Origin of the sequence: Sutcliffiella sp. FSL R7-0096, assembly GCF_038595065.1 — a bacterium.
Taxonomy (GTDB): domain Bacteria; phylum Bacillota; class Bacilli; order Bacillales; family Bacillaceae_I; genus Sutcliffiella_A.
Genome location: NZ_CP152003.1, coordinates 2016083 through 2073753 on the forward strand (window position 1 = coordinate 2016083; position 57671 = coordinate 2073753).

The window sequence follows — 57671 nt, forward strand, 5'->3', positions numbered from 1 at the left end:
TAAAAACATGTAACCATGTTGATCCTGGTGAAAGACGCGCAGACACCTCGAAAATTCTAATGCGTTTTCTTCGTGCAATGTAACGCTGTCGTAGCCTTCCGTGTCCTTAGGGCCATGGGAGACCCGAAAACGTTAGGAGGTGGTCCCGGACCGCCGCGGTAAGCGAAGCGCCTGGAACGGAGATCAACTGTAAGTACAATTAGATATGAATGATGGGTAATCATTAGTTTGAAACAGTGGAAATTTTTCCACTGTTTTTTTTAATTCTTTTTCTGACATTGCGAAAACAAACCGGGGTCGTAAACATACAAACCATGAAGAAAGATAGCTAAATGTGTTTAAGCCTGGTCAAAAAAAGCCACGTTTGAACGAAATTCGTCCTTTTGTCAAAAAATGTTGTAAAAAGATGAAAAACGAAAAAAAAGTAGGCTTAAAGGATTTTCTTTTAGGGAAGAGAATAGTACAATAAAGTAAGTGGAGAGAAGTGGGGGATTGTGGGGGAAAGTAGAAGAAAGGTGGGAGAGCCAAATGTTCATGGGGGAATATAATCATACAATCGATACAAAAGGGCGTATGATTGTGCCTGCGAAATTCCGTGATCATTTAGGTGAAACCTTTGTTCTGACCAGAGGCCTCGATAAATGCCTATTTGGCTATCCTCTCTCTGAATGGAAAACAGTTGAAGAAAAACTGAAACAGCTACCACTTACTAAAAAGGATGCCCGTGCATTTACACGATTTTTCTTTTCAGGGGCTTCAGAGTGTGAGTTGGATAAACAGGGCCGTGTGAATATCGCCACTCCGCTTGTCCAATATGCACAACTTGAAAAGGAATGTGTCGTGATCGGAGTATCTAATAGAATAGAAATCTGGAGCAAGGATAACTGGAATACGTTTGTGGAGGATTCAGAAGACTCCTTCGCAGAAATTGCAGAAAACCTCGTGGATTTTGACTTATAAAAGGGATTACATTACAACGAATACTAGGACAGCCTGGATAAAACAAAATGGTCGGTGAGAAAATACCGATAGAAAAGAATTTGCAGCACCTAAGAAAAACAGCTAAGAGCTAGAAAGGCGGTGGAATATGTTTCACCACGTTACCGTTTTATTAAACGAAGCAGTTGATGGCCTTCAGATCAAGGAAGATGGGACGTATGTGGATTGTACCCTTGGGGGAGCAGGACATAGTTCCGAAATTGTGAAACAGCTATCCGACAATGGGAGATTAATTGCTTTTGACCAGGATGACCATGCCTTAGAACATGCAAAAAGTGTGTTACATAACTATCTGGACCGGGTCATTTTCATTAAGAGCAACTTCAAGCACTTGAAAGAGAAATTGTACGAGCAGGGAATTACAAAGGTCGATGGTGTATTGTTCGACCTTGGGGTATCCTCTCCACAACTGGATACTCCAGAAAGAGGGTTCAGTTATCACCACGAAGCACCACTTGACATGAGAATGGATACCGACAGTCCGCTTAGTGCCTATGATGTTGTCAATGAGTGGCCATACGAAAAATTAGTTCGCATTTTCTTTCAATATGGAGAAGAAAAGTTTTCCAAGCAAATAGCGAGAAAAATTGAAGAATACCGTAAAACAAAGCCGATTGAGACAACTCTGGAATTAGTGGAAATCATCAAAGACGGGATACCCGCTCCCGCAAGAAGAACAGGCGGACACCCGGCTAAACGGGTATTTCAAGCAATTCGTATCGCGGTCAATGATGAATTGGGTGTTTTCGAAGATGCCATTCATCAGGCCATTGACGTCCTGAGGCCTGGAGGAAGGGTTTGTGTCATTACCTTCCATTCACTTGAAGACAGAATGTGTAAAGTTGCCTTTAAGGAAAAAAGCCAATTGCCCCAGCTTCCACCTGGGCTTCCGGTCATACCAAAGGAATTTGAACCGACACTAAAACTTATCACACGCAAACCGATAATACCTAGTGAGGAAGAACTAGAAGCCAACAATCGTGCAAGGTCGGCAAAGCTTAGAATCGCGGAAAAAGCGAAAGACTAAATAAAAATAAAATGTAGACTAGGGGGAAAGGGAAATGAGTAATTTAGCTCATAAAATTCAGCGGCAACATGAAGAGCGTAAACAGCAGACACCAAAAAAGCAATTAGTTGTTAAAAAGCGTGCTAAAATCACGCTTGGGGAAAAAGTGCTTGGTTGCATGTTTATCGGAATGCTCGCTTTCGGTTCCATCCATGTTGTATCAAATCATGTGAGTATTTACCATGTTAACAGTGAAATCCAATCGCTTGAAGGATCAGTAGAATCTCAATTAAAGAAAAACCGTGAGTTGGAGCTTCGTGTTGCAGAAGAAAGCAGCTATGAAGTCATCCTGGAAAAAGCAAAAAACCTAGGCCTTACATTAAACGAAAATAATGTGAAGAACATAGGGAACTAATGAGTACACACAATATCGTTCAAAAAAAGAGAATTCACTTGGGAGCAGCAATCTTACTGGGATTTTTTGCGTTGCTCTTTTTTCTATTGATTGGGCGTTTCTTCTACCTTCAAGCGACAGGAGAGGCACACGGACATAACCTTTCTGAAGAAGCAAGCGAGAGATACAATGTTAATAAGACAATCAGTGCAACACGAGGGGCTATCTACGACAGAAGTGGTGATCCAATAGCAGAGGATACGCCTTCTTTCAATCTAGTTGCAGTGTTGGACGAATCGTTGACAACCAATGAAGAGAAGCCGCGGCATGTGGTCAATCCAGAAGAAACCGCTACAAAACTAGCCGATGTCTTGGAGGCAGATCGAAGCGAGATCCTCGAAAGATTGATGCGAAACAGTAAACAGGTGGAATTCGGGTCAATAGGGAGAGATCTACCCTTATCTGTCAAACAGGAAATCGAAGATATGAAATTACCTGGAATCGGCTTCATCGAGGGATCCAAACGATTTTATTTCAATGGAAAATTCTCTAGTCATGTGGTCGGTTTTGCAAGGGCAAATGATGATGGCGTCGTAAGCGGCGTTACAGGAATTGAGAAAATGCTCGAGGAAGAATTGAAGGAACAGGACGGTTCCTTGGCTGTAAAAACAGACAATAAGGGAATCAAGCTATCCATGAATTCAGATGTATCCTATGTCCCAGCGATAAACGGGAAAAATGTTCATCTGACATTGGATAAAACCATCCAAACTTTTCTGGAAGAAGCGATGAACACTGTAGCGAAGGAATATAAACCGGAAAGAATCATTGCAATTGTAGCAGATCCCAAAACGGGTCAAATACTTGCGATGGGATCGAGGCCAACTTTTGATTTGAATACAAGAGAAGGGCTGACAGACAACTGGAACAATGACGCAATCTCATATAGATATGAACCAGGTTCCACCATGAAAATCTTCTCCTTGGCCGCTGCCATTGAAGAAGGAGTTTACAATGGATCTGAAATGTATCAATCCGGCTCCTATTCATTGCCGAACGACCCTGTTCCGGTTTATGACCATAACAGGTCTGGGTGGGGAATGATAAGCTTTGAGGAAGGGGTACAACGATCTTCAAACGTTGCATTTGCCCTGCTTGCGGATAGAATGGGAACGGACACGTTACTGGAATATATCCAGGCATTTGGGATGGATAAGCCTACAGGGATTGATCTGCCAGATGAGACGACTAGTAATATTAACTACAATTACTATCGTGACAGGATTTCTACAGCATTCGGTCAAGGATCAGCTTTTACACCCATCCAACAAATTCAGGCAGCCACTGCGATTGCAAATGGCGGCAAGATGATGCAACCATATGTGATTGATAAGATAGTGGATCCGAACACAAATGAAGTGGTGCTGGAAAACAAACCAAAGCAAAAAGGCAAGCCTATTTCCGAGGATACGGCAAATAAAGTCCTGGATGTCATGGAGTCAGTGGTCAGCTCGGAAAATGGTACAGGTCGACCTTATAGTATCGAGGGCTACAGTGTGGCAGCCAAGACAGGGACTGCACAAATACCTGGTCCTGGGGGTTATTTGTCCGGCCATGGAGAGTACATCTACTCCATCACTGGGATGGCACCTGCTGATGATCCGGAACTTTTGATGTATGTCGCTGTGGAAAAACCCAAAATTGCGCAACACGAAAATGGTGCAGGACCGGTATCGGGGGTCTTCAATTCAGTTATGAGACGGAGTTTGCAATACATGAGCATTCAACCTGATGAAACACAACAATCGGCCCCCAAGAAGAAAAACGTAGGCGTGAAGGTTCCTAATCTTGTAGGAAAATCAGTTCAAGAAATCACCACTGGGACACAGGCTCCGGATTATGTCGTGGTTGGAGAAGGTTCTAAAATACTGAAGCAAACCCCAAAGGCTGGCAGGGAAGTCATAAAAGGGGAAAAGGTGATATTGCTGACTGAAGAGGCACCTCCAATCCCTGACATGACAGGATGGAGCTTGAGAGACGTCCGGAAAATTGCCAACCTTCTTGGACTTCAAACAGACATAAGCGGCAATGGGTATGTGCAAAAACAGAACATCATGCCGGGAACACCTGTGGAAGATGGGAACAGCCTTGTGGTGGAATTAGGGTCCAACAGATCTTTGCCAGAAACTGAAGAACCTGAACCAGAAGAGGAAACCGGTGAAGAGCAAGATGAGGAAGCGACAGAAGAAGACGATAGTTAATGATTATGAAGTTGCATTGTGGAAGGGGCTTTCCCCTTTTTACAGTGCAACTTTTTTATTTACTCGGTAACTATTCAGGTTTTATGAAAGGGACTTTCAAAAGTTCTAACCCCCTTCGTACAAGCATATATTACTACGAATATTAAAGGGGGTTCATATGACATGCGTGTTTCTCATGTGACTGTTCGGAGAAGGTTGACCATCGTACTTCTTGTAGGCATTCTACTTTTTAGCATCATAGATCTGCGTCTTGGCTATGTCCAATTTGCACTGGGGAATATGTTGACAGATCGTGCAAAAGATTCCTGGAGCAGAAACATACCGTTTGAGCCAGAACGCGGTGAAATTCTTGATCGAAACGGAGTTCCTCTTGCAACGAACATGAGTGCTCCAACTGTCCTTGTTGTACCAAGACAAATTAAAGATCCCAATGAAACTTCTGAAAAATTAGCAGCAGTCCTGAATATGTCCAAGGAGAAGGTGTACAAGCTTGTTACCAAGAGCTCTTCCATGGAAAGAATCAATCCGGAAGGAAGGAAGATTTCTCACGAAAAAGCAAAGGAAATCAGAGCGCTGGGATTAAAGGGCGTCTATATTGCCGAGGATTCCAAGCGTCACTATCCATTCGGAAGCTACCTTTCCCATGTACTCGGATTTGCCGGTATTGATAATCAAGGATTGATGGGACTCGAACTCTATTATGATGAACAGTTAAAAGGGGAAAAAGGTTATGTGCAATTCTATTCTGATGCTAAAGGAAGGAGAATGCCTGATATCCCAGATGATTACGAAGCCCCGCAAGATGGCTTGGACCTAAAGCTGACCATTGATTCAAAAGTTCAGACGATCATAGAGAGGGAGTTGGATCTTGCACAGGAATTGTATAGTCCAGATGGTATCATTGCCATCGCAATGGATCCAAAAACAGGTGAAATCCTGGCAATGTCGAGCAGACCGGATTTTGATCCTGCACAATTCCAAGATGTAGCTCCTGAAATTTATAATAGGAACCTGCCTGTATGGAGTACATATGAGCCTGGTTCCACATTTAAAATCATTACCCTTGCGGCGGCCTTAGAAGAAAACAAGGTCAACTTGCAGAATGACACCTTCAATGATAGCGGTGCGGCTATGGTTGATGGGGCAAGGCTGCGTTGTTGGAAAAAAGGAGGACATGGACATCAGACGTTTCTCGAAGTTGTCCAGAACTCTTGTAACCCAGGCTTTGTCGAGCTTGGTCAGCGTTTAGGGACGGATACACTTTTTGATTATATTAAATCTTTTGGTTTTGGAGAGAAAACCGGGATCGACTTGGCTGGTGAAGGAAAAGGAATTCTATTTAAACCAGAGCGTGTTGGTCCCGTGGAATTGGCTACGACCGCATTCGGCCAGGGGGTATCTGTCACTCCGATCCAACAAGTGGCAGCAGTCGCAGCCGCGGTGAATGGCGGCATCCTCTACACACCTTATATCGCTAAAGAGTTTGTGGACCCGGTAACGGGTGAGGTGGTGTCAAGAAAGACTCCTGTAGAAAAAAGAAGAGTTATATCGGAAGATACATCTGCCCAGGTTCGGTATGCATTGGAGAGTGTGGTCGCTAAAGGATCGGGTAGACATGCTTTTGTGGAAGGTTACAGAGTTGGAGGTAAAACAGGAACTGCACAAAAAGTTAAGGATGGCAGATATATGGAAAACAATCATATCGTTTCCTTTATAGGCGTCGCTCCGGCGGACGACCCACAACTTGTGGTGTATTTAGCAGTAGATAACCCCAAGGGGACCATTCAATTCGGAGGGGTTGTAGCAGCACCGATTGTCGGGAATATAATGGAAGATAGCCTAAATGCACTAGGGATAGAAAAGAGAAAAGGGCAAATTGAAAAAGAATTGAAATGGCCGGATGTCCCGCTTGTGGAGGTTCCTGACCTTAAAGGGATGACAAGAAAAGAACTTCTCCAGCAGCTGGTAACTCTTAAGCTTGATATTAGTGGTGAGGGAGATACAGTTGTGCAACAGACGCCTGCCCCTGGCACAAAAGTGGAGGAGGGGTCCACTGTCAGGGTATATATGGCTGGTAAAAGCGGTACGGATGGTGAGTGATTCTGTTCTGATCACAATCGGTTTTCCTGAAGAAGAAAAGCCATTTTTTCTTCTTCAGAAAACCTGTTTTGACTAGGCGAAAAGAGTTTATTCTTATGTCGGCTTGGTTTAATTTTCCTAAATAGGATAGAATGGTGATAAGGCATCTTTATGTACTGTTCACAACTTTTTAGGATAGTAGCCTTTTCTCTTATGACATCAGGCATTTAGTCTCCAAGTATGCCAAAGGGGTTTGATTCGCATGAAACTTCAGCAACTTATTCAACATCTTCATCGATATGAAGTATCCTCTGAGTATGATCTTGAAATATCTTCGATTGTTATGGATTCCCGTAAGGTCATCGAAGGGAGTTTATTTTTTTGTATCAAAGGGTACACGGTAGATGGGCATCAATTTGCCAAAGATGCTGTGTCCAAAGGTGCCGTAGCCATCATTTCTGAGAAAACGATGGACCTTCCTGTTCCCGTGATAGTTGTACCAGATACCATGAGGGCAATGGCAATATTAGCAGATGTCTTTTTTGACCAGCCTACTCATAAGCTTCACTTGATTGGAGTCACAGGTACAAATGGAAAGACCACTACCACGCACATCATAGAATCCATTTTTCAAAGTCATCAGCAGAAGACCGGCATGATTGGCACCATTAATATGAAAATAGGAAATAAAACGTACCCTGTGAAGAATACCACTCCTGATGCGTTGACCCTTCAGGAATCCTTTCACCAAATGGTGGAAAACAAGGTGGACACGGTGGTGATGGAGGTCTCCTCCCACGCACTCCATATGGGAAGGGTGTTTGGGTGTGACTTTGATGTAGCGGTATTCACCAATCTTACACAGGATCATTTGGATTATCATAAAACAATGGAGGAATATCAGTTTGCTAAGTCCCTGTTATTCTCTTCTTTAGGTAACACCTATAACCTTACAAAACCGAAATATGCTGTATTGAATGCTGATGATGCTTCAAGTGATTTTTTTAAGCGTGCAACAGCAGCCCAGGTTATCACATATGGCATACATGAAAAAAGTGACATGATGGCAAAGAATGTGGTGACAACTGCAAAGGGAACTTCCTTTGATTTAATGTATGATGATAAATGTATTCCCGTCCAATTGAAAATGGTTGGCCATTTCAGTGTGTATAATGTTCTTGCTGCCGTTGCTGCCAGTTATGTGTCCAATATTCCCATCGAAACCATCATTCCGGTAGTGGAACAGATGACTGGTGTCCCGGGTAGGTTTGAGGCCATCGAAGGGGGGCAGGACTTTACAGTCATAGTGGATTATGCCCATACACCGGATAGTTTGGAAAATGTATTGAAGACCACCAAGCAGCTTTCTAAAAACGATATTTATTGCATAGTCGGTTGCGGTGGGGATAGGGACCGGACAAAACGCCCATTAATGGCTGCTGTTGCGGTGAATTATGCTTACAAGGCAATCTTCACTTCGGATAACCCGCGTTCAGAAGACCCGATACAAATCTTTAATGACATGAAATCCGGGGTGCCTGATCTTGCTTATGAAATTGTGGAGGATCGTAAGAAGGCGATCTTCAAGGCGATTGGACTGGCAAAAACAGGGGATATCGTCCTTATTGCTGGAAAGGGACATGAAACTTACCAAGTCATCGGCGACAAGGTGCTGGAATTTGATGATAGAAAAATTGCTTTGGAAGCCATACAAGCAAAGAAAAGCTCATAGACTGTTAAGGTGTGTATCCACATAATTAACTATTTCTTTTGTCACCCGTTATCCCAATTAATGAGTAAAAGGCATTAAAATAGTTTCGATTTCATAAGAAAATTTAAAAAGATGAAAAAAAGTATTTTCATGTGGGTGAAAAACCTATAAAATTTACTTTTGGTATATCTTTTAATTTTTCTAATCAGAAAGAATTCCAAAGTCCTAATAAAGGTATTATCATTCTCCATTACAGGGCTCCAAAGTTCGTGGAGTTCATGTTTGGTCTGTGATAATACCTATAATCATGAAATGAAGAGAGGAGGGAATAACGATGGAACAACAGGTTGTTTTATTTGCTATCGTTATGTCTTTTTTAATTACTGTACTAGTATCACCAATTTTTATTCCCTTCCTGCGCAGACTGAAGTTCGGTCAAAGTATCAGGGAAGAGGGACCGCAATCCCACCAAAAGAAAACAGGCACCCCGACTATGGGTGGAATCATGATCCTGCTTTCTGTTGCGATTACGACACTCGTTATCACAGGCCAGTTTGCAGAAACTTCTGTAGAAACTTATTTATTGCTTTTTGTAATGGTAGGGTATGGTCTCCTTGGATTCTTGGATGACTTTATCAAGGTAGTTTTAAAGAGAAATCTTGGGTTGACGTCCTTGCAAAAATTGATTGGTCAAATAGTCATTGCAGTAGTATTCTATTTTGTTTTTGTACAGTTTGAGTTTTCCACTGCGGTATCTGTTCCCGGAACAAGCATCTCTATTGAATTGGGATTCTTTTATGTTTTATTTCTTATTTTCTGGTTGGTTGGGTTCTCTAATGCCGTCAACTTGACCGACGGGCTTGATGGATTGGTGTCAGGTACAGCAGCAGTAGCTTTTGGGGCGTTTGCCGTATTGGCATGGTTTCAATCACAGTTTGAGGTATCCATCTTTGCTGTAGCTGTTGTAGGCGCATTACTAGGTTTCCTTGTGTTCAATGCACATCCAGCAAAAGTGTTTATGGGAGATACAGGTTCCCTCGCACTAGGTGGTGCCATCGCAACGGTTGCAGTATTGCTGAAACTGGAAATCATCCTGATTATAATAGGTGGAGTTTTCGTTATCGAGACACTATCCGTCATCATTCAAGTCATTTCCTTTAAAGCGACAGGGAGAAGGGTCTTCAAAATGAGTCCGCTTCATCATCATTATGAACTTGTGGGCTGGTCCGAATGGAGAGTGGTCGTAACCTTCTGGACGGTTGGACTATTATGCGCAATGCTCGGAATTTATTTAGAGGTGTGGATCTAATATGAGACAAATCAACCATTACAAAGGTAAAAATGTCCTTGTCCTTGGATTAGCCAAAAGTGGAACGGCAACTGCTAATCTATTACATAAACTAGGTGCAAATGTAATTGTGAACGACAGAAGCCCATTGGAAGGAAATGAGCAGGCTCAGTATTTACAATCCAAAGGAATGGAAGTTGTATGCGGGGGGCATCCTGCAAGCATTTTTGACAAAAGGATAGATGTTGTGTTTAAAAACCCCGGCATTCCTTATAGTAATCCGTTAGTGGAACTTGCAATCCAAAAGGGCATATCCGTTTTAACAGAAGTGGAACTTGCTTATCAAATCAGTGAAGCTCCTTTTATTGGTATCACCGGTTCCAATGGAAAAACGACAACCACTACGTTGATTGATGAAATGCTTGCTGCGGATCAAAAATTCCCTCTAATTGCAGGTAATATCGGAAAAGTATCCGTCGAGGTAGCGCAGGAAGCATCAGGAAAAAATGTAATGGTTACGGAATTGTCCTCCTTTCAATTGATGGGAATTGACACTTTCCGTCCAAAGATATCCGTTCTGTTGAACATTTTCGAAGCGCATCTGGATTATCACGGAACACTTGATGAGTATGCTAAAGCAAAAGCAAGGATCTTCAAGAATCAAACCAGTGATGATTTGGCAGTGGTCAATGCAGATGATACGCAAGTGATGAGACTAGCTGAAGGGATCAAACCGTCACTTGTACCATTCTCTACTACGACTAAAGTGGATGGAGCGTATCTAGAAGATGGATACGTATGCTTTAAAGAGGAGAAAGTGATGGCTATTGAGGATATCGTGCTTCCGGGGAAGCATAATCTGGAAAATATCTTAGCCGCAGTTGCTGCTGTGAAACTTATAGGTACCAGCGATAGTGCCATCCATAATGTGCTTTCCAACTTTTCAGGTGTAAAGCATCGACTACAGTTCATTGGGGAAATAGAGGGAAGGCGCTTCTATAATGATTCAAAAGCAACAAACATACTGGCAACACAAAAAGCACTTTCGGCCTTTGGCGAAAATGTCATCCTGCTTGCAGGAGGACTTGATCGGGGAAATGATTTTGATGATCTCCTTCCATTCCTTGCAAATGTCAAAGTGCTTGTGACCTTTGGTGAAACTGCGGAGAAATTGAAGAGAACAGCTACTTCAGCTGGAATAAAACAAATAAAACATGTCGATAATGTGGAAAAAGCCGTAACGGTTGCCTATGAGATGTCTGAAAGCGGAGATGTTATTCTATTGTCACCTGCTTGTGCAAGTTGGGATCAATATAAAACATTTGAGCAACGAGGAGACATTTTTATAGACGCCGTGCATAAGCTTAAATAAGGGCTTGGCCACATGTTCAAGAGGCTTTGTTCTGATAGCTCCCCCCTATAAGGCGGGCTGCATACGGACAAGGCCTTTTTTTGGCTAACATTTTGAGGATGTAGTTTATACGTGCACATCTAACTGCCCTAATATTTGTAGTAGAGGTGTTTCACGTTGGCAAATAAGCGATCAACCCCGGACATAATATTAATCTTAACCACCTTGACCCTGCTCGCGGTCGGACTTATCATGGTGTACAGTGCAAGTGCGGTATGGGCTGATTACAAGTTCCAGGACACTTTCTTCTTTGCCAAACGGCAGCTGCTCTTTGCCGGATTAGGTGTGGTGGCGATGTTCTTTATCATGAATGTGGACTATTGGACATGGAGAACTTGGGCAAAGCTCATTATACTTGTTTGCTTCTTCCTTCTAGTCGTTGTATTAATTCCAGGCATAGGGATGGAACGAAATGGTTCGCGAAGTTGGATCGGGGTGGGTGCCTTCTCCGTTCAACCATCGGAATTTATGAAAATTGCGATGATCACCTTTCTTGCCAAATATCTAAGTGAAAATCAAAAGAAAATCACCTCCTTTAAAAAAGGATTGGTTCCAAGTCTTTCGCTTGTCTTTTTGGCTTTTGGGATGATCATGTTGCAGCCCGACCTAGGAACCGGAACTGTAATGGTGGGTACTTGTATTGTCATGATTTATGTTGCTGGTGCAAGAATCAGTCATTTCGTGGGGCTTGGGCTTATTGGTGTGGCTGGATTCGTTGTTCTTGTGTTATCCGCTCCATATCGAATAAAACGGATCACCTCTTTTTTAAATCCTTGGGAAGATCCTTTAGGAAGTGGGTTTCAGATCATTCAATCCTTGTATGCAATAGGCCCAGGGGGGCTCCTGGGACTTGGGCTTGGGCAAAGCAGACAGAAGTTCTTCTACTTACCAGAACCCCAAACGGATTTCATTTTTGCCATCCTTGCAGAGGAACTGGGCTTTATCGGGGGATCATTTGTCGTTCTTCTTTTTGCCCTTCTGTTATGGCGAGGGATAAGGATTGCTTTGGGGGCGCCTGATCTGTATGGGAGCTTTTTGGCAGTTGGAATCATTGCGATGATCGCCATTCAGGTTATCATTAATGTAGGGGTGGTAACGGGACTTATGCCTGTTACCGGAATTACCCTTCCATTCCTCAGCTACGGTGGTTCATCCTTAACACTCATGTTACTTGCAGTAGGCGTTCTTTTAAATATAAGTAGATACGCAAAATATTGAATGTAGCCGATCCTTTGTGGGTCGGCTTTTCTATTACAATACTGGACATTATATGACAAAAAATAAAAATTTCATTACAATAACTAATATTCGTTGCACATCTTTAACAAGGGATATACTATTAAAGTATTGTGCGATAAATATTTGCGCAATGTTATTTCATAACAGGGAGTTTCAGTTTAAGAAAATTTGCCATAATGACAAAAACAGGTTTAGGATATAGGTACAATCGGGTACATAAATATAGTCCTTTTTATACTAATTACATAATTGTCATGAAACAGATATCAAATAATTGAATCTTGTAGGCTGATGTACCGTTACTATTCAACATGCATACTATAGGTAGTATCAGTTACGGACTCAATGAAACGATATCTTATTTTCCTACTTTTAAAGGTTATGAAAATTGCTATATGAACGTGGATTTAGGAGGATTTTATATTGGAACAATTAGTAAAGGAATTAAAAGATAAGGAAGTAGGTAAAGTCCTTACGAAAGAACCATTGGCGAACCATACGACCATGAAAATCGGTGGGCCTGCCGATGTTTTGGTAGAACCGAAGAGCCTGGAAATGCTTCAAGAAACGATGAAAATCATCAATCGTCATAATGTGAAGTGGACAGCGATTGGACGCGGATCTAACCTATTGGTTTCAGATCTAGGAATAGAAGGAGTCGTCATCAAGCTTGGAGCTGGTATGGATCATATGGAGTTGAAAGAGAACGAAGTCCATGTTGGCGGCGGCTATTCCTTGATAAAGCTTGTGACCATCATCAGCAAAAAAGGACTTTCTAATCTTGAGTTTGCCGCAGGCATCCCTGGAACAGTCGGAGGGGCGGTCTATATGAACGCAGGCGCCCATGGATCAGACATGTCCAAAGTACTGAAAAAAGCCCATATTCTGTTTGAGGATGGAAAGATGGAATGGCTCACTGCGGAACAATTAAAGTTTTCCTACCGTACCTCTCTGCTACAAAAAGAGAGACCAGGCATCTGTCTTGAAGCGGTGTTGAATGTAGGAGAGGGAAACAGGGAGGAGATTGTCGCCCTGCTCCAAAAGAATAAAGATTATCGCAGGGACACCCAACCTTTTAACTACCCTTGTGCGGGAAGCATTTTCAGAAATCCGCTTCCAAATTATGCAGGTCAGCTTATTGAAAAAGCGGGGCTAAAGGGCTATAAGATAGGGGGAGCGAAAGTCTCCGATATGCATGCCAATTTCATCGTCAATGATGGAGGGGCTAAAGCTCAAGATGTCTTGGACTTGATTGGATATATCAAGAAGACAATCCTTGAGGAAGACAATATTCAACTGGAAACCGAGGTTGAAATTATAGGAAGAAAATAGTAGATATTTTCCGTATTTTTCACCCCGCATATGATATAATTATGCTAGAAAATCTATGCATAATAACAGCGATGCCTAATGGCGCGCGGTGGGGTGAAGAAGTTCTAAATGGAAAAAGGGAAAGTATTGACGTTAGAAGATCGTGTACCTAAAATCAAACAGCAGAGAAAGCAAAAGGCAAACAGGAGATTGGTTATATATCTGTCCTTATTTTTCATTTTATTGTTTTTGATTATTTACTCGCAATCTTCATTGAGTAAGGTCTCCGGGATCACAGTAGATGGGAATGTCCATGTGACGGAAGATGAGATCATTAAATTAAGTGAGATTACGAAAGAGACAAGCATCTGGAGAGTGAATGAAGAGACCGTCGCTGAAATGATCCAGCAACATAAAGAAATTTCTGGAACTGTGGTTCAAAGGAAGTTTCCAAATAGTGTAGAAATCAGTATTGAAGAATATAAACGGATTGCATATATATATGAAAGCGGGAATTATTATCCTGTCATGGAAAACGGTAAAATGCTTTCTGTTATGGACGATGAAGATGCTCTTCCTGATGATGCACCACTCATGATGAATTGGAAAAATGGAGAAATGGTCGAGAACTTTATTGGAGAATTGATCAAACTACCGGAATCCATCATCTATTCCATCTCGGAGATACATCATACTCCGTCTGACATCGATCCTTATCATATCACCATGTTTATGAATGATGGCTTTGAAGTAAGTGCAACCGTCAGAGACTTCTCGAGCAAGATGCTTGCCTACCCTTCTATCGTTGAACAATTGGATCCATCTGTTAAGGGCGTCATCAACCTGGAGGTAGGAACTTTTTTCAAGCCATATGAAACAGCTGGAGAGGAAGAGGAAGAAACAGATGAAAGTGACAGGTAAACATGTTGTCTTATCTTTCGTATGTCTTGTCCTTGGATTTATCGTGTCTTATTCGTATCAACTTACACAAGAGGAAGAAGTCTTGGGCACAGACAGACAATGGCAACGTGATCGAGCAATAAGGGAAGCCCTGATCAGAACGGAAGAGAGAAACTTGGAGTTGCAATTAGAGCTTCAAGAAAAACAAGAGGCAGTACAAACCATTGAAGAAGAGCTTGCCACTGGAGAACAGCTACTATTTAACCTAGTAGAGGACGTGGACAAGCTTAGAATGTACAATGGAAATGTCAAAGTCCAGGGAGAAGGGGTGGAGGTAACGTTGGCTGACGCCTCCTATGTCCCTTCCGAAGAGAATATAAATAATTATATTGTTCATGAAAGCCATGTATTCAAGGTGATGAACGAAATGTTTATATCAGGCGCTGCTGCAATCGCCATCAACGGACAAAGGATTACGAAAGATTCTTATGTCATTTGTAATGGTCCTGTCATTACGATAGATGGAAATCAATACCCTGCTCCTTTCGTCATTTCCGCTATTGGAGATTCTGACGTATTGATACCGGCACTTAATATACTTGGCGGTGTGAAGGACCAGTTGATTGCCGACAATATTACAGTGAAAATCCAGAAGAAGGATTTGGTAGTGCTTGACCCTGTTATTCGATAATCTCTGTTGAAAGGACATCAGCAGTAGTGACTTTAAGGCATACTACTGATTAGTAAGGTTAGGTGTACAAGTTGGATAAACGTAAATTCAGTTTTACTATCATAACTGTTATTGTCGGATTGATGATCGCCATCCAGTTTCAAACGGTAAAGCAACCAATTATACGTGACACACGTGATACTTGGCAGCTTCGAAGTGATTTGAATCGCGAGCAGGAAATTCAGTCCCAGATAATCCAGGAAATCAGGAAATACGATAAAATGCTACAAGAGTATTCCAAAGAACGGGATGAATCCAAAGAAAACATCGTTCGGGAAACCTTGGAAGAACTTAAAAGAGAAGCAGGGTTAACAGAAATGAGTGGACCGGGCATAAAGATGGCAGTCAAACCTTTGTTTGATGAAGATATAATTGGAAATGTACAGGAAAACATCTCAGCTGATCTTCTGAGGAGATTTGTAAATGAACTGAATTCCTATGGTGTAGAGGAAATAAGCATTGCAAATCAACGGGTTGTCAGCAATACGGTCATCCGTGAAATAAATGGCCGTACGAAAGTGAATAATGCTTGGATACCTAATGTAAATTTCGAAATCATCGTGATAACGAGCGATCCAACAAAACTTTATAACAGATTGCAAGTATCAAGAGCAATGGATGAATTCGCAATAGAAAACCTGCTATTGGAAGTGTCCACGCCGATCAATCAAGTAACCGTCCCAGCTTATGACGAGCAAATTCGTGTGAAGTTCATGGAACCGGTTAAAGCTGGGAAGGAGGGGGACTAACGATGTGGCTTCCTCTCCTTGGGTTGATCATAGGAATTGTTTTGGGGCTCTATTCGGAAATCCGGGTGCCTGACGAATATTCCAATTATTTATCAATTGCAGTGCTGGCTGCACTGGATACATTGTTTGGTGGAATACGCGCCCATCTGCAAAACAATTATGATGATAAAGTATTTGTATCAGGGTTTTTCTTTAATATCCTCCTTGCTGCAAGTTTAGCTTTTCTAGGCGTACATCTTGGTGTAGACTTATATTTAGCTGCCGTTTTCGCCTTCGGTGTAAGGCTTTTCCAAAACATTGCAGTGATAAGAAGGATATTATTATCCAAATGGTCGCTTTCTAAAGAAAAAAACGAAAAAAAATGATTTTAAAAAAGGGAAAACATCATATTTGTGGAATACTTTCTAATATAATATGTTTTTTCAGATGTTGTTCTTAAATAATTGGTTGTTTTTAGGATTAGAAGGAGGTGCCATAGAATGAACAGCAATGAAATATACGTCAGTTTGGACATCGGTACATCCAGTGTTAAAGTAATCATTGGAGAAATGGTGAATGATACTTTAAATATAATTGGAGTCGGTAATGTAAAATCAACAGGATTAAGAAAAGGATCTATAGTAGACATAGATGAAACTGTTCATTCCATTAACAAGGCGATCGAACAAGCTGAGAGAATGGTAGGGATGCCAATTAATAGAGTGGTGGTTGGTGTCACCGGAAACCATGTACAACTTCAGGATTGCCATGGAGTGGTTGCCGTTTCAAGTGAAAACAGGGAAATAGGGGATGAAGACATAGCACGCGTCATTGATGCAGCACAGGTCTTTTCCATTCCTCCTGAAAGGGAAATCATCGACTGTATCCCCAAGCAGTTCATCGTTGACGGATTGGATGAAATTAATGATCCAAGAGGCATGCTTGGTGTTCGGCTTGAAATGGAAGGTACCATTATTACAGGGTCAAAAACAGTCTTACATAACTTACTGCGTTGTGTAGAGAAAGCTGGATTGGAAATTACGGATATCTGCTTGCAGCCGCTTGCATCCGGATCAATCGCATTGTCAAAAGATGAGCGTAATCTAGGTGTGGCCCTAGTGGATATTGGTGGTGGGTCAACTACCATTGCCGTTTTTGAGGATGGCTTCCTAAAAGCGACAAGTGTCCTGCCAGTCGGAGGAGAGTACATCACCAAAGACATTTCAATAGGGTTGCGCACATCCACGGAAGACGCAGAAAATATTAAGCAAAAACATGGACATGCATTTTATGATCATGCATCTGATGAAGAGGTGTTCAGTGTACCTATCATTGGTAGCGATCAGCATCAACAGTTTAGCCAGCTTGAGATATCTGATATTATTGAAGCAAGAATGGAAGAGATATTCGATCTTGTGCAACATGAGATCAAGAGATTAGGTGTTCGCGAGATTCCAGGGGGGTTTGTATTAACCGGTGGAGTTGTATCCATGCCAGGCGTACTGGAATTGGCGCAATTGATACTTAACAACAATGTAAGAAAAGCTGTTCCGGACTATATTGGCGTAAGGGAGCCTCAATATACAACAGGAGTAGGACTTATCCAATTTGCATATAAAAATGCAAAACTACAAGGTAGGAAAATTGAAACTACAACAGCACCGAGTGAATACCCTGAAAAACAACGTAGTGGAAAACAAACTCAGCAAAAAGGAAAGCAAGCGAAGCCTGTAAACGAAGAAGAAAAAGTAGGAAACAAAGTAAAAAAATTCTTCGGACTATTCTTTGAATAATACTGATTAATAGATAACCTAGCTGTTGATTGTAGCAGAGGGCGAAGACTCTTGAGGGAGATAGCGCTAGATGGAGAACCCGCCGGCTTGCCGGGGAGGCTACACCAGCGCCCCTAGGAAAGCAAAGCCCAGTGCTGAAAACAACTGCGGTGTATAACGATAATTGGCATATGCTTGCAAGTACTTTCGAGAAATAGGAGGAACAGTCATGTTAGATTTTGATAACAGTATCGATCAATTAGCTACCATTAAAGTAATCGGAGTAGGTGGAGGCGGAAACAACGCTGTAAACCGTATGATAGAACATGGTGTTCAAGGAGTGGAGTTTATTGCAGTCAACACGGATGCACAGGCTCTTAACCTATCAAAGGCAGAAGTGAAAATGCAAATCGGCGGCAAGTTGACTCGCGGACTTGGTGCAGGTGCAAACCCTGAAGTTGGTAAGAAAGCTGCCGAAGAAAGCAAAGAACAGTTGGAAGAAGTACTTAAAGGCGCAGACATGGTTTTCGTAACAGCCGGCATGGGTGGAGGTACAGGTACAGGTGCTGCACCTGTTATCGCTCAGATTGCCCGCGATCTTGGAGCATTGACAGTGGGTGTAGTTACAAGACCCTTCACTTTCGAAGGTCGTAAGCGTGCAACTCAGGCTGCAGGCGGTATCGCTTCCATGAAAGAAGCAGTAGACACATTAATCGTCATTCCAAATGATCGTCTTCTTGAAATCGTGGATAAAAACACACCGATGCTTGAAGCGTTCCGTGAAGCAGATAACGTTCTGCGCCAAGGTGTACAAGGTATCTCTGACCTAATCGCAACTCCAGGATTAATCAACCTTGACTTTGCTGATGTGAAAACGATCATGTCCAACAAAGGATCCGCTTTGATGGGTATCGGTGTTGCAACTGGTGAAAACCGTGCAGCGGAAGCAGCGAAAAAAGCAGTATCTTCCCCGCTACTTGAAACATCCATCGATGGAGCTCAAGGTGTACTTATGAACATTACCGGTGGTACAAACCTTAGTCTTTATGAAGTTCAGGAGGCTGCAGATATCGTAGCATCCGCTTCCGATCAAGAAGTAAACATGATTTTCGGTTCGGTTATTAACGAGAACCTTAAAGATGAAATCGTAGTTACGGTAATCGCTACTGGTTTCAGTGAAGCTGAAATCAACCACACAAAGCAAGGTGCACGTCCTGTTTTCGGCGCACAAAAAGCACCTTCACAAAAACCGCAACAACAGCAACGTGAAGTAAGACGTGAAGAGCCTGTTCACCAACACCAAGAACCGCAACAACAGGAACCACGCCGTCAACAACAGCCACAACAACAAGAAGAAACGTTGGATATCCCAACTTTCTTACGTAATAGAAACCGCCGTCGCTAACTTCCATTAGCCCCCGGCTTCAATCAAAAGCACCAAACCATTGCAAGTGAAAAATGGTTTGGTGCTTTTTTGATTGGCGCTGTTAAAGCTATTTTTTAGCAACCTAGCTGTTGATTGGAGCAATAGGCTAAGACTCCTGAGGGAGATAGCGTTTAGGGGAGACCCGGAGGTGCAAGCCGAGGCTGCCCAAACGCCCCTAGGAAAGCGAAGTCTAGTGCGGAAATCAACAGCGGTGTTTAACAGAGCCTTTTGATTGATTTAAGAATTTATCATATTCTATTTCGAATGCCGAAATATCACAATAACCCGTTAAAATATCACAATACCCTTTGAAAAAGTCACAATAACTACAGAAAAAGTCACAATCAGCCTCCGAAAAGTCACAATCCAAGTATTTAAGCTTTATGAGGTAAATGGTAGTGCAAGAACTAAAATCCAATATTCCCCCTGTCCTGTTCTCTCCGACAAATAAGCAAAAAAATCTTCAAAAATTGTATTCTACTATCGGCAGGAACTGACAGACTTTCTACTAGCAGTGATTTATACTAGTTTCAAATCTATAAGGTATAAATGAGGGACTTATTGTGACCGTATATTTAGATGCAATCTGGCTATTGAATTTCGGCTTTGATTTTCTGCTTTTAAAGATAACCGGTCTCATCCTGAAGCGACAGATTGTAACATGGAGGCTATTACTCGGAGCATTCATCGGTTCATTAATTGTAGTTCTCATGTTCACCCCAGCGCAGGTTCTTGTTGCAAATCCTTTTGTGAAAATGCTCATCTCCCTTACCATTATCCTTGCAGCTTTCGGCTTTCACAGATTAAGGACCTTTGTAGAAAACCTTACTGTTTTTTATGTAACCACCTTTGCAGTTGGAGGGGGCATGCTTGCTGTTCACTATGCATTACAAGTGGATCAGCGTTTTGCAAACGAAACCATCCAAAGCCTTACAAGTGGACTTGGAGATCCGGTTTCATGGGTTTTTGTCCTGGTTGGTTTCCCGGTTCTTTTGTACCTATCTAAGAAGCAATTTCATGCAGTGGAAACAAGAAAATTTAAATATGATCAATTGGCCACCATTACCATTACAATCGAAAAGGATGTGATCTCATTATCGGGCTTACTGGATAGTGGGAACCAGCTTTTAGACCCCATTACCAAGACTCCTGTCATGATTGTGGAAGTGGCAGCTCTTCAAACCTTCATCCCAGACGAAATCATACAAGCTATGGACTCTATTGAACAAACACAAGGTTGGCCAACTTTTTCAGATGAAACCAGGTGGGTCGAGAGAATTAGAATCATTCCATACCGGGCAGTCGGAAAAGAAACAACTATAATGCTGGCAATTAAACCGGATAAGGCAGTCATTCACCATGATAATATGCGCTATGAAACAAGTAAATTCCTATTGGGACTCACTAAAACACAGCTATCCTCAGAAGGAGACTACGTGTGTATTCTTCACCCTAAAATGTTACAGGGAGAAGTGGTGGAACAGGTTTCATAAAGAAAGGCTGTTTTCGTATTCTTTGTTGCTTTTTCGTATATTCAAATCATCCGTTATATTGCTTACTGTCGTGCTCTTTTCCTTGTTGTGCTAAGAATACTACTTGCAAAATCAAGAGTATGTAAGAAACAAAAAGTCCAATAGCCGACTTTTTGCTTGTGAATAGCAACAAACTTTGAGAAAAGAGCCTAAAGAAAATAAAAGGAGGAATTATTTTGGGGAAGCTAAAAATAAAAGTCACCTATTTATGGTACAAATTATTAATCAAGCTGGGATTAAAGACAGATGAAATTTATTATATAGGTGGGAGTGAAGCGCTGCCACCACCTTTGTCAAAGGAAGAGGAAGCACATTTGCTTATAAAGTTGCCAAATGGAGATCAAGCTGCAAGGTCCATCCTTATCGAAAGAAATCTCAGACTTGTCGTCTATATAGCAAGAAAGTTTGAGAATACCGGAATCAATATTGAGGATCTAATTAGTATAGGTACAATCGGACTTATTAAAGCTGTTAACACATTTAATCCAGAGAAAAAGATTAAATTGGCTACGTACGCCTCAAGATGTATTGAGAACGAGATTTTGATGTACTTAAGGAGAAACAATAAGGTTCGTTCGGAAGTCTCTTTTGACGAACCTTTGAATATTGACTGGGACGGCAACGAATTGCTGTTGTCAGATGTTCTTGGTACGGATGAGGATATCATTACAAAAGATTTGGAGGCAAACGTAGATCGAAAACTTCTGTTAAAAGCCCTTGAACAACTGAATGACAGGGAGAAGCAGATTATGGAACTCCGTTTCGGCCTCATCGGTGGAGAAGAAAAAACGCAAAAGGATGTAGCGGATATGTTAGGTATATCGCAATCATACATATCCAGATTAGAAAAACGGATCATTAAAAGACTAAGAAAAGAATTCAATAAAATGGTATAAAAATTTTTAGAGCAATTTTTTCAGTAATGATAAGGATTGAGAATATTTGTCAGAATAGATAGATTTCTGGATATGCATATTTTTCCCTCCTGAGGAGATACTTAACTCTGAACAGCAACTCCTGTTAGGAGGGGAAAGAATGACACGTAATAAGGTTGAAATTTGCGGAGTGGACACTTCAAAACTTCCTGTTCTTAAAAATGAAGAAATGCGGAAGTTATTTCGTGAAATGCAAAGTGGTGAACTCTCCGCTCGAGAAAAGCTTGTGAATGGGAATTTGAGGCTTGTATTAAGTGTTATTCAACGGTTTAATAACCGTGGAGAATTTGTTGATGACTTATTTCAAGTAGGATGTATTGGATTGATGAAATCCATTGATAACTTTGATTTAGGTCAAAATGTAAAGTTTTCTACATATGCAGTGCCGATGATCATCGGGGAAATCAGACGTTATTTACGTGACAATAACCCGATAAGAGTATCGAGGTCGTTGCGTGATATTGCCTACAAAGCGCTGCAAGTGAGAGAAAGATTGATGAGTGAAACATCCAGGGAGCCGACAGCCGAAGAAATTTCAAAAGTGTTGGAAGTGCCACATGAAGAAATCGTTTTCGCGCTTGACGCCATTCAGGATCCTGTCTCACTTTTTGAACCGATCTATAACGATGGTGGAGATCCCATCTATGTATTGGATCAAATCAGTGATGAGAAGAATAAAGATATCCAGTGGATAGAAGAAATCGCTTTAAAAGAAGGAATGAGGCGATTGAATGACAGGGAAAAGCTCATTTTGAGAAAGCGGTTCTTTCAAGGAAAAACACAGATGGAAGTTGCTGATGAAATCGGAATTTCGCAAGCTCAAGTATCTCGCCTTGAAAAGGCGGCAATCAAGCAGATGAATAAAAATATCCAAAGCTAAACCAGGATAATATAAAGAAAAGAACCAGTATCCAAAATGGGAAACTGGTTCTTTTTTTGGGACGAGTAATAACTATTTAGTTGATAAAGATACCTTGTTGATTGTAGTGGAAGGCGAGCAGACATTACCAGACACTAGCAGGCAAGCGAAGCGTCTGGAACGAAAATCAACAATTGAAAGTAACCTACAGATTAATGAAACTATTTTATTTTCCCTTCATGAAGAAGCAGTCAACTATCATATAGTTTAATATGATAGATAAAATGGGGGAATGGCAATGGTGAAAATATCCGATTTCCAGATGAAAGATGTTGTCAGTGTGTCAGATGGGAAGAAGCTTGGAAATATTGGTGATATCGACATTAACTTAACCAATGGCAAAATCGAGGCCATTATCATTACAGGCGGGGGAAAAATGCTTGGTTTTTTTGGAAAGGATGAGGAAGTAGTCATTCCATGGCGTAATATTGTTAAAATTGGTGCAGATGTGATACTTGTTCGTTATCAAACGAAGGTGGAAACCGCCTACGAGGAATAAAACGCGAAAAAAGCTGTCGAATCATACAATATAATTCAATGTTAGTAGAAAAATGTGGTACAATATGAAGGAATATCAGCGTAACCAATAAAGAAGGTGTCGACTATGACAGAGCCATTTGTTCTGGAAAATGAACAAACATTGTCCCTCCATACATGGAAGAAGCATAAACCTAACTTGGTTGTCGGCTTTACCACCAAAAACGGAGGAGTCAGTGAAGGACATTTTAATACACTGAATATGGGTTTGCATGTAAAAGATTCTCAAGATGCAGTATGTCAGAACAAAGAGACTGTAGCTGAATTACTGAATATGCCCACCGAAAATTGGGTGGGCTGTGACCAAACCCATGAAGATAATATTGTAAAAGTAGATGAGTCATATAAAGGCAAAGGGGTATATTCATATGATACCGCATTGCCAGGAACGGATGGCATCTACACAGACAGAGCGGACATATTGCTTACTCTTTGCTTTGCTGATTGTGTACCATTGTATTTTTTTGCTCCTGATCATGCCATCGTAGGAATTGCACACGCAGGTTGGAAAGGTACAGTGAAAAATATTGCAGGGAAGATGATCAAGTCCTTGATACTGGAAGGGATAAATGACGATTCTATATTTGTGGCAATTGGGCCTTCCATTTCTGCAGAAGCCTATGTGGTGGATCACTTTGTTGTAAATAAGGTGAAAAATGCACTTCCAACTATCGATCCGGACAACTTCATGAAGGAAGTGTCCGAGGGGCAGTTTGAATTAGATTTAAAAAGAGTAAATTATGAACTTCTCTTGCAGGCAGGGGTCAAAGACGAAAACATACTTTGCAGTTCTTTTTGTACAAGCAGGGAGGATTCTTTATTCTTTTCCCATCGACGTGATAAAGGCAATACTGGAAGAATGATGAGCTTCATCGGCTTGAAAGGGGCGAATGGATAATGAGCATTCTGGATTCGGTTGAAAATAATCTGGAAAAGATTCAAAAAAACATTCGTGATGTCTGTGAAAATGTCGGTCGTTCCCCTGAGGAAATAAATATCATTGCAGTTACTAAGTACGTATCAGTTGACAGGGCGAAAGAAGCTGTAGAGTCCGGGGTCCATCACCTTGGTGAAAATAGGGACGATGGATTACGGGAGAAATGGAATGTGCTTTCCAATAAAGCAACCTGGCATTTTATCGGGACATTGCAATCCAAAAAAGTAAAGAAAATTATTGATAAAGTGGATTATATCCATTCCTTAGATCGCGAATCACTCGCGGAAGAGATACATAAACGTACAGAAAAACCCGTAAAATGTTTTATGCAAGTGAATGTTTCAGCGGAGGACTCCAAGCATGGATTGCCCAAGGAAGAAGCCTTAGGATTTGTCGAAAAACTAGGGAATTATCCTAATATCCACGTGGTTGGATTAATGACGATGGCCCCTTACACCGACGATGAAGCAGAGATAAGAAATTGCTTTCGTGAGTTAAAAGCACTGCAAGTTCAAGTCCAAGAACTGAATCTTCCATATGCACCATGTCAAGAATTGTCCATGGGAATGTCCAACGACTATAGAATAGCGATTGAAGAAGGTGCCACCTTTATCCGAATTGGAAGTGCGCTTGTTGGAAACGAACAATAAAGTGGAGGTGTAAAGAATGACAATCAAATCTAAATTCAAAAGTTTTTTTGCTTTGGATGATGAGGAATATGAATACAAAGAAACTGATGCCTATGAGGAAGAAGAGGTAATGGAAGAGCCAAGAAGGACTAGATCCGGAACAACCCAACCAACAAAACAAAATGTTGTAAGCTTGCAAAGTGTTCAAAAAACTTCCAAAGTGGTTCTATATGAGCCAAGATCTTACTCGGAAGCGCAGGATGTTGCCGATCATCTGAAAAACCGCAGGGCAATCATCGTCAATCTTCAAAGGATTGATATGGATCAGGCAAAAAGAATCGTGGACTTCCTGAGTGGCACCGTTTATGCCATAGGTGGGGATATCCAACGAATCGGGCAGAATATTTTCCTATGCACTCCCGATAATGTGGATGTATCAGGATCTATTTCTGAGATTATGCAGCAAGAGCAAGAAAACTTTAGTGATAAGAGGTGGTAAGCTTAAATGTATATGTTTTTCAATTTACTTAATCAGTTAGTTTTTATGTATACAATCGCGTTAATAATCTATATCTTCATGTCCTGGTTCCCGGGTGCCAGAGAATCTTCATTTGGTAGAATTTTAGGGCGGATTTGTGAACCATACCTAGACATGTTCCGTAGAATCATTCCCCCGCTAGGGATGATTGACATTTCCCCAATCGTAGCCATCTTTGTATTGCGCTATGCAGTATACGGTCTTCAGGCACTGTTTGGAATGCTAGGACTATACTAACCATAAATGTAGGGAATCTCGTGTAGGCGGATTCCCTATTTAACTTTTGTATGAGTAGAGTGATATTATGAGTATTTATCAACACTTTCGACAAGAAGAACATGATTTTATCGATCAGGTATTGGAATGGAAAGACACAGTGATGGAGCAGTATGCCCCTAAGCTCACTGACTTTCTTGATCCGCGCGAACAAGATATTGTGAAGAGTGTCGTTGGAAACAATGATGAAGTGAAGCTTGCATTTCACGGTGGAGCAGAAGGTGCTGAACGAAAACGTGCTTTACTATATCCACCTTACATTCAACCAACTATCGACGATTTCCAATTAAAACCGTTTAAACTCTCCTACCCCGATAAATTTGTACAGATTGAACACAGACAGGTACTTGGTTCATTAATGGGCATAGGATTGAAAAGAAGCAAGTTTGGAGATATATACTTTCATGATAAACATGTACAGTTGGTTCTCGGTTCGGAAGTAAGTTCATTTGTCGAACTTCAATTGCAAGAAGTGGGAAGAGTGAAGGTAACTCTTTCTGAAATGCCACTTAACGATTTATACGCGGCAGAAACCAGCTGGGAGGAAAAGTCAACTACAGCAGCATCCCTCAGACTCGATGTCATGATAGCTTCCATTTATAATCTGTCCAGACAAAAAGCCCAATTACTTATTGACGGAAAGAAAGTCAAAGTCAATTGGAAGCTTGTTGAGCAGACAGCCTTCGAATGCCAGGAAGGGGATATCCTTTCCGTAAGGGGATTTGGAAGAAGTAAGCTCCTTACTCTTGATGGGAAAACCAAAAAAGATAAATGGAGAATTATTGTAGGAAAACAAAAATAATTTATTGCTAGGCAGGAAAACGAGGTTGCCTGTCGAATAATGTTAAGTACTAGTCGAGATTTTAATGGAGGTGGCATCAATGCCCTTAACACCGCTTGATATTCACAATAAAGAATTTAATAAGGCTTTTCGTGGTTACGATGAAGATGAAGTAAATGAGTTTCTAGATCAGGTAATCAAGGATTATGAAATGATTTTACGTGAAAAGAAAGAACATGAGGAAAAGGTGAAAGAATTACATGACCGTCTATCTCATTTCACAACCATTGAGGAAACATTGAATAAATCTATCTTGGTGGCACAGGAATCTGCAGAAGATGTCAGAAGAAATGCTCAAAAGGAAGCAAAGCTGATCATTAAAGAGGCGGAAAAGAACGCAGATCGCATCATTAATGAATCTCTCTTAAAGTCAAGAAAGCTGCAAGTAGAAATCGATGAACTGAAAAAACAATCAAAGATTTTTCGTAACCGTTTCAAGATGCTAGTTGAAGCACAATTGGAATTGATTGATAATGACGATTGGGAACATTTGATGGAATACGAGGAAAAAGATAAAGAATTAGAAGAAAGTGGAGTATAACCTTGACGATATAAGGTTATATTCAGTATAATAACGAAACAAATCAAAGTTTTTTCATATGATAGTTTAAATGAACTTATTTACATTATACAGAATAGAAAGCGTTGATAGGGACAGTAGTTCCTCTTATCACTTATTGGAGCGAGTCGGGGACGGTGGAAGCCCGGTATAAGAAGAGGAATGAATATCACCCTAGAGCACCGGACTGAAGGCTTGATAGCTTGTAAGTTCAGTCGTCACATTCACGTTACGAATGCTAAAGTGGATCGGATACTGCCTCAAACAGTCTGGTCAATTTAGGGTGGTACCACGGGAGATCCTCTCGTCCCTTTTTTGGGACGAGGGGATTTTTTTATTTATCTTATGGTAAAGAGTTTCATAGCTGTTGATTGGATTACAGGACGAATACTCCTCAAGGAGATAGCGCTTAGCGAAAGACCCCGCAAGTGAAGCGTGGCCACTGAAAAACATAATAACTTATCGTCCTAATAATTTCTAGCTGTTGATTGGAACAAAAGGCGAAGACTCCTGCGGAGGCTCAAGGTCGCCCCGCGGAAAGCGCAGCCTTTTGTGGAAATCAACAGCGGTATTAGTCAGATAGAATAATGTACTTTTTCAGTGGTCTAGGCGAAGCCGAGGAGACCCCGCAAGCGCCCCTAGGAAAGCGCAGCCCAGTGCGGAAATTAACAGCGCTGTTTATCAGATCCATTATTTTATGAAAAAACAACAAATTAAAAATGTGAAAGTTGGAGGAAATACCATGGAATACAAAGATACGTTATTAATGCCAAAAACCGAATTCCCAATGCGCGGAAACCTGCCGAACCGCGAGCCACAGCTACAACAAAAATGGGATGAAATGGACATCTATAAAAAGGTACAAGAACGCACAAAGGACCGTCCGATGTACGTATTGCACGATGGACCTCCATATGCAAATGGTGACATCCATATGGGTCACGCGCTAAACAAGGTCTTAAAGGACTTTATCGTTCGCTATAAGTCCATGAGCGGATACCATGCTCCATATGTGCCGGGTTGGGATACTCATGGTTTGCCAATTGAAACAGCTTTAACTAAAAACAAAAAAGTGAAACGCAAGGAAATGTCTGTTGCAGATTTCCGTAAATTGTGTGAAGAATATGCCTATGACCAAGTAGACCGTCAGCGTGAGCAATTTATGCGACTCGGGGTACGTGGCGACTGGTTCAACCCATATATCACATTAAAGCCAGAATATGAAGCACAGCAAATCAAGGTGTTCGGTGAAATGGCGAAAAATGGTCTGATCTATAAAGGGTTGAAGCCTGTTTACTGGTCCCCGTCCAGTGAATCCGCACTTGCAGAAGCGGAAATTGAATACCAGGATAAACGTTCTCCTTCCATCTATGTAGCCTTTAATGTTCAAGATGGAAAGGGTGTGCTGGATGGTTCTGAACGGTTCATCATCTGGACAACTACTCCATGGACGATCCCGGCTAACCTTGGAATTGCCGTAAATGCCGATCTTGATTACAGTGTGGTGGAAGTGAACGGTGAAAAATTCATCATTGCTGCAGAGCTTCTTGAAACGGTATCCAGCACGCTTGAGTGGGAAGATGCCAAAGTGGTAAAAGCATTTAAAGGTGCAGAGCTTGAACATATTGTTGCAAAGCATCCACTATACGATCGTACATCCTTAGTAATGTTAGGTGACCATGTAACAACAGACGCGGGAACTGGCTGTGTACACACGGCACCTGGTCACGGGGAAGACGACTTTATCATCGGGAAGAAATATGGTTTGGATGTGCTGTGCCCGGTTGATGCAAAAGGAAACATGACAGAAGAAGCACCTGGCTTTGAAGGGCTATTCTATGACGAGGCGAACAAGCCGATCACAGAAAAACTTCAAGAAGCAGGAGCACTTCTGAAATTGAACTTTATCACTCACTCCTACCCGCATGACTGGCGTACAAAAAAGCCGACCATTTTCCGTGCAACGGCACAATGGTTTGCATCAATCGATAAAATCAGAGATCAATTGCTTGAAGCGGTTGCAGAAACTAAATGGGTACCAGCATGGGGCGAAACGCGCCTGTATAACATGGTACGTGACCGTGGCGACTGGTGTATCTCCCGTCAGCGTGCGTGGGGTGTTCCGATTCCGGTATTCTACGCAGAAAACGGGCAGGAAATCATCACGGATGAGACAATCGATCATGTATCTGCACTGTTCAGGGAGCATGGCTCAAACATTTGGTTCGAAAAAGAAGCAATAGACCTGCTACCGGAAGGCTTTAAGCATGAAGCAAGTCCGAATGGTACATTCTTCAAAGAAATGGACATCATGGATGTATGGTTCGATTCCGGATCTTCCCATCAATCCGTTCTAGAAGAAAGAGATGACCTGCAACGTCCGGCAGACCTATATCTTGAAGGTTCTGACCAATACCGCGGATGGTTTAACTCTTCCTTGACAACAAGTGTAGCAGTAACAGGAAAAGCTCCTTACAAAGGGATTCTAAGCCACGGATTCGCACTGGATGGGGATGGACGCAAGATGAGTAAGTCCCTTGGTAACGTAGTTCTTCCATCCAAGGTAATGAATCAGCTTGGAGCAGACATTCTTCGTCTATGGGTGGCATCTGTTGATTATCAATCAGATGTTCGTGTTTCTGATAACATCTTGAAGCAGGTAGCTGAAGTGTACCGTAAAATCCGTAACACATTCCGTTTTCTTCTAGGAAACCTTGCTGATTTCGATCCGACAGTCCACGCTGTGGAGATGAAAGATTTACGTGAAGTGGACCGTTATATGATGGTGAAGCTTAACAACATGATCACAAAGGTTAAGAAATCCTATGAAGACTATGAATTTGCCGGTATCTACCATGCGGTTCATAACTTCTGTACGATTGAACTAAGTTCTTTCTATCTTGATTTTGCAAAGGATATCCTTTACATCGAAGCGAAGGATCAGCATGACCGCCGTGCAATCCAGACAGTCCTTTACGAGACATTACTTGCTCTTACAAAGCTTGTGACACCTATCCTTCCTCATACAGCTGATGAAGTGTGGTCTCACATCGAGTTTGTAAAAGAGGAAAGCGTGCAGCTGGTGGATATGCCGGATGTATTGCCTGTTGAAAATGCAGATGCAATTGAAGAGAAATGGGATAAATTCATGTCATTACGCGACGATGTGCTGAAGGCGCTGGAAGTTGCCCGTAACGAAAAGGTTATCGGTAAATCTCTTGCAGCGAAAATTACATTGTACCCTAATGCTGAAACAAAGACATTGCTTGATTCCATCGAGGAAAATGTTCAACAGTTGTTCATCGTTTCCGGTTTGGAAGTGGCCGGAGTGAAGGAAGATGCTCCTGAGAATGCTCAAGTATTTGAAGGCGTCGCAATTTCCGTAAATCCAGCCGATGGAGAAACATGTGACCGCTGCTGGGTTGTAACACCAACAGTTGGCCAAGATGCCGACCATCCGACACTATGTGTTCGTTGTGCTTCCGTTGTAAAAGAGAACTACACTGCTTAAAAGAAAACCGCTGACCTTTGTCGGCGGTTTTTTTTTGAAGAAAGTATAATACCCTGTTGATTTCCGGAGCGTTGGAGTTGGATGAGCGATTCGTGAGTATAAAGCAATTCTATTTATCCTTTTTTGGAGGTGTGGTTTCGTATGGAACCACTAGCACTACAAAAAAGAGCAGTTCAGTCGTCATAGAGGGTGTATGGAACCACCAGGAACACAAAAAATAGAAGTTCAGTCGCCATAGAGGGTGTATGGAACCACCAGAAACACAAAAAATAGAAGTTCAGTCGTCATAGAGGGTGTATGGAACCACCAGGAACACAAAAAATAGAAGTTCAGTCGCCATAGAGGGTGTATGGAACCACCAGAAACACAAAAAAGAAAAGTTCAGTCGTCATAGAGGGTGTATGGAACCACCAGGAACACAAAAAATAGAAGTTCAGTCGCCATAGAGGGTGTATGGAACCACCAGAAACACAAAAAAGAAAAGTTCAGTCGTCATAGAGGGTGTATGGAACCACCAGGAACACAAAAAATAGAAGCTCAGTCGTCAAAGAGGGTGTATGGAACCACCAGAAACACAAAAAAGAGCAGTTCAGTCGTCATAGAGGGGGGATGGAACCACCAGGAACACAAAAAAGAGCAGTTCAGTCGCCATAGAGGGTGTATGGAACCACCAGAAATACAAAAAATAGAAGTTCAGTCGTCATAGAGGATGTATGGAACCACTCTTATCAACTTTAATTAAGAAATTATCCATCTTTATAAGGAATGAGCGGTTTGCCCAGTTTTTTAGTATAGAAACTAATCTGTCAATACTTCAGCTTTATTTACAACCCTCTATTTGCTATAATTCAAAAGTACATATAAAAAGCTGGGGGTACTTGTCAAGATGTATTATCTTATTGCACTTGGAATTATCATTCTCGACCAACTAACAAAATGGTTGGTTGTAAGATACATGGAGCTTGGAGAAAGCATTCCGATTATACATAACTTTTTGTACTTATCCTCCCACCGCAATCGTGGAGCTGCCTGGGGGATATTAGAAGGCCAGATGTACTTTTTTTATATTATTACAGTAGGTGTTGTAATCGGACTTGTTGTGTACTTGCAAAAGTTGCCTAAAGATCAGCCTTGGATGAAGCTTGCATTGAGTTTGATGCTAGGAGGGGCGATCGGTAACTTCATTGATCGAGTGTTACACCAGGAAGTGATTGACTTCATCAACACATTCATTTTTACCTATGATTTTCCAATATTCAATGTGGCGGATTCTGCATTAGTGATAGGTGTTGGAATCATATTAGTCTTAACGATACTTGAAGGCAAGAAAGAGAAGGAGTTAACAAAAAAATGACAGAAACCATGACGATCCAGATCGATGAATCACAGAAGAATGACCGTATCGACAAGGTGCTATCCACTCAGAATGAGGAATGGTCACGCTCGCAGGTCCAGCAATGGATCAAAGACGGACAAGTGCTTGTAAACGGAGAAAAAACTAAACCTAACTATAAGTGTAGTGTAGGTGATGACATAACCGTTACCATACCCGAACCGGAGGCATTGGATGTTGTGCCAGAAGAGATGGACCTTGATATTTACTATGAAGATGCGGATGTCATTGTGGTAAATAAACCGCGAGGCATGGTGGTCCATCCTGCAGCAGGGCATGCGACCGGAACACTTGTTAATGGTTTAATGGCTCATTGTAAAGACCTTTCAGGTATCAATGGTGTCTTAAGACCTGGCATAGTACATCGAATTGATAAAGACACTTCCGGGCTTTTGATGATCGCAAAAAACGATTTTGCACATGAAAAACTTGTCAACCAGCTCGTGGAAAAGACTGTAACACGGAAGTATCAAGCAATTGTACACGGTGTTATTTCCCATGATGTAGGGACTGTCGATGCTCCGATCGGCCGGGATAAAAAAGATCGCCAGGCGATGACGGTGACAGATGAAAACAGCAGAAACGCCGTCACTCACTTCCGAGTGATTGAACGATATAAAGACTTTACGCATATTGAGTGCCAGCTTGAAACCGGGCGCACCCACCAAATCCGTGTCCATATGAAGTATATTGGGTACCCCTTGGCGGGTGACCCGAAATATGGTCCGAAAAAATCACTGGATATTGAAGGACAGGCTCTTCACGCGGGAATCCTAGGTTTTATACATCCTCGTACGGAAGAATACATGGAATTCGAGGCACCCAATCCGCCAGAATTCGAGCGCGTTTTAAAACATTTAAAAAATCATTGACATCTTAAAGTTATTTTGAGATAATCATTACAGTTGAATAAGACCTTTAAACGACAGTCCCGTGAGGCTGAGAAGGTAACGGCATATGCGAATGGAGAAGCTATATTTATAGCCACCCCTCTATTTTCATGTACAAAAACCTCTCATCATTCGGTGAGAGGTTTTTTGTTTCTCGTTATAGGTAAGGTTACGAAAGGGTGAGGAAAATGGCGGAAAAGGCTTTGATTTTAGACGAGCAGGCAATAAGAAGAGCGTTAACTCGCATCGCCCATGAAATCATTGAACGAAATAAAGGTGTGGAAGACTCCGTTCTTGTTGGGATAAAAACAAGAGGGATTCACTTAGCCAAACGATTGGCCGAGCGCATCAATCAAATAGAAGAAAAGGAAATAGCAGTTGGGGAATTGGATATAACTTTGTACAGGGATGACCTTACTACCAAGACATCCGATAATGAACCGCTTGTTAAAGGTTCTGACATACCGGTGGACATAAACAATAAAAAAGTTATCCTCGTGGATGATGTATTATTTACAGGTAGAACGGTTCGAGCGGGAATGGACGCGCTAATGGATTTCGGCAGACCATCTCAAATTCAATTAGCTGTACTTGTAGACAGAGGTCATAGGGAGCTACCGATACGAGCGGATTTCGTAGGGAAAAATATTCCGACGGCAAGCACCGAAAAGATAGTAGTGGAACTATCCGAAATAGATAATAATGATCAAGTTAGTATACATGATAAATAAATAAGCCCTTTTAAATGCAGTCCCGTGAGGCTGGCAAAGGGGTAAATTGGTTTTAGAATTCGCTGCTGGCGGATTTTCTAGGGACCTCTCTACCTCTTTGCGCCATCAGGCTGCCAAAGAGTTTTTTTATGGGAAAATACGGGAGGTAAACTGATGAGAGAGAAACCAGTTTTAGACATACATGAAGTACCGAGCAAATCAAAATGGCTGATTTTCAGTATACAACATTTATTCGCCATGTTTGGCGCTACGATATTAGTACCTGCACTTGTAGGGTTGAATCCAGCAGTCGCATTAATTGCAAGTGGCCTTGGAACGCTTGCTTACATCTTCATCACAAAAGGTCAGATACCAGCATATCTCGGTTCATCCTTTGCCTTCATCGTGCCGATCATAGCGGCCTCAGAACTTGCAGGTCCCGGCGGAGCGATGGTAGGGGGGTTCCTTGCAGGGTTGGTTTATGGAATTGTGGCTCTATTGATCAAGCAGCTTGGCCATCAATGGATCTTAACCATTTTGCCTCCGGTTGTAGTAGGGCCGGTCATTATAGTTATAGGACTCGGTTTAGCCGGAGTTGCAGTCGATATGGCGATGTATGAAAACCCCGGCGCACCAGAAGCTGAACTGATTTATAGTGTGAAACATCTTACGGTAGCCTTGACAACACTTGGCATTACCATTGTTAGTGCGATTTTCCTTAGAGGAATCTTCGGGATTATCCCGATACTGATTGGTATTGTTGGTGGATATATTACAGCATATTTTGCAGGATTGATTGACTTGACACCAGTGAGTGTAGCAAAGTGGATCGAAGCACCGAACTTTATCGTACCGTTTGTTGATTATTCCCCAATGGTGACAGTGTCCATCATCGGTATCATGGTTCCGATAGCAATTGTAACCATCGCAGAACATATTGGAGATCAAATGGTAATCAGTAAAATTGTCGGTAAGAACTTTATTAAAAAACCAGGACTACACCGCTCCATCTTAGGGGATGGTGTGGCAACGATGATCGCCTCCTTAATTGGTGGCCCACCTAACACAACTTATGGTGAAAACATCGGGGTCCTGGCCATAACGAGAGTATTCAGTGTCTTTGTTGTCGGAGGGGCGGCAGTTCTTGCCATCATGTTCGGATTTATCGGTAAAATATCAGCCTTGATCGGCACCATTCCAAGCGCGGTAATGGGCGGAGTATCCATCCTCTTGTTTGGAATAATTGCTTCAAGCGGTCTAAGAACATTAATTGACAATAAAGTAGATTTCAGTGTTAAACGAAATCTGATCATCGCTTCTGTAATCATGGTAATAGGTGTTGGAGGAGCTTTCATTAAAGTGTGGGATCTGCAGATTGCAGGAATGGCACTGGCAACGATCATCGGAATTTTCCTTAACCTTTTCTTACCGGGCAGAGAATCCGCAGCATCAGAACATGATGTGATGGACGAAGAACAAAATACAGTAGCTTAACCTTTTAAAACAAGTCCAGAGAGGCTGAGAAGGGTGCAAGGCAAAAACTCATCAAACAAGGAAGATTCTGCAAAAGTATCCTCTTGTTTACCTGAGTATGAGCAAAACACCCTTCCGGCAAAATGGATAGGGTGTTTTTTTATGAAACGGGAGGGATGAAAATGAGACACTTACGAATGATGAGTGACTTGGCAAACGAGGAGATTATGGCACTGATTGAAGAAGCAATAGAATTTCAACAAGGAAAACAATGGACACCAGGAAAACAGACATTCGTTGCCAACCTCTTCTACGAATCAAGTACAAGAACAAAATGCAGCTTTGAAGTGGCAGAAAGAAAGCTTGGTATTCAAGTGCTGCCATTTGAAGTCAGTACATCAAGCGTCAACAAAGGTGAAAGCTTGTACGATACAGCTAAAACACTAGAGTCCCTAGGCGTAAGTGCACTTGTCATTCGCCACCCAGAAGAAGAATATTTCAACCAGTTACATACTATCGGGGCAGCGATCATCAACGGAGGCGATGGTTGTGGGAATCATCCAACCCAGTCGTTATTGGACCTGATGACAATTTTCCAGGAGTTTGAGCACTTCGAGAACTTAAAGATAACCATTATTGGCGATATCCGCCATAGCCGGGTGGCAAGATCCAACGCAGAAGTACTGGAGCGACTGGGTGCAAAGGTAAGATTTGTCGCACCTGATGAATGGAAGGATAACAGTTATCCAAAAGAGGCTTACATCACTATGGAAGATGCGATACAAACAAGTGATGTAGTGATGCTTTTGAGAATACAGCATGAAAGGCATCACAGCGGTAAAGCAGGATTGGATGATTACCACGAGCAATACGGTATGACGATCCAACGTGAAAAAGAAATGAAGCCGAACAGTATCATCATGCACCCGGCACCAATCAACCGTGGGGTGGAAATTGCTTCAGAACTTGTGGAATGCGAGCGCTCAAGGATTTTCAAGCAGATGGAAAACGGCTTATACATGAGAATGGCTGTACTGAAAAAAGCACTAACAAACAATGAAGGAGGAAAAGAGCATGACAACATTATTAAAGAATGGGAAATGGCTTAATTCTGAAGGTGAAATGGAAAAGGTGGATATCCTGATCAAGGATAAAACCATTAAAAGCATCGCCTCCAACATTGAAGATAACGGCAATGAAGAAGTGATCGATCTTGAAGGCAATCTTTTATCCGCAGGGTTCATCGATGTCCATGTACACCTAAGGGAACCTGGCGGGGAAAAGAAAGAAACGATTGAAACTGGAACGATGGCAGCTGCTAAAGGTGGGTTCACCACCATCTGCGCGATGCCTAATACAAGACCTACACCTGATACGAAAGAACAGCTAGATTGGTTGAATAATAGAATCGAAGAAACTGCGAGTGTTCGCGTACTTCCATATGCTTGCATCACTACAAGACAGCTTGGACAGGAACTTACCAATTTTGTCGAGTTAAAAGAAGCTGGTGCTTTCGCTTTTACTGACGATGGGGTTGGCGTCCAGGATGCCTCCAAAATGCTTGAAGCAATGAAACAAGCGGCTGCGCTTGATATGGCGATTGTTGCTCACTGTGAAGAAAATACACTGATAAACAAAGGAGCTGTCCATGAAGGGACATTTTCCAAGGAACATGGGTTGAATGGGATTCCATCTGTATGTGAATCCGTTCATATCGCACGTGACATTTTGCTTGCGGAGGCTACGGGCTGCCACTATCATGTCTGCCATATCAGTACAAAAGAATCTGTCAGAGTGGTAAGAGACGCAAAGCGAGCTGGCATTAAAGTGACAGCCGAAGTAAGCCCACATCATCTGCTACTTTGTGAAGATGATATCCCGGGACTTGATCCGAATTTCAAAATGAACCCGCCATTAAGAGGAAAAGCGGACAAAGAAGCACTAATCGAGGGCTTGCTAGACGGAACCATTGATTTCATCGCAACAGATCATGCTCCCCATACAGCAGAGGAAAAAGCGGAAGGCATGGAAAAAGCACCATTTGGAATAGTAGGCCTGGAAACTGCCTTTCCATTACTCTATACAAACTTTGTGGAAACTAAGAAATTTACATTAAAGCAATTAGTGGATTGGCTGACTGTTAAGCCTGCAGAAGTGTTCAAACTGCAAAGTGGAAAACTAGAAATAGGAGCTACTGCCGACCTTACAATTATTGATTTGAATAGCTTATCAACGATTAATCCGGAAACCTTCCTCTCAAAAGGGAAAAACACACCTTTCACAGGTTGGGAATGCAAAGGGTGGCCAGTAATGACAATAGTAGAAGGAAAACTAGTTTGGCAGAAAGGTAGTGTTCAAGTATGAATCGACAACTAATTTTAGAAGACGGCACTTTCTTTGTAGGAAAGGCGTTTGGCAGCTTAAAGGACTCTATTGGCGAAGTGGTTTTTAATACAGGGATGACAGGTTATCAAGAAATCTTATCTGATCCATCCTACTGCGGTCAGCTTGTGACCCTCACATATCCGCTTGTGGGGAATTACGGAGTGAACAGAGATGACTTTGAATCCATTCATCCTGCCATAAACGGTTTTATTGTAAAAGAAGTAAGTGATTATCCTTCCAATTTTCGTAACCAATGGACACTGGATGAGTTTTTCAAAGCGAAAGACATTCCGGGAATTGCAGGTATCGACACTAGAAAATTGACAAGAATCATTCGTCAGCATGGAACGCTTAAAGGTGCTTTATGTGGGCTTGATGTAGATCGTGAAGAAGTGATTCAACAATTGAAAACCACGACGCTTGCAACCAACCAGGTACATCAAGTGTCCACCAAGACGGCATATCCTAGTCCAGGTCGCGGTTACCGAGTGGTGCTGGTGGATTTCGGGATGAAGCATGGTATTTTAAGAGAGTTGAACAAACGCGGATGTGACGTGGTAGTGGTTCCATACAACATCACTGCAGAAGAAATCATGCAACTTAGCCCAGATGGTGTGATGCTGTCCAATGGACCTGGAGATCCAAAAGACGTTCCGGAAGCCATCACCATGATTCAAGGACTACTTGGAAAAGTTCCGGTATTTGGCATTTGCCTCGGACATCAGCTTTTTGCCCTTGCATGTGGAGCTGACACAGAAAAAATGAAATTCGGCCATAGAGGTTCCAATCACCCAGTAAAAGATTTGAAAACTGGAAAAGTGGCCTTAACCTCCCAGAACCATGGCTACACCGTCACGGAAGAATCATTAGGGAATACAAGACTGGAAGTAACGCATATCGCATTGAACGACGGCACGGTAGAAGGTGTAAAACATAAAGATTACCCGGTATTCACGGTTCAATACCACCCGGAAGCAAGTCCAGGACCAGAAGATGCGAACTATTTATTCGATCAATTCATGGAACTTATCAAGGAAGCAAAAAAGGAGGAGCTTGTATGCCAAAACGTCTAGACATCCAATCCATCTTAGTAATCGGGTCCGGTCCAATTGTGATCGGCCAGGCAGCAGAATTTGATTATGCAGGTACGCAAGCGTGTATTGCCCTTCGCGAAGAAGGGTATCGCGTCATCCTAGTGAACTCCAATCCTGCTACCATCATGACAGATCAGGAAATGGCGGACAAAGTATACATGGAGCCATTAACGGTGGAATTTGTGAGCAGAATCATCCGCAAGGAACGACCAGATGCCATCCTTCCAACCCTTGGCGGACAGACAGGGCTGAACCTTGCTGTGGAACTGGCAGAAGCAGGCGTTCTAGAAGAATGTAATGTACAGATTCTTGGCACAAAGCTATCTGCCATCCAAAAAGCGGAGGACCGCGACCTGTTCCGTACCTTGATGAATGAGTTGGGAGAGCCTGTCCCACAAAGTGAAATCATCACAAACCTTGAAGAAGCATATGAATTTGTAGGGCAAGTAGGATACCCGGTCATCGTAAGACCTGCTTATACGCTTGGCGGTACAGGTGGAGGAATTTGCTCCAACGAAGAAGAATTAATTGAAATCGTAACAAGCGGTTTGAAAAATAGCCCGGTAACTCAATGTCTTCTAGAAAAAAGCATCGCAGGATTCAAAGAAATTGAATACGAAGTGATGCGAGACAGCAATGATAACGCAATTGTCGTATGTAACATGGAAAACATCGACCCGGTGGGAGTACATACAGGAGACTCCATCGTAGTGGCTCCAAGTCAAACGCTTAGTGACAGGGAATACCAGTTATTGCGTAATGTATCCCTGAAAATCATCCGTGCCTTGGAAATCGAGGGCGGATGTAACGTACAGCTTGCACTTGATCCACACAGTTTCAACTACTACATTATTGAAGTTAACCCGAGGGTAAGCCGTTCTTCTGCACTTGCTTCCAAGGCAACAGGTTATCCGATCGCGAAGCTTGCAGCGAAAATCGCGGTAGGCTTGACGCTGGATGAAATGATGAACCCTGTTACAGGAAAAACATATGCATGTTTTGAGCCGGCACTTGATTATATCGTAACAAAAATTCCTAGGTTCCCATTTGATAAGTTCGAATCTGCAAATCGTCGACTTGGAACACAAATGAAAGCAACCGGGGAAGTAATGGCAATCGGAAGAACGTTTGAGGAATCACTTCTAAAAGCGGTCCGTTCCTTGGAATCCAATATTTCCTATCTCGAGCTTGAAGGAAGCGAAGGTTTATCAGATGAACTAGTGGAAAAACGTATCAGAAAAGCTGGAGATGAGAGGTTGTTCTATATCGCTGAAGCGATGAGAAGGGGCGTCACCATTCAGACTATCCATGACTGGTGCGAGATCGATCTGTTTTTCCTGCAAAAACTCCATAAAATCTTGACGATGGAAGAGTTCGTTACAAGCAACAATGGCTGCCTTTCCACGCTGTTAGAAGCAAAAGAAATGGGCTTCAGCGACGAGACGATCGCCAAACTATGGTCGACAACCGAGAGAGGCATCTATGAACTTCGCCTTCAAGAAAACATCGCCCCTGTCTATAAGATGGTGGATACTTGCGCAGCTGAGTTCGAATCCAGCACCCCTTACTACTATGGAACGTATGAAGAGGAGAACGAATCGGAAGTTACAGAAAAAGAAAGCATCGTCGTGTTGGGTTCTGGTCCGATCCGAATCGGACAAGGCGTTGAGTTCGACTATGCGACGGTACATTCTGTCTGGGCAATAAAGGAAGCGGGTTATGAAGCAATCATCATCAATAATAACCCAGAAACAGTATCAACGGATTTCAGTATTTCTGACAAGCTTTATTTTGAGCCGCTGACAATCGAGGACGTCATGAATATCATCAATCTGGAAAAGCCAAAAGGAGTCGTCGTGCAATTTGGTGGCCAAACGGCAATCAACCTTGCAGCGGAATTAGAAGCCAGAGGAGTTAAAATTCTAGGTACTTCATTAGAAGACTTAGATCGAGCGGAAAACCGTGATAAATTCGAACAGACATTGAACATCCTTGAAATTCCACAGCCTAAAGGGAAAACAGCCATCTCTATCCCTGAGGCAATCGAAATTGCCGAAGGAATTGGCTACCCGGTGCTTGTACGTCCATCCTATGTCCTAGGCGGGCGTGCGATGGAAATCGTCTATAAGTCTGAAGAACTTTTACACTACATGAAAAATGCAGTGAAAATCAACCCTGAACATCCTGTACTGATTGATAAATACATGACAGGTAAAGAAATCGAAGTAGATGCGATCTCAGATGGAAAAGATGTATTCATACCAGGCATCATGGAGCATATCGAACGTGCTGGGGTACACTCTGGTGACTCGATCGCGGTTTATCCACCACAAACGCTGAGTGCGACAATCAAAGAGCAAATCATCGACTACACTACAAGGTTGGCACAAGGCTTGAACATTATTGGACTACTCAACATTCAATTTGTCATCTATAAAGAGGAAGTCTATGTAATCGAAGTAAACCCGAGATCAAGCCGTACCGTACCATTCTTAAGCAAAATAACCCATGTGCCGATGGCCAAGGTAGCAACCAAGATCATCTTGGGAGAAAGTCTTGCAGCCCAGGGCTACGGTTCCGGACTTCAACCAGAAACAAAAGGAGTTTTCGTGAAAGTGCCAGTGTTCTCTTTTGCAAAACTACGTAACGTCGACATCACGCTTGGCCCAGAGATGAAATCTACCGGGGAAGTTATGGGGAAAGACATTACCCTTGAAAAAGCATTATATAAAGGCCTGGTTGCTTCTGGGATTTCTATAAAAACTTACGGCTCTGTGTTGTTCACCATTGCCGACAAGGACAAGGAAGAAGCACTTCAACTGGCGAAAAGGTTCCACCGTATCGGTTATAAACTTTTGGCAACAGCAGGAACTGCCGAGTTCTTCGGAGAGTCGGACATCCCGGTAACGGTTGTAAATAAAATTGGTGGAGAATCACCGAACCTGATTGATGTCATTAGAAAAGGGCAAGCACAATTTGTTATCAACACGCTGACTAAAGGCAAACAGCCTGCACGTGATGGATTCAGAATCCGACGCGAATCAGTGGAAAATGGGATCCCTTGCCTGACTTCACTTGATACAGCAAAAGCGATCCTGAGAGTACTAGAATCGATGACATTCTCCATCGAATCGATTGAAACCTTGGAAAGCAAAGAAAAAGAGGCGGTGTACAGTTAATGAAAAAAGCCTGGATGACCATCATCTCTCAAACTCACATTGCAAGGAATATCTATGAAATGACCTTGGAAGGAGAACTCGTCGATCTGATGAGTTCCCCTGGTCAGTTTGTTCATATCCGGGTAACAGAAGGGTTCGACACTCTTTTAAGGCGTCCGATCAGTATCTCATGCATTGATAAGGAAAAACGACAATGTAAGATCACTTACAGAGCTGAGGGAAAAGGAACGATGATTTTGGCGGGAAAACAGCCAGGTGAAAAGCTGGACATTTTGGGGCCCCTCGGAAACGGTTTTCAATTGGAAGACTTACAACGCGGCGATCATGCATTGATTGTAGGGGGAGGAATCGGTGTCCCTCCACTGCTAGAGTTAACCAAACAGTTAAACCGCAGGGGAGTAAGTACCACTCACGTACTCGGCTTTCAATCGAAAGAAGATGTATTTTATAAAAATGAATTTGCCTACTTCGGCGACACCTATGTAGCAACGGTAAACGGGACATATGGAACGGAAGGGTTTGTTACAAATGTGTTGGATGAGATTCAGCCATCATTTACTACCCTCTTCGCCTGTGGTCCAACACCAATGCTTGCAGCACTTGAAAACCTATTCCCTGATAAAAATGTCTATCTCTCTCTTGAGGAGCGGATGGGCTGTGGCATCGGTGCGTGCTTTGCATGTGTGTGTCATCTTCAAAAAGATCCAGAAGGGTACTCTTACAAAAAAGTTTGTACAGATGGACCGGTATTCCGAGCAGGGGAGGTTGTACTATGAGTTGCTTATCTATTAAATTGCCAGGACTAGACTTGAAGAATCCGATTATGCCTGCATCCGGATGCTTTGGCTTCGGTAGGGAATATGCCAAGCTTTATGACTTGAATGTCCTTGGAGCGATCATGATAAAAGCTACCACTGCAGAGCCTAGGTTTGGTAACCCTACTCCAAGGGTTGCAGAAACCAACGCAGGAATGCTTAATGCAATTGGCCTGCAGAATCCCGGACTGGAAAAGGTGCTGTCGGAAGAGCTACCGTTTTTAGCCGACTACAATGTGCCTATCATCGCCAATGTCGCAGGATCCTTGATTGAGGACTATGTTAAGGTTGCGAAAGAAATCTCTGCGGCACCGAATGTTCACGCTTTGGAATTGAACATCTCCTGTCCAAACGTTAAAACAGGGGGTATCGCATTTGGTACAGACCCTGCGGTAGCTTTTGAGGTCACGAAGGCAGTAAAGGAAGTTTCAGAAGTGCCGGTCTATGTTAAATTATCTCCAAATGTTGCAAACATTTCAGAGATTGCGCTGGCAATTGAGCGGGCTGGGGCCGATGGGTTGACGATGATCAACACATTGCTTGGGATGAGAATCGATTTGAAAACAGGCCGACCGGTATTGGCGAATGGTACAGGTGGATTATCCGGTCCGGCAATTAAGCCGGTAGCCATACGTATGATTCATGAAGTTAGCCAGAAGGTTTCCATCCCTATCATCGGCATGGGTGGAGTTCAGTCTGCAGAAGATGTGCTGGAATACTTTTTCGCAGGAGCAAGTGCCGTAGCTGTCGGGACTGCAAACTTTGTGGATCCTTTTATATGTCCAACCATCATCGAAGAACTTCCTTATAAAATGCACGAATTAGGATTTGAGCATATTTCAGAGTGTATCGGAAGGAGCTGGAAGCAGCATGCAAAAATCGCTTATAGTCGCACTTGATTTTGCTGGCAAAGAGGAAGTTTCAAGATTTCTTGCGAATTTCGGGGATGAGAAATTATATGTGAAAGTCGGGATGGAACTGTTTTACCAGGAAGGCCCAAGGATTGTGGAATCTTTGGTTGCCGACGGCCACGACGTATTCCTGGATTTAAAGCTTCACGATATCCCCCATACCGTTTATCAAGCGATGAAAGGCCTTGGTAAGCTAGGAGTGACGATGACCAATCTCCATGCTGCCGGCGGGAAAGAAATGATGAAGGCTGGGTTGGAAGGATTGATGGAAGGGGCGGTTGGACGACGCCCAAACTTGATTGCTGTCACTCAACTTACTAGTATGACGGAAAAACGTATGCAAGAAGATCTCATGATTGCTTCTAAGCTTGACAGTGTGGTTCTACATTATGCTCGAAATGCATTTGAATCCGGGTTAGATGGAGTGGTTTGTTCCTCACTAGAGGCTACTATACTTCGGGAAGCGTTGGGAGAGGAGTTCAAAAAAGTCACCCCTGGAATACGGATGAAAGAGGATAATGTGGATGACCAGAAACGTGTGGTAACTCCATTGGAGGCGCGAAAATTTGGCGCAACAGAAATCGTAGTGGGACGCAGTATCACACGTTCTGCAAACCCTCATAAGGCGTATGAAGCGATACTACAACAATGGCAGGGAGTGGAGATAGGATGAACGATATTATGAACAGAACAGTGGCGGAAGACTTACTGGAAATCAAGGCGGTATTTTTCCAACCAAATGAACCTTTTACATGGTCCTCAGGAATTAAATCACCTATTTATTGTGACAACCGTTTGACCATTTCTTATCCACGTGTGCGTAAAAATATTGCGGAATCCTTGTCTAGACTGATTGCTTCAAAGTTTTCTGATGTGCAGGTGGTAGCTGGAACAGCCACTGCCGGGATACCTCATGCTGCATTGGTCAGTAATGAGCTGAACTTGCCAATGTGCTATGTTCGCAGCAAGGCGAAAGCGCATGGTAAAGGAAATCAAATTGAAGGACATGTGGAAGCCGGGCAGAAAGTAGTGGTAGTGGAAGATCTTATCTCTACAGGCGGCAGTGCAATCACGGCAGTCCAGGCACTGAGGGAAGCAGGCTGTGAAGTGCTTGGTGTGGTAGCCATTTTTACATATGGATTGGAAGTGGCCAATGACAACTTGGCCAATTATGATATTCAAGCACATGCACTATGTGATTATCAGACCTTGATGGATGTGGCAATTGAGAAGGACTACATTCTAGAAGGAGATCGCAAGAAGCTTTCAAAGTGGGTGGAGAACCCTACAAGTGAGACTTGGATGGAGTTTTAGGTTGAATGAGATTTGGAACGTTTCCCCTCTGGGCCGGGTGGTCTGGGGGGGATATTTTGGTTGCTTGGTAATTTGGAGGGAGGTGCTGAAGTGAAGGGATCATTAATTGCCGAATTTTAAATTATGTTGTTGAAGAGCGAGGTGGTAGAAGAGGTGAGTGAAGTGGTAGAAGTATGTTTTGAAGTTGTAGAAGTGGAGCCGGAAAAGGTAGAAGGCCGCCATTAAGGTGTAGAAGATGGAGATTAAGTTGTAGAACAGTTAGTTTGCCTGGGCGTTCGGAAACATGGAATCTCTCCATTTTGATTAACTGTTGATGTAGAACTAAGATCTAAATTACCCAATTTTAAAATTAGATAACTGGTGAGCCAGGTGGTAGAACATGCGAGTGAAGTGGTAGAAGTATGTTTTGAAGTTGTAGAAGGGAGGTCGGAAAAGGTAGAAGGCCGCCATTAAGGTGTAGAAGATGGAGCTTAAGTTGTAGAACGGTTAGTTTGCCTCGGCGTTCGGGTACATGGACCCACTCCAGTTTAATTTGTTACGATGTAGGTCTAAGATCCTAAATTACCCAATTTTAAAATTAGGTAACTGAAGAGCCAGGTGGTAGAACATGCGAGTGAAGTGGTAGAAGTACGTAGTGAAGTGGTAGAAGTGGAGCCGGAAAAGGTAGAACGCCGGCATTAAGGTGTAGAAGATGGAGATTAAGTTGTAGAACGGATAGCTGGACTGTGCGAAAGGAAATATAAAAATCATTATTTTCAATCAATCCCTTCCTCCAAAAGCAACCTTTTATCTTTATCGACCCCATCAAAATCCAATTTCATTAATCATGCAGGATTTATGGAGAAAAATGTCGTAATATGCAAGTGAGAAAAAAGAAAGGTGTGATAGTTTGGAAAAACAAGAGCAATATCGTTCATTATTGCAGCGTAAGCTTCATGCGTTGCATACAAGGCTTTCTCCCATGCATGAAAAGTATGTCCAAGTAGAGAGTGAGTTGGGGAAAAAGCGTTCTGGCGATTATGGTGAGTCTTCCATAGGATATTATTTATCGCATATTAATAGGAGTAATAGATGTCAAATGATAAGGGGTGCAAGATTGCTTCTAGGCCATTACTATTTTCAGATGGATATGCTTCTCCTTTTTCCTTCATTTTTTATTCTTCTAGAAACCAAGCACTTAACAGGTACACTACATTTTGATCCAGACTACCAACAGCTGATTCAGATCAAAAAAGAGGAAAATAAAGAAATATCCAGGCAAGATCCTATCTTGCAAGTGAAAATGCAATATAACCGATTCAAAAGTTGGTTATCACAACACAATGTGGAAGGTTATCCGGGTTATTATTTTGTTGTCATCACCAATCAGAATGCGATAGTTAAAGCTATCTCTAATCCTTCATTGATTCAAGAGTATGTCATCAGAAACCCAGCATTAACGTTTAAATTAGAAAATGTTATAGCTAAGCATCAGCCAATCATTTCGGGCAGTCACTCCTCTCATGAAATCTTCACGTTAATCATCAACAATCACTCTCCCAAAAATGAAGATATTCTTAAAGAATACCATATTAATTCAATGGAAATTAACACAGGAGTAGCGTGTCCCGTGTGTGAAAAACTAGCTATGGAAAGGGAATTAAGAGGATGGAAGTGTCCATTTTGTAGACACTTTTCAAAAGATGCCCATATTCAGGCTTTGGTTGACTATTTCTTGTTAATAGATACCTATATTACAATAAGAGAAGTTTGTAGGTTTTTACGTATTGACAATGTAAGGACTGCTAGAAGAATCATAAAGAACTTATCCCTCGAAAAAACCGGCTCAACAAGCAATACAAAATATTGTTTAAAAAGTCTCTGGAAACAACAAAACGCACCCCATAATGAAAATGGGGTGCGGATACTTCCTTAGATTAATTTTTCGATTTCGCTGTCCTTCTTAAGGTCTTCCACTAGAGTTTGAAGTTTCTTTTGGACTTCTTCTTGTTCTAGTTGACCACGGATTTGGTCTTCTACTTCAGCGAACTCAGGGAATTGGTTTTCTGGAGCTTCTTCTCCTTCAGGAGCTTCCGCTTGCTGTGCTTCACTTTGTTGTTTCGCTTGGTCGTAGTATTCTTTTACTTGTTCGTCCGACACTTTTGTGTCAGGGAATTCTTTTTCCATATACTTTTGAAGGGCCAACTCTTCAGCGATCTGTGCTTTCAACGTATCCATTGTAAGAGGGCTTGCTTCTAGTGCTTCTTCGAATTTTTCTTCGCTTTCGTAACCTGCTTTAATATCATTGATATAGTCTTCGATTTCTTTTTCGCTTGCTTCGTAGCCTTTATCTGCTACTTCTTGAGAAAGAATCTCTTGATCGATCAATGTGTTCAGTGTTTGATCCTTCATTGCCTCAGCGTCTCCGCCTTGACCGAATTGCATCATCATCATCTGAGTTTGTTGAAGCATGTTGTTGTATTCTTGTCCTTTGATTTCTTGACCATTGACTTTAGCGACAACTTTCTCGGGATCTACTTCTTCCACTTCAGGAGTTTGTTGTTCCTGGCCTTGTTGCGCCTCTTTGTTTCCATTGCCTTCGTTAGCAGCATTATTTCCATTAGAACCACATGCAGCTAAAAGAACAGCTGTTAACATCGCTACTAGAAAAATCGTCAATTTCTTTTTCATGTTGTAACCTCCATTTGAAAAACATTTAAAACTATTTTTCCATTTAAACATGCTTTTTATAAGGAAGCAAATGATTACCCTTTTATTTGTTAAAATAAACCTAAAAATATGAAAATTTGATGTAACTTTATATCTTCTTATTCGTCTTTAGAACACATGAAAAAGGAGGGGACGGGATGGACGAGGAATTTGCCAAACAAAAAATTCAAGAGTGGTACGATATACATAGCGATGAAATTTATCGTTTTATAGTAATGCTTACAGGGGACCAGGAAGTAGCCAAGGATCTCATGCATGATACCTTTTTGAAATCTTATTTCAGTTTGCAACAGTATCAAGGGAAAGCAAGTGTGAAAAATTGGTTATATCGGATCGCCAGAAGTGTAACGATAGATTATCAGAGAAGAGCTAGGCCGGTTGCTTTCTTTCTAAGGGAGTGGAATCTTTTATCCGTAGACAATGGGAATTGTCCGCAAAAGATAGTGGAACTGGGGGAAACGGAAGTGCATTTATATGCTGCGCTGAGTAAACTGAAACATTCCTATAAAGAGGTAATTGTGCTCCGGAAACTAAAAGAAATGTCCATTCATGAAACCGCAGAAGTCCTCGATTGGTCAGAGGCAAAAGTGAAAACAACCCTTTTTCGAGCTCAACTGGCGTTAAAAAAACAGTTGGAAAAGGAGGGGTATGTACATGAAAATATCTAATGATCAGAATGAATGGCAGCGTATTTCCAAAAGCTTTCAATCAATCTGTTTGGAACCGAACGAAAGACAGGAAGTCCTTCATTCGTTGCAGGAAAATATGTCAAAAAAGAAGAAATCTATGCAATTCAACTTCCATCTTGCCCCCATTCTTTCTATAACGCTATTAATATTTGCACTTGGTGTTGGAGGATACTATCTGGTTAATGGGAACTCAAAGGTGGACCAATATACAAGCGGTGCAGCAAATCCCACTCCTAGAGTTCCTGTTTTAAGTGAAATGGGTTTAAGGCTTAGCCAGGATCAAATGAACACATGGTTAATCCTAAATGAAAATGGAGAGGTAGTAGGAAAGCTAGCATTTTGTGAGGAACAATGTGATAAAGAGATCGACCGGATGAAGGTCATGGAAGAAAGGGACCTGAAAGGTTTAACTTATCCCACAACATTATATCGGGAACATGTGAAGTCAATGAATATTTTTCAAACTCAGCATTTCATTATGAGCAGGGAGGATGGAGAGCCTTTTGCCTATTTGCAAATTAACGTTCCTGATGTAGATCATGAGTTGGAACAAGGGGCAACAGTGATTCTTGAAAGCTTTCAAAAAAATTTAAGATAATACAACTAGCACCTGCTCTCTCACAAGAGCAGGTGCTTCTCTCATTACTTCTTCAGTCCAATGATCATTTCTTCGTCCGGTGTCACGTACACGGTCTGTTGCTGTTCATAGATCACAAATCCAGGTTTAGATCCGGAAGGTTTCTTGACATGCCTCACTTTGGTGAAATCGACCGGAACAGAGCTTGAATGTCGGGCTTTACTGAAGTAGGCCGCGATGGTGGCAGCCTCTTTAATGGTCTCCTCTGTCGGCTCGGAATTTCTGATGACCACATGGGAGCCAGGTATGTCTTTAGTATGTAGCCATACATCGTCTCGACGGGCAATCCTATTGGTAAGGTGGTCGTTTTGTTTATTGTTCTTGCCTACTAGAATCTCTGTCCCATCAGTAGCAATATAACTCTCAAGAACAGGTTTTTGTGGCTTAAGTTTTTTTCGTTTTTGCTTCATGCGCAGGTAGCCTTCTTCCATCAGCTCTTCACGGATTTCCTGAATATCCTTAGGAGAGGCCGTTTCCACCTGTTGGTTCAGCATTTCAAAGTATTCGATTTCCGCTTTCGCTTTTTCAATCTGCTCTTCCACGATAGCTAATGAATTCTTTGCTTTTTGGTACTTGTTAAAGTATCGTTGTGCGTTGCTGGAAGGCGATCGTTGCGGATCCAGTGCAATGGTGATGGTGCCGCCTTCCTCATCATAATAGTTCACAACCGTTACCTCGGTATCTCCGCGCGAGATTTGATAAAGGTTGGCAGTCAGCAGCTCCCCGTATAATTGAAATTTCTCTGCGTCCCGTGCATCCACTAAGGTCTGTTCAAGCTTTACAATTTTCTTTTCATTTTTCTGGATTTCGTTTGTGATAAAACGTTCGAGGTCGTTTGCTTGCTGCTTTACGCGATCCCTTGATGCTTTTCCGAAGTAGAATCGGTCAAGTGTTTCGCTAAGTGAAGCAAAGTTTTTACTTTCCCCTTTAAGGTGTTCAAGGTCAAGTAAATAGAAAACTTCTTTATTGTCTGATGTAATGATCTGCGGCGAGAGATCACCTTTTTTGATTTTATCCACCAAGGCAATGAAGCTTTTAGGAAGGGTGTCCCTATTTGCCAGTCCAGCCAAATGAACAGCTTCCTTGGCGAATAAAGGGGAGACCCCGGCAAAAGTGTTAACAAGCTGCTTGTCGAGCTTTCCCCCGATAAAGTCCAGTTTTCTCTTTACCGTTTCTTCTGTTGCTTCTAGAGGATTGATTTTATCCTGAGCAGGTGGAAGGACATAAGTTTGGCCTGGTGTCAGGCTTCGATGCCTGTTCTGGGCCATCGGGACATGCTTGATGCTGTCCAGGATCATCTGCTTTTCTTTATCGATGAAAATGATATTGGAGTGGCGCCCCATGATTTCCACTATTAGCTGCTTGTAGGAAACATCCCCGATTTCGTTTCTTGCTTTAACATCGAATATTATGATGCGGTCCATGCCTACTTGGTGGATATCCGTAATGATACTGCCTTCCAAATGCTTTCGCAGGAGCATGCAAAACATTGGCGGCTCCGATGGGTTCTCGTAGGATTCCTCTGTCAAGTGCAACCTTGCATAGCTTGGATGGGCACTGATGAGCAGTTTGTGATTTGTCCTGCCAGAACGTATGGTAAGCACTAGCTCATTTTTATAAGGCTGGTAGATTTTTGTGATCCTTCCGCTTTCAAGCTTTTCCTTCAGCTCGTTTGTCATGGCGTATGTAAAAATTCCATCAAAACTCATATATGTAAACTTCCCTTCTTGTCAAAAAACTTATAAGGTCTCTTTTCCTCATTATATCTTAACAATCTTGCGAACGCCCAAAAAGTATATCATTTTTTTGGACGAGTCCGAATATGCTGTGGTAGATAGATTTTGTGCAAAGGTTGTGAGGTGGGACAGATGAAATGGCATGAAATGAGAGCAGGAGAAGTGGAAGAGCAGATCAACTCAGATTTGGAAGCAGGGCTTAGTGAAAAAGAAGCGAAAAATCGTCTGTTGCAATTTGGGACGAACGAACTTCAAGAGGCGGAGAGGCCGAACGCCTTTTTATTGTTTTTAGAACAATTCAAGGATTTCATGGTGGTTGTATTACTTGCGGCAACGTTGATTTCTGGGCTCCTTGGTGAATATATCGATGCTGTTGCCATTATAGCCATTGTTGTGATCAATGCATTTCTTGGATTTTTCCAAGAGAGAAAAGCGGAAAAGTCGTTGCAAGCACTGAAAGAACTATCAGCTCCCCAAGTGACAGTTCTCAGGGAGAAGGAATGGCGGAAAGTGGCATCAAAGGAAGTGGTAGTAGGTGACATCATCAAGTTTGGCAGTGGTGACAGGATCGGTGCAGATCTTCGAATTGTACAGGCCAGTTCCCTTGAAATTGAAGAGTCCGCTTTAACAGGGGAATCAGTTCCTTCTGTAAAAAGTGATAAACCTGTACACGGGTCGGATGTGGCAATCGGGGACCAGGAAAATATGGCCTTTATGGGGACACTCGTCACGCGTGGTACCGGAGTGGGTGTAGTGGTTGCAACGGGCATGAACACCGCCATGGGGCAAATTGCCGATCTATTGCAATCTGCCGAGACGACGATCACTCCTTTGCAGAGAAAGTTGGAGCAACTTGGAAAGATACTGATCACGGTAGCCTTGATCCTGACCCTTTTAGTGGTAGTTGTAGGGGTTCTTCAAGGCCATAGTTTATATGACATGTTCCTTGCTGGTGTTTCTCTGGCAGTTGCAGCCATCCCGGAAGGTCTGCCGGCGATAGTGACCGTTGCATTGTCCCTTGGTGTCCAGCGAATGATCAAACAAAAATCCATTGTCCGAAAGCTTCCGGCAGTGGAGACCCTTGGCTGTGCATCTGTCATCTGCTCGGATAAAACAGGAACGCTCACTCAGAACAAAATGACGGTGACCCATGTTTGGTCTGGGGGAGCAACCTGGAGTGTGACAGGCAACGGGTATGAACCGAAAGGGGAGTTTCATACAGAAGGACCTGAGAGTGCCAATAAGAATAAATCACTACAACAGCTTTTAACATTTGGGCTGTTATGTAATCATGCCAACATTATTAAGAAGAATAAGCACTATATTCTAGATGGAGACCCTACTGAAGGGGCGCTTGCGGTTGCCGCCATGAAGGCGGGTTACACTCGTGAAAGCCTTTTGAGTGAATTTCAACTAGTAAAAGAATATCCGTTTGACTCAGAACGGAAGATGATGAGCATCGTGGTGAAAGATAAGCAGGGAAAATTGTTTGTCATCACAAAAGGTGCTCCTGATGTAATAACAAATGTGAGTGAATCCCTTTTATGGGACGGAAAAAAGGAGCTTTTCTCAAGTAAGTATGAAAACATCGTCAAAGATACGGTTCATACCCTGGCTTCACAAGCATTACGTAATATTGCCGTTGCATTTAAGCCGATTTCGAATTTCCATGAAAGTATGCTTGAAAAAGAGATAGAAAAGGACCTGGTGTTTATAGGTATCCAAGGGATGATTGACCCACCTCGCCCAGAAGTGAAACAGGCTGTAAGGGAATGTAAAGAGGCTGGGATCAGGACGGTCATGATCACAGGAGACCATATTGTGACGGCAAAAGCGATTGCATCCGAAATCGGCATCCTACCGATGGGTGGTAAGGTGTTGGAAGGAAAAACGCTCCAAACGATGACACAGGAACAGCTAGAGGAAATGGTGGACGATGTCTACGTATTCGCCAGAGTATCGCCCCAGCATAAACTATCCATTGTAAAGGCTCTCCAGAAGAAGGGTCATATTGTGGCAATGACGGGAGATGGGGTTAACGACGCTCCGGCAATAAAAGCATCAGATATTGGGATTGCAATGGGTATCACCGGAACGGATGTGGCCAAAGAAGCCTCTTCTTTAGTTTTGCTAGACGACAATTTCGCCACTATCAAGTCAGCCATCAAGGAAGGGCGTAACATCTATGAGAATATCAGGAAGTTCATTCGCTACCTGTTGGCTTCAAATGTTGGGGAGATCTTGGTGATGCTATTTGCGATGCTTTTGGCCCTGCCTCTGCCTCTTGTACCTATTCAGATATTATGGGTAAACCTTGTTACAGATGGTCTTCCAGCCATGGCGCTTGGACTTGATCAGGCGGAGGGCGATGTAATGAAGCGAAAGCCTAGACATCCGCGGGAAGGGGTTTTTGCAAGAGGGCTATGGTGGAAAATTGTATCACGTGGGTTTTTAATCGGACTAGCCACTTTGATTGCTTTCATCATTGTTTATAAGCAACATCCGGACAACTTGGTATATGCACAGACAGTTGCTTTTGCTACGCTAGTCATGGCGCAACTCATCCATGTATTCGATTGCAGAAGTGAAAGATCCATATTCCATCGCAACCCGTTCCAGAACATGTACCTTGTTGGTGCGGTCATCTCGAGTATCATCTTGATGCTGATCGTCATCTATTATCCACCGTTGCAGGGTATTTTCCATACCGTGGCACTTGATCCGAAAGAATGGCTGTTGATTCTCGGAATGGCTTCCCTTCCAACATTTTTATTGGTGGGCACCCTTTTCACAGGAAAAGCAAAAAAGAATATGGTATAATATAAGAAAGGTAGTAGAGAGGTTTTCTCTATTGCCTTTTCTTCTTTTGCTGCATAGGTTAAATTTATGTAAAAATAGCTTTTAAATTAGAGGAAACAATGCTAATATAGTGGTTGCTTAGCATCAATAATAGCCAATACCAGCGCAATTTTCAGAGAACAGCTCTGCTATACTTCAGAACGGAAGTGAGTATAATGGTCAAAAGTATGACAGGCTTTGGTCGGGCGGAAGCGAATCAGGGGACTTATAAGATTCTTATCGAAATGAAATCTGTCAACCACCGCTTTTGTGAGATCAATATAAGAATGCCTAAGCAGTTTCTAGTATTGGAAGAGAAGTTAAAAAAAGCAGTTGGCTCATATTTGCATAGAGGAAGAGTCGAAATTTTCATTACTATTGAAGGGCAAAACATCCATGAACATTCACTGGATGTAGATTGGAAATTGCTCTCTGCATACATAGATGCATTACATAAAGTAAAGGATAGACACCAGATTTCAGGTTCCATTGAAATTAATGATATACTAAAACTAGAGAATGTCTTTACCATTAAAGAGGCTCCGACAGGTATGGAAGAGATAGAAATGTCCCTGCTTGAACAAGTGCAATTGGCGACCGAACAATTGGTTTCCATGCGGACCCTTGAAGGGGAACAGTTGAAAGAGGACATTTTCATTCATCTTACATATATCGAAAATATGGCCAAAGAGCTTCAACAATTTGCTCCTTTGGTGGTGGAAGCATACCGTAAACGACTCGAGAAGAAAATGAAGGAGTTTCTCGGTTCTGAGATAGATGAACAACGGATCATGGCAGAGGCCGCTATTTTTGCAGATAGAGCGGACATTAATGAAGAACTGAAGAGGATACATAGCCACCTTGGTCAATTCACACAGTCCCTTCATTCGACAGATCCGGTGGGGCGGAAGCTCGATTTCCTTGTCCAGGAATTGAACAGGGAAGTGAATACCATCGGTTCCAAGGCTAATGACGCAAAGATTGCAAATTTGGTAGTCGAAATGAAAGCTTGCCTGGAGAAAATTAAAGAACAGGTGCAAAACATTGAGTAATCTTTGATTACCAAGCAAAAAACACGGTTAGAATAGAGTTTGTAACTAGAGGTGGAAACATGAGTATAAAGTTGATAAATATTGGCTTTGGAAACATCGTATCAGCAAACCGAATCATATCTATTGTTAGTCCTGAATCTGCGCCGATCAAACGGATCATCCAAGATGCAAGAGATCAGGGAATGCTAATAGATGCAACCTATGGAAGGCGAACAAGAGCAGTACTAATAATGGATAGTGATCATGTTATCTTATCGGCGGTGCAGCCTGAAACTGTTGCACAACGTTTGGTAAATAAAGATGATATGTCTGATGAAGGGTAGGTATTTGTTAATATAATGAGAGATAGAGGATTATTGATCGTCCTTTCCGGACCTTCAGGGGTAGGAAAAGGAACAGTCAGAAAAGCATTATTTTCAAAAGAGGATGTCAGTTTGCACTATTCCATTTCCATGACAACACGCTATCCGCGTGAAGGAGAAGTAGATGGAACGGATTATTTCTTTAAATCAAGAGAAGTATTCGAACAGCTAATTGAAGAAGATAAATTCATAGAATGGGCAGAATATGTAGGGAACTACTACGGCACGCCAGTTGATTATGTCGAGCAATGTCTGGCGGAAGGAAAGGATGTATTCCTTGAAATTGAGGTGCAAGGTGCCATTCAAGTGAAAAGCAAGTTTCCTGAAGGTGTATTCATCTTCTTGATGCCACCAAGTCTTTCTGAGCTGAAAAACCGTATCACCACAAGAGGTACAGAAACGGAAGATCTTATCAATAACCGTATGACCGTGGCAAAAGAGGAAATAGAGATGATGGATGCCTACGATTATGTGGTGGAGAACGATCATGTCGATCTTGCTTGTGACAGGATCCAGGCAATCGTACAGGCCGAACATTGTAAGCGGACTAGACTGCGTGAAAAATATAAACAAATGCTGGAGGCTGAATAATATGCTATACCCATCCATTGATTCTTTGATGCAAAAGTTAGATTCAAAATATACACTTGTAACCGTTTCTGCACGACGTGCTCGTGAACTTCAGCAAGTGAACGACCAAATGATCGAAAAAACAGTTTCCCATAAATTTGTTGGGAAAGCCCTTGAAGAGATTGACGCGGGTCTACTATCTGCCAAGACCATTAAAACTGCAGAAAGAAGCGAAGGCATTCTTAATCACAAGTAAAGATAACAACCTAGAAATAGGTTGTTATTTTTTTAGTGAAAAGCAGTGCAGTAGTATCCAATAATTATCGAAAAAGAGCGTTTTAAAAGTAATTTCTGTTCTCCTCAGTAGATTGTAGTGCAAGGTGTGAGACTCCTGGGGGAGGGAAGCGGTAGCTTGAGAGCCCTGAAGCGTTGTGAGGAGGCTCAAGCAACGCCCTCTGGATGAGCGAACATCTGGAACGGAAAGCTACTGGGAGTTGTATATAATACCCATTATCATGTAAAAACAGGACGGGGGTCAGTGGAATGCTAAAGAACAAGAAAATCCTTTTGTGTGTTACTGGAGGAATTGCCGTTTATAAGGCAGTGGCACTTACAAGCAAGCTAGTGCAGCAAGGTGCCGAAGTGAAGGTCATCATGAGTCGGTCCGCCTGCAAATTTGTTACACCATTGTCTTTTCAAGCTTTATCTAGAAACGATGTATTCACAGATACATTTGAAGAAAAGAATCCTGCCGTCATCTCCCACATCGATCTAGCTGACTGGGCGGATGTTGTCCTGGTTGCACCCGCAACGGCAAACGTGATTGGCAAGCTAGCAAACGGATTGGCAGATGATATGATTACGACAACTCTTCTTGCCAGCACTGCTCCAGTATGGATTGCTCCTGCGATGAATGTACATATGTATGACCATCCAGCCGTAAAGGAGAATATGAATCGCCTTGCTTCTTTTGGTTATCGATTCATTGAACCTGGTGAGGGATTTTTGGCATGTGGCTATGTAGGAAAAGGGAGATTGGAAGAGCCGGAAACCATTGTAGAGGGACTCATCCGCTTTTTTCAAAAGAATGAAGAGAGGCCACTTGCGGGGAAACGTGTACTTGTTACAGCAGGTCCGACGGTTGAGAAAGTGGACCCTGTGCGTTTTTTCACCAACCGCTCCACAGGAAAAATGGGGTATGCCATTGCAGAAGTGGCTGCGAGTCTCGGGGCTCACGTTATATTGGTGTCAGGGCCAACCCAGCTGCCTGACCCACAAAATGTAAAAACTGTCAGGGTGGAATCCGCCCAGGAAATGTATAATGAGGTGATGGATTATTATGAAAAAGTTGATGTTGTCATAAAATCTGCAGCCGTGGCCGATTATCGGCCTAAATATGTGTCAGATATCAAAATGAAAAAACAGGATGGGGATAGTGTACTTCAACTTGAGAGGACCCAAGATATCCTTAAGACACTCGGTGAAAGAAAAACCCATCAAGTGCTTGTTGGATTTGCTGCCGAAACGAATAATGTAGAAGAATATGCTAAGGGAAAACTTATGAAGAAGAACCTGGATTATGTGGTCGCAAACAACGTAACGGTCTCAGGTGCGGGATTTGGAACGGAGACAAACCTCGTAACCGTCTACAAAAAAGACGGCACAAACATATCCTTACCGATGATGTCCAAGCGGGATGTTGCATTTGCGTTGTTGGAGGAAGTCGCAACTACTCTTGAGGAAAAGCGATGACCAATTATGCAAGTGTAATTGTTGATGTTCCCGCCAAACAGACGGATAGAGCCTTCGACTATGAGATACCAGCTAAATGGAATGGTTTCATTCAACCGGGAATGAGGGTCAATGTCCCCTTTGGCCCAAGGCAAATACAAGGATTTGTGGTGGAAGTGAAAGACAGTACAACGGTGCCGAAAACACGCCCCATCACTTCCTTGATTGATATCCAGCCTATTCTTACAAAGGAACTGATGCATCTGGCAACTTGGCTCAGTGATCATACACTTTGCTTTACCATCTCCGCTTATCAGGCTATGCTACCTGCCGCCTTGAAAGCAAAGTATGAAAAGTGGCTCATTGCCAGGGACATTGATCGGGTGCCTGAAGAACTTCAATTATTCTTTCTAAACACTTCCCGTGTTAAATTTGAAGATTTGGCAGGTACAAACCATTTCAATACAATCAAGCATTTGATTCAAGAAGATATTCTTGAAGTTTATTATGAAGTGAAAGATAAACTTGCCAAAAAAACGAGAAAAGTGGTTGAATTACAAACTGCATATGATGGTTTAATGGATGCAAAAGGGAAGCTATCCCCCCGAGCAGCGGCACAGCATAAACTTCTTGATTATTTTATCGAAACAAAACAAGAGATGATTGATAAAAAAACACTATTGGAAGAGCTGCAGATAGGCACAAGTGCGATCG

Annotated in this window: 52 protein-coding genes and 1 other annotated feature (1 of these 53 cut by a window edge); of the genes, 50 read left to right on the forward strand and 2 right to left on the reverse strand. The window is 42.3% G+C overall.

The window, feature by feature from the left end:
- Nucleotides 1–528 precede the first annotated feature (528 nt).
- From mraZ to MKY77_RS10445, 41 genes are all read left to right on the forward strand, one after another.
- Entirely contained in the window at nt 529–960 is a 432-nt protein-coding gene (mraZ, locus tag MKY77_RS10245; protein ID WP_339145722.1) for a division/cell wall cluster transcriptional repressor MraZ, read from the forward strand.
- 127 nt (nt 961–1087) lie between these two features.
- The gene (gene rsmH, locus MKY77_RS10250) at nt 1088–2026 is read left to right on the forward strand and encodes a 16S rRNA (cytosine(1402)-N(4))-methyltransferase RsmH (protein ID WP_339145723.1); all 939 of its coding nucleotides are present in this window, start codon (nt 1088–1090) and stop codon (nt 2024–2026) included.
- Between the two features lie 34 nt (nt 2027–2060).
- The gene (gene ftsL, locus MKY77_RS10255) at nt 2061–2420 is read left to right on the forward strand and encodes a cell division protein FtsL (protein ID WP_339145724.1); all 360 of its coding nucleotides are present in this window, start codon (nt 2061–2063) and stop codon (nt 2418–2420) included.
- Complete coding sequence (locus MKY77_RS10260) at nt 2420–4660, forward strand: penicillin-binding protein (protein ID WP_342515715.1); 2241 nt, start codon at nt 2420–2422, stop codon at nt 4658–4660. The genes ftsL and MKY77_RS10260 overlap by 1 nt, the downstream gene beginning before the upstream one ends.
- Nucleotides 4661–4822: 162 nt before the next feature.
- Nucleotides 4823–6760, forward strand: a complete 1938-nt coding sequence (locus MKY77_RS10265) for a stage V sporulation protein D (RefSeq protein WP_339145726.1) — start codon at nt 4823–4825, stop codon at nt 6758–6760.
- Between the two features lie 241 nt (nt 6761–7001).
- Nucleotides 7002–8471, forward strand: coding sequence for a UDP-N-acetylmuramoyl-L-alanyl-D-glutamate--2,6-diaminopimelate ligase (locus tag MKY77_RS10270; RefSeq protein WP_339145727.1), 1470 nt, complete (start codon nt 7002–7004; stop codon nt 8469–8471).
- A 313-nt stretch (nt 8472–8784) separates the two neighbouring features.
- Complete coding sequence (gene mraY, locus MKY77_RS10275; protein ID WP_339145728.1) at nt 8785–9759, forward strand: phospho-N-acetylmuramoyl-pentapeptide-transferase; 975 nt, start codon at nt 8785–8787, stop codon at nt 9757–9759.
- Between the two features lies 1 nt (nt 9760).
- Nucleotides 9761–11110, forward strand: a complete 1350-nt coding sequence (gene murD, locus MKY77_RS10280; RefSeq protein WP_339145729.1) for a UDP-N-acetylmuramoyl-L-alanine--D-glutamate ligase — start codon at nt 9761–9763, stop codon at nt 11108–11110.
- A 156-nt stretch (nt 11111–11266) separates the two neighbouring features.
- Nucleotides 11267–12367 (forward strand): stage V sporulation protein E, encoded by a 1101-nt coding sequence (gene spoVE / locus MKY77_RS10285; protein WP_339145730.1) that lies wholly within the window; start codon nt 11267–11269, stop codon nt 12365–12367.
- Between the two features lie 444 nt (nt 12368–12811).
- Nucleotides 12812–13720: a UDP-N-acetylmuramate dehydrogenase gene (murB, locus tag MKY77_RS10290; protein WP_339145731.1), complete on the forward strand. Its 909-nt coding sequence runs from the start codon at nt 12812–12814 to the stop codon at nt 13718–13720.
- 108 nt (nt 13721–13828) lie between these two features.
- A complete protein-coding gene (locus MKY77_RS10295) occupies nt 13829–14620 on the forward strand; it encodes an FtsQ-type POTRA domain-containing protein (protein WP_339145732.1) in 792 nt (263 codons plus the stop codon).
- The gene (locus MKY77_RS10300) at nt 14604–15290 is read left to right on the forward strand and encodes a DUF881 domain-containing protein (protein WP_339145733.1); all 687 of its coding nucleotides are present in this window, start codon (nt 14604–14606) and stop codon (nt 15288–15290) included. The genes MKY77_RS10295 and MKY77_RS10300 overlap by 17 nt, the downstream gene beginning before the upstream one ends.
- A gap of 62 nt (nt 15291–15352) precedes the next feature.
- Nucleotides 15353–16078 carry a DUF881 domain-containing protein gene (locus MKY77_RS10305; protein WP_339145734.1) on the forward strand — a complete coding sequence of 242 codons (726 nt, stop codon included), beginning with the start codon at nt 15353–15355 and terminating at the stop codon, nt 16076–16078.
- A 2-nt stretch (nt 16079–16080) separates the two neighbouring features.
- A complete protein-coding gene (locus tag MKY77_RS10310; protein ID WP_047970782.1) occupies nt 16081–16443 on the forward strand; it encodes a small basic family protein in 363 nt (120 codons plus the stop codon).
- 114 nt (nt 16444–16557) lie between these two features.
- On the forward strand, nt 16558–17850 hold the full coding sequence (gene ftsA / locus MKY77_RS10315) for a cell division protein FtsA (protein ID WP_339145735.1): 1293 nt from the start codon (nt 16558–16560) through the stop codon (nt 17848–17850).
- Nucleotides 17851–18058: 208 nt separating this feature from the next.
- Nucleotides 18059–19234 (forward strand): cell division protein FtsZ, encoded by a 1176-nt coding sequence (ftsZ, locus tag MKY77_RS10320; RefSeq protein WP_339145736.1) that lies wholly within the window; start codon nt 18059–18061, stop codon nt 19232–19234.
- A gap of 584 nt (nt 19235–19818) precedes the next feature.
- The gene (gene spoIIGA / locus MKY77_RS10325) at nt 19819–20748 is read left to right on the forward strand and encodes a sigma-E processing peptidase SpoIIGA (RefSeq protein ID WP_339145737.1); all 930 of its coding nucleotides are present in this window, start codon (nt 19819–19821) and stop codon (nt 20746–20748) included.
- 215 nt (nt 20749–20963) lie between these two features.
- Complete coding sequence (gene sigE, locus MKY77_RS10330) at nt 20964–21683, forward strand: RNA polymerase sporulation sigma factor SigE (protein WP_339145738.1); 720 nt, start codon at nt 20964–20966, stop codon at nt 21681–21683.
- A 139-nt stretch (nt 21684–21822) separates the two neighbouring features.
- The gene (gene sigG, locus MKY77_RS10335; protein WP_060665819.1) at nt 21823–22602 is read left to right on the forward strand and encodes an RNA polymerase sporulation sigma factor SigG; all 780 of its coding nucleotides are present in this window, start codon (nt 21823–21825) and stop codon (nt 22600–22602) included.
- A 97-nt stretch (nt 22603–22699) separates the two neighbouring features.
- Complete coding sequence (locus tag MKY77_RS10340; protein ID WP_339145739.1) at nt 22700–22852, forward strand: hypothetical protein; 153 nt, start codon at nt 22700–22702, stop codon at nt 22850–22852.
- A 27-nt stretch (nt 22853–22879) separates the two neighbouring features.
- Nucleotides 22880–23140 (forward strand): YlmC/YmxH family sporulation protein, encoded by a 261-nt coding sequence (locus tag MKY77_RS10345; RefSeq protein WP_064101185.1) that lies wholly within the window; start codon nt 22880–22882, stop codon nt 23138–23140.
- Nucleotides 23141–23245: 105 nt separating this feature from the next.
- Nucleotides 23246–24076: a peptidoglycan editing factor PgeF gene (gene pgeF, locus MKY77_RS10350; protein WP_339145740.1), complete on the forward strand. Its 831-nt coding sequence runs from the start codon at nt 23246–23248 to the stop codon at nt 24074–24076.
- The gene (locus MKY77_RS10355; RefSeq protein ID WP_339145741.1) at nt 24076–24765 is read left to right on the forward strand and encodes a YggS family pyridoxal phosphate-dependent enzyme; all 690 of its coding nucleotides are present in this window, start codon (nt 24076–24078) and stop codon (nt 24763–24765) included. Before pgeF ends, MKY77_RS10355 begins: the two co-directional genes overlap by 1 nt.
- 16 nt (nt 24766–24781) lie before the next feature.
- The gene (locus MKY77_RS10360; RefSeq protein WP_237661977.1) at nt 24782–25243 is read left to right on the forward strand and encodes a cell division protein SepF; all 462 of its coding nucleotides are present in this window, start codon (nt 24782–24784) and stop codon (nt 25241–25243) included.
- Between the two features lie 6 nt (nt 25244–25249).
- On the forward strand, nt 25250–25519 hold the full coding sequence (locus MKY77_RS10365; protein WP_339145742.1) for a YggT family protein: 270 nt from the start codon (nt 25250–25252) through the stop codon (nt 25517–25519).
- 67 nt (nt 25520–25586) lie between these two features.
- Nucleotides 25587–26360 (forward strand): RNA-binding protein, encoded by a 774-nt coding sequence (locus MKY77_RS10370; protein WP_339145743.1) that lies wholly within the window; start codon nt 25587–25589, stop codon nt 26358–26360.
- Nucleotides 26361–26439: 79 nt separating this feature from the next.
- Nucleotides 26440–26940, forward strand: coding sequence for a DivIVA domain-containing protein (locus tag MKY77_RS10375; RefSeq protein ID WP_237661980.1), 501 nt, complete (start codon nt 26440–26442; stop codon nt 26938–26940).
- Nucleotides 26941–27035: 95 nt separating this feature from the next.
- Nucleotides 27036–27273, forward strand: a binding site (T-box leader).
- A 427-nt stretch (nt 27274–27700) separates the two neighbouring features.
- On the forward strand, nt 27701–30469 hold the full coding sequence (gene ileS / locus MKY77_RS10380; RefSeq protein WP_339145744.1) for an isoleucine--tRNA ligase: 2769 nt from the start codon (nt 27701–27703) through the stop codon (nt 30467–30469).
- An 886-nt stretch (nt 30470–31355) separates the two neighbouring features.
- Complete coding sequence (lspA, locus tag MKY77_RS10385) at nt 31356–31823, forward strand: signal peptidase II (RefSeq protein ID WP_339145745.1); 468 nt, start codon at nt 31356–31358, stop codon at nt 31821–31823.
- Complete coding sequence (locus MKY77_RS10390) at nt 31820–32734, forward strand: RluA family pseudouridine synthase (RefSeq protein WP_339145746.1); 915 nt, start codon at nt 31820–31822, stop codon at nt 32732–32734. Before lspA ends, MKY77_RS10390 begins: the two co-directional genes overlap by 4 nt.
- Nucleotides 32735–32940: 206 nt before the next feature.
- The gene (gene pyrR, locus MKY77_RS10395; protein WP_237661984.1) at nt 32941–33483 is read left to right on the forward strand and encodes a bifunctional pyr operon transcriptional regulator/uracil phosphoribosyltransferase PyrR; all 543 of its coding nucleotides are present in this window, start codon (nt 32941–32943) and stop codon (nt 33481–33483) included.
- Nucleotides 33484–33636: 153 nt separating this feature from the next.
- Nucleotides 33637–34956 (forward strand): solute carrier family 23 protein, encoded by a 1320-nt coding sequence (locus tag MKY77_RS10400; protein ID WP_339145747.1) that lies wholly within the window; start codon nt 33637–33639, stop codon nt 34954–34956.
- Nucleotides 34957–35117: 161 nt separating this feature from the next.
- Complete coding sequence (locus MKY77_RS10405; RefSeq protein WP_339145748.1) at nt 35118–36044, forward strand: aspartate carbamoyltransferase catalytic subunit; 927 nt, start codon at nt 35118–35120, stop codon at nt 36042–36044.
- Nucleotides 36010–37299, forward strand: coding sequence for a dihydroorotase (locus MKY77_RS10410; protein ID WP_339145749.1), 1290 nt, complete (start codon nt 36010–36012; stop codon nt 37297–37299). The genes MKY77_RS10405 and MKY77_RS10410 overlap by 35 nt, the downstream gene beginning before the upstream one ends.
- Complete coding sequence (locus tag MKY77_RS10415; protein WP_339145750.1) at nt 37296–38393, forward strand: carbamoyl phosphate synthase small subunit; 1098 nt, start codon at nt 37296–37298, stop codon at nt 38391–38393. The genes MKY77_RS10410 and MKY77_RS10415 overlap by 4 nt, the downstream gene beginning before the upstream one ends.
- On the forward strand, nt 38378–41593 hold the full coding sequence (gene carB, locus MKY77_RS10420) for a carbamoyl-phosphate synthase large subunit (RefSeq protein WP_339145751.1): 3216 nt from the start codon (nt 38378–38380) through the stop codon (nt 41591–41593). The genes MKY77_RS10415 and carB overlap by 16 nt, the downstream gene beginning before the upstream one ends.
- Complete coding sequence (locus tag MKY77_RS10425; protein ID WP_339145752.1) at nt 41593–42369, forward strand: dihydroorotate dehydrogenase electron transfer subunit; 777 nt, start codon at nt 41593–41595, stop codon at nt 42367–42369. The genes carB and MKY77_RS10425 overlap by 1 nt, the downstream gene beginning before the upstream one ends.
- A complete protein-coding gene (locus MKY77_RS10430; RefSeq protein ID WP_339145753.1) occupies nt 42366–43307 on the forward strand; it encodes a dihydroorotate dehydrogenase in 942 nt (313 codons plus the stop codon). The genes MKY77_RS10425 and MKY77_RS10430 overlap by 4 nt, the downstream gene beginning before the upstream one ends.
- Complete coding sequence (pyrF, locus tag MKY77_RS10435; RefSeq protein ID WP_339145754.1) at nt 43279–43992, forward strand: orotidine-5'-phosphate decarboxylase; 714 nt, start codon at nt 43279–43281, stop codon at nt 43990–43992. The genes MKY77_RS10430 and pyrF overlap by 29 nt, the downstream gene beginning before the upstream one ends.
- A gap of 8 nt (nt 43993–44000) precedes the next feature.
- Nucleotides 44001–44633: an orotate phosphoribosyltransferase gene (pyrE, locus tag MKY77_RS10440; protein WP_339149785.1), complete on the forward strand. Its 633-nt coding sequence runs from the start codon at nt 44001–44003 to the stop codon at nt 44631–44633.
- An 889-nt stretch (nt 44634–45522) separates the two neighbouring features.
- On the forward strand, nt 45523–46548 hold the full coding sequence (locus tag MKY77_RS10445) for a nuclease-related domain-containing protein (protein WP_339145755.1): 1026 nt from the start codon (nt 45523–45525) through the stop codon (nt 46546–46548).
- Here MKY77_RS10445 and MKY77_RS10450 read toward each other — a convergent pair.
- Entirely contained in the window at nt 46545–47303 is a 759-nt protein-coding gene (locus MKY77_RS10450; RefSeq protein ID WP_339145756.1) for a SurA N-terminal domain-containing protein, read from the reverse strand. The genes MKY77_RS10445 and MKY77_RS10450 overlap by 4 nt on opposite strands.
- Nucleotides 47304–47479: 176 nt before the next feature.
- Between MKY77_RS10450 and MKY77_RS10455 the strand changes: the two genes are divergently transcribed.
- A complete protein-coding gene (locus tag MKY77_RS10455) occupies nt 47480–48010 on the forward strand; it encodes an RNA polymerase sigma factor (RefSeq protein ID WP_339145757.1) in 531 nt (176 codons plus the stop codon).
- Nucleotides 47997–48629, forward strand: coding sequence for a hypothetical protein (locus MKY77_RS10460; protein ID WP_339145758.1), 633 nt, complete (start codon nt 47997–47999; stop codon nt 48627–48629). The genes MKY77_RS10455 and MKY77_RS10460 overlap by 14 nt, the downstream gene beginning before the upstream one ends.
- A 44-nt stretch (nt 48630–48673) precedes the next feature.
- Here MKY77_RS10460 and MKY77_RS10465 read toward each other — a convergent pair whose 3' ends face one another.
- Complete coding sequence (locus MKY77_RS10465; RefSeq protein ID WP_339145759.1) at nt 48674–50377, reverse strand: NFACT RNA binding domain-containing protein; 1704 nt, start codon at nt 50375–50377, stop codon at nt 48674–48676.
- Nucleotides 50378–50536: 159 nt separating this feature from the next.
- Between MKY77_RS10465 and MKY77_RS10470 the strand changes: the two genes are divergently transcribed.
- From MKY77_RS10470 to priA, 7 genes are all read left to right on the forward strand, one after another.
- Nucleotides 50537–53224, forward strand: coding sequence for a calcium-translocating P-type ATPase, SERCA-type (locus MKY77_RS10470; protein ID WP_339145760.1), 2688 nt, complete (start codon nt 50537–50539; stop codon nt 53222–53224).
- A gap of 194 nt (nt 53225–53418) precedes the next feature.
- Nucleotides 53419–54294 (forward strand): YicC/YloC family endoribonuclease, encoded by an 876-nt coding sequence (locus MKY77_RS10475; protein WP_339145761.1) that lies wholly within the window; start codon nt 53419–53421, stop codon nt 54292–54294.
- Between the two features lie 59 nt (nt 54295–54353).
- Complete coding sequence (locus MKY77_RS10480; protein ID WP_010193107.1) at nt 54354–54617, forward strand: DUF370 domain-containing protein; 264 nt, start codon at nt 54354–54356, stop codon at nt 54615–54617.
- A 15-nt stretch (nt 54618–54632) separates the two neighbouring features.
- A complete protein-coding gene (gene gmk, locus MKY77_RS10485; protein WP_339145762.1) occupies nt 54633–55247 on the forward strand; it encodes a guanylate kinase in 615 nt (204 codons plus the stop codon).
- Between the two features lies 1 nt (nt 55248).
- A complete protein-coding gene (rpoZ, locus tag MKY77_RS10490; RefSeq protein WP_060665844.1) occupies nt 55249–55482 on the forward strand; it encodes a DNA-directed RNA polymerase subunit omega in 234 nt (77 codons plus the stop codon).
- Between the two features lie 287 nt (nt 55483–55769).
- On the forward strand, nt 55770–56978 hold the full coding sequence (gene coaBC / locus MKY77_RS10495; protein WP_339145763.1) for a bifunctional phosphopantothenoylcysteine decarboxylase/phosphopantothenate--cysteine ligase CoaBC: 1209 nt from the start codon (nt 55770–55772) through the stop codon (nt 56976–56978).
- Nucleotides 56975–57671 carry the 5' portion of a primosomal protein N' gene (gene priA, locus MKY77_RS10500; RefSeq protein WP_339145764.1) on the forward strand. 1715 nt of this gene lie beyond the right edge of the window, so 697 of the gene's 2412 nt are visible here — the first part of the coding sequence; the start codon lies at nt 56975–56977; its stop codon lies beyond the right edge, outside the window. The genes coaBC and priA overlap by 4 nt, the downstream gene beginning before the upstream one ends.

Bases quoted from the DNA above. Each gene is read 5' to 3' on its own strand.
- pgeF (WP_339145740.1), top strand. From the start codon at position 23,246: ATGACAGAGCCATTTGTTCTGGAAAATGAACAAACATTGTCCCTCCAT.
- MKY77_RS10465 (WP_339145759.1), bottom strand. From the start codon at position 50,377: ATGAGTTTTGATGGAATTTTTACATACGCCATGACAAACGAGCTGAAG.
- sigG (WP_060665819.1), top strand. From the start codon at position 21,823: ATGACACGTAATAAGGTTGAAATTTGCGGAGTGGACACTTCAAAACTT.
- coaBC (WP_339145763.1), top strand. From the start codon at position 55,770: ATGCTAAAGAACAAGAAAATCCTTTTGTGTGTTACTGGAGGAATTGCC.
- MKY77_RS10475 (WP_339145761.1), top strand. From the start codon at position 53,419: ATGGTCAAAAGTATGACAGGCTTTGGTCGGGCGGAAGCGAATCAGGGG.
- MKY77_RS10455 (WP_339145757.1), top strand. From the start codon at position 47,480: ATGGACGAGGAATTTGCCAAACAAAAAATTCAAGAGTGGTACGATATA.
- MKY77_RS10270 (WP_339145727.1), top strand. From the start codon at position 7,002: ATGAAACTTCAGCAACTTATTCAACATCTTCATCGATATGAAGTATCC.
- MKY77_RS10310 (WP_047970782.1), top strand. From the start codon at position 16,081: ATGTGGCTTCCTCTCCTTGGGTTGATCATAGGAATTGTTTTGGGGCTC.
- MKY77_RS10260 (WP_342515715.1), top strand. From the start codon at position 2,420: ATGAGTACACACAATATCGTTCAAAAAAAGAGAATTCACTTGGGAGCA.
- MKY77_RS10470 (WP_339145760.1), top strand. From the start codon at position 50,537: ATGAAATGGCATGAAATGAGAGCAGGAGAAGTGGAAGAGCAGATCAAC.
- ftsL (WP_339145724.1), top strand. From the start codon at position 2,061: ATGAGTAATTTAGCTCATAAAATTCAGCGGCAACATGAAGAGCGTAAA.
- pyrE (WP_339149785.1), top strand. From the start codon at position 44,001: ATGAACAGAACAGTGGCGGAAGACTTACTGGAAATCAAGGCGGTATTT.
- MKY77_RS10370 (WP_339145743.1), top strand. From the start codon at position 25,587: ATGAGTATTTATCAACACTTTCGACAAGAAGAACATGATTTTATCGAT.
- MKY77_RS10300 (WP_339145733.1), top strand. From the start codon at position 14,604: ATGAAAGTGACAGGTAAACATGTTGTCTTATCTTTCGTATGTCTTGTC.
- pyrR (WP_237661984.1), top strand. From the start codon at position 32,941: ATGGCGGAAAAGGCTTTGATTTTAGACGAGCAGGCAATAAGAAGAGCG.
- MKY77_RS10345 (WP_064101185.1), top strand. From the start codon at position 22,880: ATGGTGAAAATATCCGATTTCCAGATGAAAGATGTTGTCAGTGTGTCA.
- MKY77_RS10410 (WP_339145749.1), top strand. From the start codon at position 36,010: ATGACAACATTATTAAAGAATGGGAAATGGCTTAATTCTGAAGGTGAA.
- mraY (WP_339145728.1), top strand. From the start codon at position 8,785: ATGGAACAACAGGTTGTTTTATTTGCTATCGTTATGTCTTTTTTAATT.
- lspA (WP_339145745.1), top strand. From the start codon at position 31,356: ATGTATTATCTTATTGCACTTGGAATTATCATTCTCGACCAACTAACA.
- MKY77_RS10415 (WP_339145750.1), top strand. From the start codon at position 37,296: ATGAATCGACAACTAATTTTAGAAGACGGCACTTTCTTTGTAGGAAAG.
- MKY77_RS10460 (WP_339145758.1), top strand. From the start codon at position 47,997: ATGAAAATATCTAATGATCAGAATGAATGGCAGCGTATTTCCAAAAGC.
- MKY77_RS10365 (WP_339145742.1), top strand. From the start codon at position 25,250: ATGTATATGTTTTTCAATTTACTTAATCAGTTAGTTTTTATGTATACA.
- MKY77_RS10425 (WP_339145752.1), top strand. From the start codon at position 41,593: ATGAAAAAAGCCTGGATGACCATCATCTCTCAAACTCACATTGCAAGG.
- MKY77_RS10375 (WP_237661980.1), top strand. From the start codon at position 26,440: ATGCCCTTAACACCGCTTGATATTCACAATAAAGAATTTAATAAGGCT.
- ileS (WP_339145744.1), top strand. From the start codon at position 27,701: ATGGAATACAAAGATACGTTATTAATGCCAAAAACCGAATTCCCAATG.
- MKY77_RS10265 (WP_339145726.1), top strand. From the start codon at position 4,823: ATGCGTGTTTCTCATGTGACTGTTCGGAGAAGGTTGACCATCGTACTT.
- MKY77_RS10295 (WP_339145732.1), top strand. From the start codon at position 13,829: ATGGAAAAAGGGAAAGTATTGACGTTAGAAGATCGTGTACCTAAAATC.
- gmk (WP_339145762.1), top strand. From the start codon at position 54,633: ATGAGAGATAGAGGATTATTGATCGTCCTTTCCGGACCTTCAGGGGTA.
- MKY77_RS10450 (WP_339145756.1), bottom strand. From the start codon at position 47,303: ATGAAAAAGAAATTGACGATTTTTCTAGTAGCGATGTTAACAGCTGTT.
- MKY77_RS10360 (WP_237661977.1), top strand. From the start codon at position 24,782: ATGACAATCAAATCTAAATTCAAAAGTTTTTTTGCTTTGGATGATGAG.
- rpoZ (WP_060665844.1), top strand. From the start codon at position 55,249: ATGCTATACCCATCCATTGATTCTTTGATGCAAAAGTTAGATTCAAAA.
- carB (WP_339145751.1), top strand. From the start codon at position 38,378: ATGCCAAAACGTCTAGACATCCAATCCATCTTAGTAATCGGGTCCGGT.
- MKY77_RS10400 (WP_339145747.1), top strand. From the start codon at position 33,637: ATGAGAGAGAAACCAGTTTTAGACATACATGAAGTACCGAGCAAATCA.
- MKY77_RS10480 (WP_010193107.1), top strand. From the start codon at position 54,354: ATGAGTATAAAGTTGATAAATATTGGCTTTGGAAACATCGTATCAGCA.
- ftsZ (WP_339145736.1), top strand. From the start codon at position 18,059: ATGTTAGATTTTGATAACAGTATCGATCAATTAGCTACCATTAAAGTA.
- MKY77_RS10355 (WP_339145741.1), top strand. From the start codon at position 24,076: ATGAGCATTCTGGATTCGGTTGAAAATAATCTGGAAAAGATTCAAAAA.
- MKY77_RS10405 (WP_339145748.1), top strand. From the start codon at position 35,118: ATGAGACACTTACGAATGATGAGTGACTTGGCAAACGAGGAGATTATG.
- MKY77_RS10390 (WP_339145746.1), top strand. From the start codon at position 31,820: ATGACAGAAACCATGACGATCCAGATCGATGAATCACAGAAGAATGAC.
- mraZ (WP_339145722.1), top strand. From the start codon at position 529: ATGTTCATGGGGGAATATAATCATACAATCGATACAAAAGGGCGTATG.
- murD (WP_339145729.1), top strand. From the start codon at position 9,761: ATGAGACAAATCAACCATTACAAAGGTAAAAATGTCCTTGTCCTTGGA.
- MKY77_RS10430 (WP_339145753.1), top strand. From the start codon at position 42,366: ATGAGTTGCTTATCTATTAAATTGCCAGGACTAGACTTGAAGAATCCG.
- rsmH (WP_339145723.1), top strand. From the start codon at position 1,088: ATGTTTCACCACGTTACCGTTTTATTAAACGAAGCAGTTGATGGCCTT.
- pyrF (WP_339145754.1), top strand. From the start codon at position 43,279: ATGCAAAAATCGCTTATAGTCGCACTTGATTTTGCTGGCAAAGAGGAA.
- ftsA (WP_339145735.1), top strand. From the start codon at position 16,558: ATGAACAGCAATGAAATATACGTCAGTTTGGACATCGGTACATCCAGT.